We start from the raw sequence: 48,535 nt of genomic DNA on the forward strand, positions 1-48,535 counted from the left end.
GACACCCGCTTGCGGGAACTTCGGCGCGACGTGCTTACCGTGCCGGAAACGCTGTCCCTGCACGGGCTGTTCCGGCGGTTGCTCGAGCGCCGCGAACACCTGGCCGTGGTGGTGGACGAATACGGCGGCATCCAGGGCGTGGTCACCATGGAGGACGTGGTGGAAACCCTGCTGGGCCTCGAGATCATGGACGAGGGCGACCGCATCGAGGACATGCGGGTCGCCGCCCGGCGCCGCTGGCTGCAGCGCGCCCGCCGTCTGGGGCTGGTGGAGCCGGATGCCGATATCGACGACCTGCCCGGGAATCAGTCCCGGGAGTGATCGTCGGGGCCAATGAGTCCGGATTATGCTGCCTCGCTACCGACCTGAAGTGCCACCTGCATACCCGCGGCGACGGCCATGTTGACCAGAGTATCGAGGCTGAATCGGTCGATCTTGCCCCGTATCAGATCGGACACGCGGGGCTGGGTTACGCCGAATAGTTCGGCTGCCGCGGTCTGGCTCAGATTCCGGTTCTCGATGTGTGCTGTCAGCGCGATCATCAAGGACGAACGCAGCTTCATGTTCTCTGCCTCGGCCGGTGTGTCCTCGATGGCGTCCCAGACGCTGCTGAACTGCTTTTGAGTCATGGCTTTCGCTCCTGCATTAACGCCTTGAAACGCTTGGTCACCAGATCGATATCCCGTTTGCTAGTGCGTTGCGTCTTTTTCTGGAAGCAGTGCAATACGCAAACAACATCCGCGAATCTGGAGAGGACTCTCTGATTCATTCCGCGCGGCCTGCGCCGGCGTCCTTTGCGCGTGGCTGGCAAGGAATGAGGAGTGCAGTTTGCTGATTGCAAATAAGCGACGAATGACGCCGTCCAGGCGCGCGCAAAGGCCCGGCCCCGAAGGGGTTTGGCCCAAGCCACGCCACACCGGCGTTGCCCGGCTTGGCCGTGGGGCCTGCCACGGCCAAGCCGGGCGCCTTGTTGTGACGCGGCTTGGGACACAAACGCAGGTCGCGGGGAATGAATCAGAGAGTCCAGAGACAACGCGGAACTGCCCCGCCTCGTCTCGGATGCGAATCTCTTCGACACCTCGGCCCAGACTTGGCATCGGCTTCCAGTCGAATGGTTGCCAACCGCGCTGAAGTCGGTCGATCTGGTGACCGGCTTCTCGTCTCGCGCCACTCGGAAATGCGCGAAGTTCATCCAGCGCATCGCCACGGAATTCGACTGGCTTCAGGCTTTTCGTCATCGATCTCGATTATATAAAATAATATATAATCAAGCAATGATGACTCCCGCCGGGGCGATGATCTGATTCGTCGCGCCGGAACCCGGGCGAAGCGGGGGAACTGTATCGCTCACGAACCCAATCGGAATGAACAGGCCGGCTTCAGTTCGCCGCTTTAACCGGTTCGCGGCAGGTCGGGTTTGTTACCGACATCACACCCAAAGAAAAGGCGCCGCGATGCGGCGCCCTTTCTGTTCCCTCACCCTGGCTCTCTCCCGCGAACGGGAGAGGAGACGGGCTGTTTCGCTCAGTTCGATCCCTGGCGTCGTGCACCACGGCCGCGGTTGCCGCCGCGCTTGCGGCGGGGCGGGGCACCCGGGCGACCGGGGTTGCTGCCCGGACGGCGGTTGCCCTGCGACTGGCGGGGGTCGACTTCATCCTCGCGCTGCGCCACCTGGGCCTGCAGATCGAAACCCTCGATGGTCAGCACCGGGATCTCGCGCTTGAGCAGGCGCTGGATGTCGCGCAGGTAGGTCTTCTCCTCGCCGTCCACCAGTGCCAGGGCCTCGCCCTCGCTGCCGGCGCGGCCGGTGCGGCCGATGCGATGGATGTAGTCCTCCGGCACGTTGGGCAGTTCGAAGTTGATCACGTGGGGCAGGGCGTCGATGTCGATGCCGCGGGCGGCGATGTCGGTCGCCACCAGCACCCGTACCGAGCCGGACTTGAAGCCGTCCAGCGCCTTGGTACGCGCGCCCTGGCTCTTGTTGCCGTGCAGGGCGGCGGCGCTCAGGCCGTCGTTCTCCAGCTGTTTGCACAGCCGGTTGGCGCCATGCTTGGTGCGGGTGAACACCAGCACCTGGCGCCAGTTGTTGGAACCGATCAGCCACGACAGCAGCGCCCGCTTGCGCGACTTGGGCACGAACACCACCTTCTGGTCCACCAGTTCGGTCGGGGCGTTGCGCGGGGCAACGTCGATCTCTTCCGGGTTGTTCAGCAGGGTGCGGGCCAGCTTGCGGATGTCGCCGGAGAAGGTGGCCGAGAACAGCAGGTTCTGGCGCTTGGCCGGCAGCCGCTCGATCACCCGGCGAATGTCGTGAATGAAACCCATGTCCAGCATGCGGTCGGCTTCGTCGAGCACCAGCATCTCGATGGCGGACAGATCGACATTGCCCTGGCGGACATGGTCGAGCAGCCGGCCTGGCGTGGCGACGATGATGTCCAGCCCGCGCCGGAAGGCGTCCACCTGCGGGCCGAAGCCCACGCCGCCGAAGATCACCGCGGTGCGCACGGGCAGGCCGCGGCCGTAGGTGTGCACGCTCTCGGCCACCTGGGCGGCCAGTTCACGGGTCGGGGTCAGCACCAGCACGCGCGGCTTGCGGCCGCGCTTGTCACCGACGTCGCCCAGCTTCTGCAGGATCGGCAGGGTGAAGGCGGCGGTCTTGCCGGTGCCGGTCTGGGCGGCGGCCAGCACATCGCGGCCGGCCAGCACGGCGGGAATGCCGCGGGCCTGGATCGGGGTCGGGGTGGTATAGCCGCTGTTGGCAACGGCGGTCTGCAGGGTCTGATTCAGACCCAGTTCGGAAAACGACATTGAGTTGGAACTCCGGATGGGCCTGCAAACGCGCTTGCGCGCGGCGTCCGGCTCAGACCGCGATAGGGAATGATGCGCGTGGGTTCACGCGGCGGGATGGCTGAAGCATCGGCCGGGGGCGCCTGGCGGCGCCGCGGGAAGCTTCCGGCGCCGAACCGGCGGACGCCACAACCTGCCCGACGGAGTATATGCTCATGGCAGCATAATCACCAGCACAAATCCCGGGGACGTGACTCGTGGCCGAATCATTCCAGCCGCTGTCGATTGCGGTACTGACCGTATCCGACAGCCGCGACGACAGCACCGACAAGTCCGGCCGGCTGCTCGTGGAGCGCCTGCAGGCAGCCGGCCACGTCCTGGCCGAGAAGGCCATCTGCCCGGATGACATTTACGAGATCCGCGCCCGGGTGGCCCGCTGGATCGCGGACGACCGGCCGCAGGTGGTCATCACCACCGGCGGCACCGGCCTGACCGGCCGCGATGGCACCCCGGAGGCGGTCACGCCGCTGCTGGACAAGGTCATCCCCGGCTTCGGGGAGATGTTCCGGGTGCTGTCGTACCAAGACATCGGCACGTCCACCCTGCAGTCACGTGCGGTGGCCGGCGTGGCCAACGGCACCTACGTGTTCTGCCTGCCGGGCTCGTCCGGTGCCTGCCGCGACGCCTGGGACAAGTTGATCGAGAAGCAGCTTGATATCCGTACGCAACCCTGCAACCTGGCGGAGCTGATGCCGCGGCTGGGAGAGTAGGGCGGAATTTATTCCGCCTTGTCCACTCGCCGTATAACGGCGTGATGCCAACCGTGTTCGGCGCCCTGGATAAGTATGTCTGACGGCACTGCAGGCCGTGACACCGAATCGTATACTTGCAGGCGACGCTTACGGCGCGAGGATACAGTGCCCGAGGTCAGCCGCTTCTACGGCATCATTATTGCGCTTTATTACAACGATCATCCGCCCCCGCACTTCCACGCCAAATACGGCGATGACGAAGCCACGATTCTCATCGATACGGGGAAAGTGCTCGACGGTAGGTTGAGCAATCGTGCGCTACGGTTGGTCGAAGAATGGCGGGCACTGCACGCGAGCGAACTGGTGCGGAACTGGGAATTGGCCCGAGCGAGGTATCCGTTGAACAGGATAGACCCCTTGGAGTGACGACATGATCCCGAAAGTCACCTCAGCAAAGTACGTCGAAAATTACACGCTCTGGCTGGAATTCAGCGATGGCAGATCCGGCCTGATCGATTTGTCTGCAGAGTTGTGGGGGCCGGTATTCGAACCGCTCAAGGACCCTGCTACTTTCAGACAGGTCACGATCAACCCCGACCTGGAAACGATCAGTTGGCCCAATGGCGCCGATTTCGCGCCGGAGTTTCTCTACGAGCAGCTTGCTGTTGGCCAGTCGGTTGGAGAGGGCGCGACACATCCATGAGATACATGGTCGTCGTCGAGAAGGGCCCCGCCAGTTGGGGCGCATGCGTCCCGGACCTGCCCGGTTGCGTCGCCGCGGGCGACAGCCGCGACGAAGTGTTGTCACTGATTCACGAGGCCATCGAATTTCATCTCGACGGCTTGCGGGAGGACGGCGAGGCCCCGCCCGCGCCGCATTCGAGCAGCGAGTTTGTCGAAGTAACCGCGGCGTAGCCTGCCCTGTCGCCGTGGCCGGTCGGATGAATCCGACCCTACGGCCTGCAAAGCGCCTTGCCGTAGGGCGGAATTCATTCCGCCAGTGTGCCCGGCCCGGCCGGCGCCATGAATGGCGCCTTACGTTCCGTTCGGGGCAGGGCGCAATTCATTCCGCCTCACGCCAATGCCCGATCAGGCGGCCTTGTACATCTCCACCGACCGCTCGATTTCCTGACGTGCGGCTTCGTGGCCGACCCAGCCGTCGATGCGCACCCACTTGCCATCCTCGAGATCCTTGTAGTGCTCGAAGAAATGGGCAATGCGGTCCAGCGTCAGCGCGTTGAGATCCTCGACCGTCTTGATGTGGTTGTAGGCGGGGAAAATCTTGTGATGCGGCACGGCGATCAGCTTGGCATCCTCGCCGGACTCGTCGGTCATCTTGAGCACCCCCACGGGGCGTGAGCGGATCACGCAGCCCGGCTGCAGCGGCACCGGCATCACCACCAGCACGTCCAGCGGATCGCCGTCGCCGCAGAGGGTGTCCGGCACGTAGCCGTAGTTACAGGGATAGTGCATGGGCGTGGTCAGAACGCGATCCACGAACAGCGCCCGGGTTTCCTTGTCCACTTCGTACTTGACCGGTTCGCTGTTCATCGGAATTTCGATGATCACGTTGATGTCGTCCGGCAGGTTCTGCCCGCGCGAGACTTTTTCCAGGCTCATGCTTGCTCCGTGTTGGGGTTCGAGGGCGCGCGATGATACCGCAAAACGTGCGACGGATTGACGTTTGCCCCGGCCGCGCGCCCGGCCTACACTCGATCGCAGTCATCGCTATTTCCCAGTCTACGGGCCGGCTTTACCGCCGGTCGGGGGCCTTGTTGGTTGAAGGAGGAGTGCGACCGCCCACACGGGCATCGCGATAAATAATGACCTTATAAAGGAGTCGAGCATGACTGCGACGGTTCTGGTTCCGCTTTTGGGGATTGCCGGTCTGGCAATGGCCTTCTGGATGTATCGCCTGGTGCTGCGATACCCGGGAGGCGAAGGGAAGATGGCCGAGATTGCCGAGGAGATTCACACCGGCGCCATGGTGTTCATGCGCCGGGAATACTCGATCCTCGCCATCTTCGCCACGGTGGTCACGGTGTTGCTGATCATTGGCTTCCAGAGCTGGCACACGCCGCTGGCGTTCGTGGTCGGCGCGCTGGCCTCGGGCACGGCCGGCTACATCGGCATGTACACCGCCACCCGCGCCAACGTCCGCACCACCGAGGCCGCCCGCACCCTGGGCGCGGCGCCGGCCCTGTCGGTGGCCTTCTTCGGCGGTTCCATCATGGGGCTGACCATCGCTGCCATGGGCCTGCTGGGGCTTGGCTCCCTTTACCTGTTATTCGGGTCCGATCCGGCGCACGCCGAGGCCATCCACGGCTTCGGCATGGGCGCCTCCAGCGTGGCGCTTTTCTCGCGTGTGGGTGGCGGCATCTTCACCAAGAGCGCCGATGTCGGCGCGGACCTGGTTGGCAAGGTGGAGGCCGGCATTCCCGAGGATGACCCCCGCAACCCCGGCGTGATCGCCGACAACGTGGGCGACAACGTCGGCGACGTGGCCGGCATGGGCTCGGACATCTTCGAGTCCTACTGCGGCTCGATGATCGCCACTATCGCCATTGCCACCACGCTGACCGCCGGCGCCATCGCCGTGATGGGCCCGCGTGAACAGCTCATGTTCCTGCCGCTGGCGCTGGCCTCGGCGGGGCTGATCTGTTCGATCGTCGGTATCGGCATCGTGCACTTCTTCTCGGCCAACGCCCCCGCCCGGGCGCTGCGTTCCGGCACCATCGGCGCCACGCTGATCTTCATGCTGGCGGCATTCGCCGTGATCACCGCCCTGGGCATCAACTGGGCGGTCTGGGTGTGCGTGGCGATCGGCGCCTCGGCCGGCATCATCATCGGTCTGGTCACCGAGTACTACACCGGCGGCAAGCCGGTGCGCCACATCGCCGAGGGCGGCGAGACCGGGCCCGCCACGGTGATGATCCGCGGCCTGGCCGTGGGCATGGAATCGGTGGTGCTGCCGGTGCTGTCGATCGTGGCGGTGATCTTCTTCGCCAGCCTGCTGATGCCCGAGGGCGCCGGCGTCTACGGCGTGGGCATTGCCGCCGTGGGCATGCTGTCGACTGTGGGCATGACCATGGCCATCGACGCCTACGGCCCGGTGGCCGACAACGCCGGCGGCATCGCCGAAATGGCCGGCCTGGGCGATGACGTGCGCGAAATCACCGACGGCCTGGATGCCGTGGGTAACACCACCGCCGCCATCGGCAAGGGGTTTGCCATCGGCGCCGCCGGGCTGGCGGCCCTGGCCATCATCGCGGCCTACATCCAGTCAGTGGCCCGCCACGTGGAAGGCTTCGACCTCACCATGAACGACCCGCTGGTACTCATGGGCATGTTCCTGGGCGGCATCTTCCCGTTCCTGGTCAGCAGCATCTGCATGCGGGCCGTGGGCGACGCTGCCTATGAAATGATCAACGAGATCCGGCGTCAGTTCAAGGAAATCCCCGGCCTGATGGAAGGCACCGGCAAGCCCGACAACGCCCGCTGTGTGGACATTGCCACCAAGGCCGCCCTGCGCCGCATGGTGCTGCCGGGCGTGCTGGCGGTCGGCTCGCCGGTGGTGGTCGGCTTCGGTCTGGGGGCGGCCGCCCTCGGCGGCATGCTCGGCGGCGCCCTGATCAGCTGCGTGCTGCTGGCACTGATGATGGCCAACGCCGGCGGCGCCTGGGACAACGCCAAGAAGTACGTGGAAGAGGGTCATCTCGGCGGCAAGGGCTCGGACACCCACAAGGCTGCCGTGGTGGGCGACACCGTGGGCGACCCGTTCAAGGATACCGCCGGCCCGTCCATGAACATCCTGATCAACGTCATGGCCATCGTCAGTCTGGTGATTGCACCGCTGCTGACGCACTGATCCGGAGCCCGCTGCTTCTCAGCCCCTCTCCCGCGGGAGAGGGGCTGGGGAGAGGGCTGGTCGACTTGAGCACCGAACGATCCGGCCACTTCTGATGTCAGGCTACGGCCCGATGCCATTGATCGGCATCGGGCCGTATTCATTCGGCCGATCTGATTCCGGTGCTTAACCAACCCGCCGTCATCGCGAGAAAGCCCCGCGCCAGCGGGGCTGCCGCGGCGATCTCCGGCCGGATTAAGCCGCCACATGGTGCCCACCCGAAACACCATAGCCGCGTCGCTAATCCTTCAGCACCTGCTGGATGAAGATTCGTGCCGACAAGATTCGGGTACCGGCATATCGCCCCAGCGCCACCAGGTCACCCAGATCGCCGCTGACCAGATAGTCGGCCGAGCCGGCTTCCGCGATTGCCAGTATCCGATTGTCGTCGGGATCGGGGCTGGTCGAAACGGTGTGCGGCTTATCGATCAGCGCCTGGCCAGCCGGGCAAAACGGACGGCTTCCTCGCTGAGCCGGTCGATCTCCTCGTCATCGAGGTCCGAGAAGCGGTCCCTGAAGTCCTCCGTGGTCCGATCCAGGACACGCCAGCACACCGCCTCCTCGACGAAGCGCGATAGGTCGCCCTTTTTGTAACCTCGTTCAGCCAGGAAGCTGCGTACCTGCCGGTCCGCTTCGTTCGATACCTTGAGGTGCCAGCGTGTCTGCTCAGTCATTGGCGAATTAGGCGCTTGTGTGTCCAAGCGCATATTGAAATCAAGCCCTCTCTGTCGCAATCGATGATCCCACTGCGCGTGCTAAGCGCGTACTCTGCGGACGTGATGGTTTGGCCAGTCCGGTATAGTTAGCCTGGCTATTCCAAAGATGCCTGCGTCCCGATAATGCCCGCGCTCGGGGCCGATGGCCGCGGCATTGTCCGGGCACGAAAGCGGCGTGCGATCTCTCCAGCCATGACCAACGACAACCACTGGATGACCCTGGCCCTGGAACGGGCCCGCGCGGCGCAGGCCGAGGGCGAAGTACCCGTCGGCGCCGTCATCGTTCGAGATGACGAACTGATTGCAACCGGCCGCAACGGCCCGGTCGGCACCTGCGACCCCACCGCCCACGCCGAGATCGCCGCCCTCCGCGCCGCCGGCCGGGCACTCAACAACTACCGCCTGCCCGGCTGCACCCTGTACGTCACCCTGGAGCCCTGCCAGATGTGCGCCGGCGCCATCGTCCACGCCCGGATCGAGCGGCTGGTATTCGGCGCGGACGATCCCCGCGCCGGGGCCGTGCATTCGGTGGCCGCCGCGCTGGACACCGCCTGGCTGAATCACCGGACTACCTGGACGGGTGGCGTACGTGCCGAGGAAAGCAGCGGATTGTTGCAGGCTTTTTTCCGCCAGCGGCGCGCGCGGCGGCCGGCCGAAGCCCCCTAGACACCGCGCAAGCGCGCGGATTCACCGCGCCGTCATCGCGTTATCACCCACTGTTGAAGTCGCCCCGGACGGGTGGCGCCAAACATATCGCGGTGCCCGGGAACAACCCCCTATCCGGGATTATCACCCTTTCGAAGCGCTATCCGGTCGCCAGGCCGCCGGTAACTCTTTGTGCAAACGTGATTTTTGAGCAGTTCGGTGAGGGCAAAAAGCGTTTGCGCGCAAACAGTGTGACGCGCCTGGCTCGGCTACCCGGGGCCGCTGCGCGCGGTATCACCAGGGAGTTCGCGTGCCATGGTAAAAAAAACCCAAGAAGGGTTTGACTCGCGTAAAAAGCCATGCGTATATTGCTGCTACGCGAGATTCGCGAAGGGTCCCCGTTTCTTGGGGGGCGTTACTGTTTGGACCTTAGGGAGAACAGCCCGATGAGAAGTACTCAGTTCAGGTCATCCGAGAAGGGATGGCTTAGAGCTGCAGCCGCACGCATGCTTATCGCCACAGCGGCGGTAGGTCTGATTGCAGGCTGTGGCGGTGATGACAACGTTCGGAATTCAACAGGGGGCTCTAACAATCAGATCAACGGGCCCGTCGGCACCGTGATTGGTACTGTGCAAGACACTAATGGTCAGCCGATCCCCGGCGCCTCTGTGTCTGTGGGTGATCGCACGGTGACCACCGGTGACAGCGGTAATTTTGAGATCGACGACGTGCCGGTGACGAACACCGTCGGCACGAACACCGGGGCTACGAACAACCAGTTCATCCCGGTTTCGATTGTTCCCCCCGAGGGTTTTGCCGGTGCGACTGCAACGGTCAATCCGGAGGCGCAGTTCTTTAACGAGACACCGCCGGTTTCTGCACCGAGCAATCCCCCGACCACGTTTGTTGATGGCTACTCGGCCAGCGTAGGCACCATCCGCTTGCCGGCGCTGACGACCGAGGTCCGGGGTACGCTACGTGCGTCTGCGACGGGCAATGTTATCGGCAACGAGAGCATGAGCCTTGATTTTTCGGACATCGCCATCGATTCACAGGCGACCGATAACGCAGGCAATACGATTCCGGCTGAAGGCACGACCGTGTCCTACTCGGTGCCGTTGATCACAACCACGACCGACGCCGATGGCCGTTTCGTGTTCAACAACGTGCCGGATGACTCGTGCTTCGTGTTGCGCACTGTCAACTTTGTCAATCTGGGATTTCAGACGGGTAATCCCACGAACACCAACTTCTGTGACAACCCGAATGACGGTGGCAGCCCGGTAGACCTGCGTGGTGTGCTGATCTCCACCACCTCTGAGTCCAATAATACTGTCGAACTGGCCGGTCTGACCGCCACCGATGATGTGGACAACGACCAGGTTGGACCGTACGTAAGCTTCGTGTCAGACGTGCCCGTCCTCAACACCGGTGCTTCGCCCGGCAATGATGGCAACCGGGGCACCCTCTCCAACGGTGTCGATGGCACGGGCGGTATTGTTATCCGCTTCAGTGAACCGGTTGCGACTAACCTCAACGACAGCGATCTGATCGTTGTTACCGGTGATGCCCCGAACCAGACGGCCGTCGGTGCTGATCTGACGGTCACTGGCGCCAATGAAGTGACGGTGACTCTCGACAGCGCGCTCGATCCGGGGACCGAGTTCAACGTTTACATTCGTACCCAGGCCTTGCTGGATTCTGCCGGTAACCAGCCGCGGGACGACAGCCCGGGTGGCCCGAACGGCAACGAGCCGACGTTCGACGACGCTGGTGTAATGTTCGCCAGTGCCAGCCAACTCGGCGTTTTCCTGGAGACCTTTGAGCCGACGAACACCGTGGCTGATGCGGTCATGCTGGAACAGCGTAACGAGCAGGTTGACACGGGCGATCCGGCGGATCAGTTCCCGTTCCAGACCACTTCGACGCTCGTTGACACGGTTGATGACTCGTTGCTGAATAACGCGGTCAGTTCAACAGGTGCTGTCGAAACGCCGGGTGCTCAGGGCGAATTCAATGACGAAATTCAGAACCTGAACGCGGTCAACTTGCCGGATCCGAATGAGGATTTCTTTACCGATATCCTCCACGGCATCCTGTTTGGTGACTTCGACTTCACGCACGGCGATGTTGCTCGTGTGACCGTGACCCTGCCGACGGAAAACCCACCGATGGATGTGGTCATGAGCGTGCGTCGAAATAGCACGCTGCGCGACGTCCTGATCTTCCCGGTGGAAGGCCCGAACGGCAGCGCCATCAACGCTGGTCGCCTGGGCACCACCGCCCCGGATACCAACCGCTTCATCATTGATCCGAATGGCCTCACGTCCTTCGACGTGGTGATCATCGGCCGCAATGCTGAGCGGGTGCAGCCGAGTGATGTGTTGATCGCGACCTCACGTGCCGATGCTGGCCTGCTGGGTGGTGAGGCGATGCTGACGTTGGAAGACAACGCACCGCCGACCGTCACCCCGCAGCTGTTGGCGCAGCAGATCGATCCAAGTCTGGCCGTGACCACCGGTACTGGTGGTGGCGTTGTCAGCGGCGGATCGGGTGATCGCCATCTGTTCGTGTTCCCGGTGTCGCCGCAGGCCCTGGATAACCAGGATCCGAACGGCAACTACAACAACGACACCCTCCAGGACGAACTGGGTTCCACCAACTTCGACGAAGCTGGTGAGCGTGGTGCTCGGACAATCCCGGGCGTAACTAACGGTCTGTCCGTGTTCCACGATGCGACGTCGACGGCAGCGTTCATCGCTGAGCCGGCTCGCACCCTGGGCGTGTCGGTAACCGAACCGCTGGCGGCACCGCCGCTTCTGGCCACTCCGGCCTACAGCGGTGGCGCCAGCCTGGTGGACTTCACGAGCCAGAATAATGTGGCTCTGGAAGGCACGTTGGGCGGCGTGGATCGTACACATCTCGTCATCTTCGGTGCCGAGAACGTGTTCAATCTGGAAGCTGATGGCCGCGGTACGGAAGAGAGCATTCTCGACCTGACCGACACCATCGAAGACCAGAACGGTGTGGTTGCCGATATGGCCGCCAATGCTCGCGCCCTGGTGCGTGACAACAAGCCGCCGGTCATGACCTTCGCGTTCTATGATGGTCAGCAGGTGGTCTTCCGCTTTGACGAGCCTGTGCGTTTGCAGGGCCAGATCGAGTTTCTCGATTGTGGCGCTCCGACCGCTATCAACCTCGCCAATGCGGCGACTGACCCGACTGATCCGGCCGTGTTGTCGATGGGCAACACCCAGATCACGATCCCGACCGACAACCCTGCTGTCCCGAACGTCTCGGGTTGCTTCGGGGATGCGGATCTGGAATACGCCGAGGATGCGTACAGTGCGGCTAATCTGGCCGGACTGACCAACCTGCCGATGGGTGCCATTGACGATACCCCGGGGCATGGTGCTGTCAGTTACAACACCGTTCCGGACCGTGCCGCAGGCACCGTGTTCGGTACGGCGTTCCCTGACAACACTTGGGATGACTGGGCCAGCAATGGCTTGGGCATGGACGCGCCGATCTTCGCCATGGCAGATGTCGTTGGTCCGTTTGCAATCACTTCTGTGGTTCGCGGTTCGAACTACAGCACGGTTGCTCCGGGACCGGGTGTTGCCACCGATACGTTCAACATCGATATCACGTTCAGCCAACCGTTCTTCGTCACTGACGGTGACGCGGTTGACACACGTGATGATGTGAACGGTGCCGATGCTGATGAGGACGGCCCGGGTAACAACGACGGAACCGTGACTCAGGCCGAGTTGGTGGCGTGGGCTGCCGGTAAGTTTGAGCACTTCGATGCAACCGCAGCTGCTGCGAACCCGCCGACGGATGTCCAGATCCTTGACAGCAATGGTCAGGACATTACGACGGTGTCCGGCGACAATCAGGCTGCTCAGCGCATCATCCTCACCTTTACGCAAGCCAATCCGATTGTGGCTGGTGATCAGGTGCGGATCGTCTCGGGCAGTCAGTTGGAAGCCCAGTTCGATGCTACCAGCAATACGTTGGTCTTTGCCTTCGATGAGGGCACGGGCCAGCCAGCTGGCTCGCATGGACCTGCTGACGGTAACAACGAGCCGAATGAGCTTGCGCCGATCCCGCCGGCCCCGACGACCTACACCTGCCCGCAGGCAGGCCCGGTCGGCATGGCTGGTGAGTGCTAAGGCCTAGATAAAAAGTAAGAAGACCTTTGAGAGGGGGGCGAAAGCCCCCCTCTTTTTTTGTGGATGCGCCCAGCATGGGCGCACTCCTGCGGGTGGAAGTCCCGCGACGAGTTGGCCACAACGAGTGAAGCGAAGCGCAACTGCACGAGGGCGACCGAGTGTGGGGAGGAAGCGTGGAGCGTAATCTGCGAGCCGATGGACAAGAACCGGATACAAGGCGCTGCCGAGAAAGAGGAAAAGGGGTAAGGAAAAGGGGTCAGAGCCCTTTAAGAGAAGGATCGCCTCAGCCCATCCGGGATGCATTCGCCGCCCAACCCGCCTAATCTGGGCGTCCGGGGGCTAGGAACGCCGAGGGTGCATGCCACGAAAACCACGTTTCTACCTGCCCGGTGTGCCGGTGCATCTGGTGCAACGCGGGCACAGTCGCAAGGCGGTGTTTTTCGAGGATGAAGACTACCGGGCGTATCTGATGTGGCTGGGCCTGGCCGCATCGCGTTATGACTGCGCGGTCCATGCCTATGTGCTCATGACCAACCACGTGCATTTGCTTGCTACCCCCGCGAAGGCAGAGTCCGCGGCCCGGATGATGCAATACACCGGCCGTCATTACGTACCTTTCATCAACCACAAGTACGGGCGCAGCGGTTCGCTCTGTGGGAAAAGGGGTCAGAGCCCTTTAAGAGAAGGGTCGCCTCAGCCAATCCGGGGATGCATTCGTCGCCCAGAGCAAAAAGAGCTCAGAGCCCTTTAGGTCCTTTAGTTCAGGGAACGGGATCAGAACCCTTTAAGAGAGGGTCGTCTCAGCCCATCCGGGATGCATTCGCCGCCCAACCCGCCTAATCTGGGCGTCCGGGGGCTAGGAACGCCGAGGGTGCATGCCACGAAAACCACGTTTCTACCTGCCCGGTGTGCCCGTGCATCTGGTGCAACGCGGGCACAGTCGCAAGGCGGTGTTTTTCGAGGATGAAGACTACCGGGCGTATCTGATGTGGCTGGGCCTGGCCGCATCGCGTTATGACTGCGCGGTCCATGCCTATGTGCTCATGACCAACCACGTGCATTTGCTTGCTACCCCCGCGAAGGCAGAGTCCGCGGCCCGGATGATGCAATACACCGGCCGTCATTACGTACCTTTCATCAACCACAAGTACGGGCGCAGCGGTTCGCTCTGGGAGGGGCGCTACAAGGCCAGCATGGTGGATTCCGAGGCCTACCTGTTGGCCTGCATGCGCTATGTGGAAATGAACCCGGTCCGCGCTGCGATGGTGGCTGAGCCTGCGGCCTATCCCTGGTCCAGCTATCACTGCAACGGCCTCGGCCGGCCGGATCCGCTAGTGTCGCCCCATGCGTTGTACACGAACCTGGCGGGACAGCCTGAAGCGCGGCAGGCGGCGTACCGGGAACTGTTCGCCGCCGGACTGGACAACTCGACCCGACAGGCCATTCAGGCCGCCTGCCGGACCGGCACACCCCTGGGCAATGACGCCTTCCGGCAGCAAATCGAATCGGCGCTGCGTACCCGCGTGGGCCAGGCCCGCCGAGGCCGGCCGGCAAGGCAGCGGGATTCTTAAAGGGGTATCGGAGCTCTTTAAGCTAGTTGCCTAATGTGACGCGGGGGCAATCCTCCGCCGGGGCGACCGCCGCAGCCACGCCGCTGCCAATAGCATCAGGAGAATCAGCGTCGGGTCGGCTCGGTTCTCCGTTCCGGTGCTCAGAGTGCAGCCTCCGCCACCACCCCCGCCGGCATTGCCGCCGCCGGTTTCGGCATTGAAGCCCGGGCCACCGGGGTCGCTGATGACGCCGTTCGCGGTCATGTCGGCGTCGCCGCGGCCGCCGTCCTCAAGATGCAGCGTGACGCGGTTGCCGTCGATCTGCGCGCCGGTACCGGAGGCTTCGTCGAAGTCGAAGCGCACGGCCGGTGTGCTGCCGGTACCGCCAGCCGGATACTTGTAGTAGGCATCCGGGGTGTCCGGCAGGAACAGCGTCACGGTCGCGCTGGCGCCCGGTGTCAGCCCGGTGATGTTGAAGGCGAAGAAGCCGTTGTCGAACGTGACATTGTCCGGCAACTCGATGCGATTGAGTGCTTCCTCGGCACGGATGTTGGCGATGGCACCTGTGTCTGTTGCCAGCGTGACGTATCCGCCGCGTACCCCGGGCAACGAGGCCACCTCGGCCTGGGTGCTGTCCGGCACGCCGTCGTCGTTGCCGTCGCCGCCGTTCGGTGCGTTGTTCTCGGTGTTGTCTGCCACGCCGTCGGCATCACCGTCGGCCACGCCGCTGCCGACCAGCGATACGGTGACCTCGGGGTCGTCAGGGTCATTGGAGGCGATGCCGAAATTCTGCGACACGCTGCCGGTCGTCCGGGGGGCGAACTGCACCGTGATGCTGCAGCTAGTGGCCACGGCCAGACTGCGGTTGGCGCAGTCCTGTTCCGTGATCGCGAACGGTCCGGTGGGCATGTCAACGCTGCCGATCTGCAGGGAGGTGCTGCCGTTGTTGCGCACATCGATGACCCGACTGGCGGTGCTGCCAACGCCGGTGTCGCCGAAGTCGATTGCCAGGGGCGAGACATCGATGGCAGGTGTGGCCGGCTCCTGGCCGCTGCCGGACAGTGCCACCGTGATATCGCTGTCGTTGGACGGCACGGTGACGTTTCCGTTGAAGCTGCCGCTGGCCGAGGGAGCAAAGCCCAGCGTGAACTGACACTGCTCGCCCGCGCCCAGCGTGGCGCCCGAGCAGTCGTCGTCACCGGCTGGCCGGGTGAACGGATCGTTCGGCGCGCTGATGGTGCCGAGGCTGAGCTCCGCGTCGCCGTCATTGGTCACCGTGACCGGCTGCTGACTGCTGTCACCAATGGTGATCGAGCCGAAATCGATGCTTTCGGGGTCCACCGTAATCACCGGAGCAGGTTCGGCCGTGCCGTTGCCGGTCAACGCGATGTCGTCGCTGCCGCCGTTGGTTTCGACGCGCAGCGTATCGCTGGCGCTGCCGATTTGCGTTGGTGCAAACGATACGGTGATTCCGCAGCTGTTGCCGGGCGCCAGCATGGTGCCTTCGGTGCAGGTCTGCGAGGCGATGGAAAACGGTGCGTCCGGGGTGATGATGTTGCTGATGGTGAGATCGGCCGAGCCCGAGTTGTTCAGCGTGACTGTCAACGTGCTGTTGTTGTTCACGTTGACGTCGCCGAAGTCGAGTGTGGCGGGCGAAACCGATAGCTGCGGATCATTGCTTTCCGCCACCGCGCTGCCGCTGACATTGACGCTGGCGGTCGTGTCGTTGGAGGGGATGGTGACACTGTCGCTGAAGCTTCCGGCCGTGCTCGGCTGGAAGCGGATGCTGACATTGCAATCCTGCCCGGGCGGCAGTGTCTGACCGCTGCAGCTGTCGCCGCCGGGCGCGATTGAAAACGGCGCGGCCAGGCCGCCGATGCTGCCGATGTCCAGATCCGCATCGCCGCTGTTGCTGACCGAGAGGCTGCCGGTGGTGGTACTGCCGACGGTCCGCTCCCCGAATGACAGGCTGGTTGGTGAGACGTCGATCTGCGGAGCGGGCGGTGGATCGGCGCTGCCGGTGAGTGCCACGCTGTCGTTGCCGCCATCGCTTGCGATGTTGAGGCTGTCGCTGAAGTTGCCGCTGGTATCCGGGGCGAATTCAATGGTGATGCCGCAGTCCGCGCCGGGCGCGAGTACGCCGCCCTGGCTGCAGGTCTGGGATGCAATGGAGAACGGGGTACCCGGCGCCACGATATTGTCGATCGTCAGATCGGCATTGCCGCTGTTACTGGCGGTGACGGTGCGGGTATCGCTGGTGCCGGCGTCAATGGTGCCGAAATCCAGGGGGTCCGGCGATACCGCCAGTATCGGTTCCGCATTGAAGGTGCCGGTATCCGGACAGCTGGTGCCGCTGATGAGGTTCCAGCCGATATCGCTCAGCAGACAGGCGGACAGGCCGATGCCGTTGTTGACGTTGATGTCACCGGTATCACTGGGTTCCATCAGGGCGTTTGGCAACAGGTCCTTGTCCCAGTGCGAGACGGACGAGCCGCCCTGCACGGATAGCGGGGCAAAAAGCTGCACCAGGCCCGAGTTCGTCCCGTTCGAGAGGGTTGGCGCACCGTCGGCGGTGGTGGCAGGGCCGTCGAAGACGAGCTGGCCGTCGTTGGTGACGGATTCCTCGCGCTGGGAATCCGTCAGTGCCGGCCAGAACTGGCCGAGGTCCAGATCGAACACGAAACGGTCGAAAATGCCCGGCGTGCCGTCGAAGAAGCTGCCGTCGAAGTTATCGACAAATGATATGAAGCCGAGACCGTGAATCAGTTCGTGCGTTACGGTCGCCAGAAAATCCACCGCGTTGCCGGGTGCGCTGCCGTCGACGCCGTAGTACCAGTCGACGCCCTGGAGGCAGTTGTCGTTGTCGTCGATGTCGCCATTGAATTCCGCGCCGATCTCCTCATCCATCGGAATCAGATCCGTGCCGGCAAGCGCGTTGGCCAGGGCGATGGCATAGAAGGTGTCAGGTTCTCCGGCACCGAAGTTGCGGGATGAAGCGGTTGGCCCGGCCCGTCCAAGGGTGGCGCTGTTGCTGCTGCAGGACAGCGGCGCAAAACTCGCCCGTACCTCGATTTCGACGCTGCTGCCGAGTTTGTCCCCCAGGAGGTCTGCCGCGTACTCGAATGCGAACAGGCGCTGCTCACCCAGTGTGTTCCCGGGATTGCCGCCAACCGGACTGCGCGGCGTCGAATCGTTGAAGCCGACGCCTGCCGGGTCGTCGTTGATGACGGTAATGGTGGCTGCCTGCGCCAGCGCAGGCAGGCATGTTGCGATCAGAGCGATCAGGCACCGCGCCGCCATGTTCCGTCCAACTCGGCACCGGGTTAACGCGGATGGCTGTGATTGCATTACTGGCTCTCCCCGGGGTGTTCGATGACGACACTGCCGTCAGGCTGTTTGCGTGCCTTGAGTTCGGGCCAGTCTTCGGGTTCGTGAATCAGGATCGATGAGCCATCCTCACGTTCGATGATCTCCGGCGATCGTTTGCTGCCGCTGGTCCGATCGGCGGAAGATGGTTGTTCCGATTCTGGTGGCTCGGACAGACGCTCCCCGGTTTCCGGGTCGATGTAGATCTTGCGTTCGGCGGATCCGGATTCGGGCTTGGCGGGCGCCGGAGCCTCGGTCTGGCCGCCGCATGCCAGTAGGGCAATGGCGGCAGCAAGAAGCAGGGGAGTCGTTCTGAGCATGGTTTGACCTTCAGGCGGGTCGGTGGGCGGCGGGCTTGTGATGACCGAGGTATCGGTATATCGGCTTTTCAGTTCCTTGTTGAACCCTTACGCCCGCCGGGGGGAATTGGATTTGCCGTAACATTGGGCTAAATATCCCAAAAGCGCTGGCGTTGCAGCAAGCCATCAGTCAGCCGAAACCGGCTAAGTAGATACCTTCTCAGGGTATTCACACAAATCCTCGATCACGCAGGCTTCACAGGCCGGTTTGCGGGCCTTGCAGACATAACGCCCGTGCAGGATCAGCCAGTGGTGGGCGTCGCGCTGATAGGTCTTCGGCACCACCTTGAGCAGCTTGTCTTCCACCGCGCGGACGGTTTTGCCCGGGGCGATACGGGTGCGGTTGGATACCCGGTAGATGTGCGTGTCCACCGCGATGGTGGGTTCGCCGAAGGCGGTGTTGAGTACCACGTTGGCGGTCTTGCGGCCGACGCCGGGTAATGCCTCCAGGGCCTTGCGGTCGCGCGGGACTTCGCCGTCGTGGTTGTCGATCAATGCCTGGCAGGTCTTGAGGATGTTGGTGGCCTTGCTGTTGTAGAGGCCGATGGTCTTGATGTGCGCTTTCAGCCCTTCTTCGCCGAGCGCCAGGATGGCCGCCGGCGTGTTGGCAACCGGGAATAGCCTGGCGGTGGCCTTGTTAACACCAACGTCCGTGGCCTGGGCCGAGAGGATCACCGCGATCAGCAGTTCGAACGGGGTGTCGTACTGCAGCTCGGTGGTGGGGGCCGGGTTGGCCGCCTGGAGCCGCCGGAAGATTTCCTCGCGCTTGGTCTGGTTCATGCGGTGGCTGTGCTGGAGTTGCTGATGTTGCTGTCGCTTGTTCCAAGCCGCAAGGCGGCATGAATGCCGCCCTACGGTCTGGCGATGATACGGAGCCGGGCCGATTTCGCCACCATTGTTGTAGGGCCGGATTCATCCGGCCAACCGGTCGGACGTCGTTGTTTCTGCCTGGTGTGAGGCGGCATGAATGCCGCCCTACGGTCTGGTGAGTCGCCGTGACGCTGGTGCTACAGCAGGTATCCGGCCTCGCGCTGGTGCCGAATACCCAGTATCAGCACGGTATCGTGTTCCTCCTCCAGGCTGTACAGGGCCACGTAGCCGGTCCGGCCCCGCGAGATCATGAGTTCGCGCTCGCCGCCGTCCAGCGGGCGGCCGATCAGCGGGTGGTCGGCGAGCATGGCGACCGCATCGGCGATCAGGTCGACGGTTGTCGCGGCAGCGGATGGGTTATTGTCGTGAAGGAAATCGGCAAGTCGAACCAGATCGTCGAGCGCTGCTCGCGTGTAGGCTATCCGCGCCAATTTCCTGCCTTGGGCGCCTGTGCTGCCTGGCCGTGTGCCCGGGCGCGGGCATACGCATGCACTTCGTGCGCGTCATACGCCTCATTATTGGTGATGGCGTGCTCGCGTGCCGATTGCGCCTGGCTGATGAAGTCGGTGCGCTGCTCCGACGCGATGGTGGCGAGCCGCACGGATTCCAGCAGGAATGCATGCGGGCTCATCCCGCGGGCTTGCGCGGCGTGACGCACCCGCTCCTTCAGATCGTCGGGCAGCTTCAGTGACGTGGTTGCCATGGCGGACATCTTGTTGCCGTATAGGTGTTACCAAAGTAGCACCATGTCATGCGGGCGGCAATCCGAGTGGCTACGGTTTCGCCACCATTGTTGTCGGGCCGGATTCATCCGGTCAACCGATCGGACGTCGTTGTCTCTGCTCGGTATGAGGCGGCATGAATGCCGCCCTACGGTCCGGGTGGAATTATCGGTCGCGCTTGGCCTTGGCGCGGGCGATGGCGGCGGCGATGTCCGACCGGCGGTTGTCGCTGGCGGTCTGGTCGTTACCGCGTACGCGTCGGCGCCGGGCACGGCGTTCGGCACGTTCGGCCTTCAGGCGGGCCAGGCGCTGGTTGCGGGCGTCGAAGCGTTGCCGTGCCCGGGCGGCCCGGTCCTCGTCATCTGCGGTTTCGGGCGGCCAGTGGACCTGGCCCTCGCCGTCGGCGGCGGCCGGCATGTCGATGCAGTCCACCGGGCAGGCGGGCACACATAGCTCGCAACCGGTGCATTCGTCGGCAATCACGGTATGCATGAGCTTGGGGGCACCGACGATGGCGTCCACCGGACAGACCTGGATGCACTTGGTGCAGCCGATGCATTCGTCCTCGCGGATGAAGGCCACCATCGGCTGGGGCACTTCGCCGCAGTCCGGGTCGATCGGCTTTTCCTGGTTGCCGGTGAGGGCGGCCAGTTTCTGCATGGTGGTTTCGCCGCCGGGCGGGCAGCGGTTGATGTCGGCCTCGCCGCAGGCGATGGCTTCCGCGTACGGACGACAGCCGTCGTAGCCGCAGCGGGTGCACTGGGTTTGCGGCAGAAGGGCGTCGAGCTTGTCGGCTAGTGACACAGTACGGTGGCGCTCAAGATTGCGGAGCAGGTTCTTCCGCTCGCCCATCAAATATGTTGGTCAATCTCTCGCAGATTTGGCCAGTTTTCGCAACGCTTCGTTAACCGCCTCGGAGTTCTTGAAAACCGCGGCAACGTCAGGTTCGAGAAACACCAGATTGGTGTCGCGCCGGAAGTCGCGGTAATGCTTTCCGCGCTCGGCGGTCGAAAAATCGTATTCCGGGCGCATGGTGTCGTCGTCGGGCTGATTCATATGGGCGAATCTCTCCAGGCACGGCAGACCGGGCGCTGATGATACAGACGTCGGTGTAGGACAGGATAAGTATCCGGCCGACATCGTTTCTGCCTGGGCGTTAGTCGGCACAGGATTGTCGCTTGGTATATGCTCTCGATCATGTCCGAGCTCGACGTCATAAGAGAGCAAATTGCTTATCTCAAGTTCTGGCAAGGCGTCATGGTGGTTACCGATATCAGTATCATCGGTTGGCTCATCACAAGCGCTCACCGGGCCGGTGGCGTTACGGTATTACTTGCAATTCTCGGCGTGGCTGCGATCACGCTGGGGAACCTCTGATTTATTCCCCGCGACCTGCGTTTGTGTCCCAAGCCGCGTCACAACAAGGCGCCCGGCGCCGGCCGTGGCAGGCCCCACGGCCAAGCCGGGCAACGCCGGTGTGGCGTGGCTTGGGCCAAACCGCTTCGCGGCCGGGCCTTTGCGCGCGTCTGGACGGCGTCATTCGTCGCTTATTTGCATCTAGCAAACCGCACTCCTCATTCCTTGCCAGCCACGCGCAAAGGACTCCGGCGCAGGCCGCGGGGAATAAATCAGAGATTCCTTATTGTTCTGCTACACCGGCGTATCGAAAAGGCAATTGAAAGTTTGAGAGCGCTATAACGATGGAAACTCTAGCTGCTGTCGTGCTCCTCGTCGTTGCCCTCGTGTTTCTTGGCATCGCAGTGGACGCCACACATCATCCCGATGAATAACCTCGGGCTGCTGGCGCCTCGGTGGAGCTGGTTAGTCTGCTTTTGACGGATTGATCGGTCAGCGAATCTTCATCCCCGGCGTCGCCCCGCTGTCCGGCGACAGCAGGAACGGACCACCATCATCCCCGCCGGCGGCCAGCACCATGCCTTCGGATACCCCGAAGCGCATCTTGCGTGGTGCGAGGTTGGCTACCATCACCACCAGCCGATTCTCCAGCGTTTCCGGGGCGTAGGCGGCCTTGATGCCGGCGAACACCTGGCGTTCGCCCAACTCCCCGACGTCCAGCGTCAGGCGCAGCAGCTTGTCGGCGCCTTCCACGTGCTCGGCGCGGGCCACCCGGGCGGCGCGCAGGTCGACCTTGCTGAAGTCGTCGATCTGGATGGTGTTGTCGTCCATGGCGGCTTCGTTTTTTTTGTTCGAGTCGGTCGCGGTCAGGTCTTCCTTGCTGGCGGCCAGCATGGCCTCCACGGCGTCGGTATCCACGCGGGTGAGCAGCGGGCGGAAGGCATTGATGCGGCGGCCGGCGAGATCGCGGCCGGCATCGGCCCAGGTCAGCTCGTCCAGACCGAGGAAGGCCTCGGCGGCGGCGGCCGTGGCCGGCAGCACCGGTTTCAGGAATACGGTGAGCTGGGCGAATGCGGTGAGGGCGCTGGCGCAGATGGCCTGGAGCTCGCTCTCGCGACCTTCTTCCTTGGCGATGATCCAGGGCTGGCGCTCGTTCACGTAGGCATTGGCGTCGTCGGCCAGGGCCATGATGCGCCGCATGGCCTGGGCGAACTGGCGGGTTTCGTACAGTTCGGCGATGTCGTCGGCGGCGTCGGCGAACTGCCGGCACAGGTCCGGCCGGTCGAGTGCCTCGCCCAGTTCCCCGCCGAAGCGCTTGTTGATGAACCCGGCACAGCGGCTGGCGATGTTGACGTACTTGCCTACCAGGTCGGAATTCACCCGGGCGACGAAGTCCTCCAGGTTGAGGTCCAGGTCCTCAACGCCGGCGCCGAGCTTGGCGGCGAAGTAGTAGCGCAGGTACTCCGCCGGCAGGTGATCGATGTAGGTGCGGGCGCGGATGAAGGTGCCGCGCGACTTGGACATCTTCTCGCCGTTGACGGTGAGAAACCCGTGGGCAAACACGCCGTCCGGTGTGCGAAAGCCGGCCCCGTGCAGCATCGCCGGCCAGAACAGGGCGTGGAAGTAGACGATATCCTTGCCGATGAAGTGGTACACCTCGGCGTCGGAGTCCGGCGTCCAGTAGCCGTCGAAATCGCGGCCGGTGCGCTCGCACAGATTTTTCAGGCTGGCCATGTAGCCGATCGGCGCGTCCAGCCAGACGTAGAAGTACTTGTCCTCGGTGCCGGGGATGCGGAAGCCGAAGTAGGGGGCGTCGCGGGAGATGTCCCAGTCCTTGAGCCCGGCCTCGAACCATTCGCCGAGCTTGCGCTGCGTGGCCTCCTGCAGATGGCCGCCGGCGGTCCACTCGCGCAGGAAGGTTTCGAAGTCGCCGAGCTGGAAGAAGTAGTGCTCGGAAGCCTTCTCCACCGGGGTGACCCCGGACAGCGCCGACACCGGGTTCTTGAGGTCGGTGGGCTGGTAGGTGGCGCCGCAGGATTCGCAGGAATCACCATACTGGTCGGCCGCCCCGCAACGCGGGCATTCGCCGCGGATGAAGCGGTCCGGCAGGAACATCTGCTTGTCCGGATCGAAGGCCTGCGAGATGGTGCGCCGGGCGATGTGGCCGGCGGCGTTCAGGCGTTCGTAGATGTCCGCGGCCAGCGTGCGGTTTTCCGGCGAATGGGTGGAGTGATAGTTGTCGAACGACACCAGGAAGGCGTCGAAGTCGGCCTTGTGCTCGGCGGCGAAACGCTCGATCAGGGCTTCCGGCTTGATGCCCTCCTTGCGGGCCGCCAGCATGATCGGGGTGCCGTGAGCGTCGTCGGCGCAGACGTACACGCAGTCGTGGCCGCGCAGCCGCTGGAAGCGCACCCAGATATCGGTCTGGATGTACTCCACCAGGTGGCCGAGATGGATGGCGCCGTTGGCGTAGGGCAGGGCGCTGGTGACCAGTATCTTGCGGGACATGCAGGCTGTTTCGGGGCCGGATCAACCGCCGATTATGCCACAGGGCGCCTGCTGCTCCGGGGCGTCAGCGCTCGATCTGCAGGGCCCGGAAATTCACGTAGATCAGCCGCACCAGGGTGTATTCGAAGGGCGAGCCGGTCTGGTAGTAGCGGAAATCCTGGCGTTCGCGAGTGTCGAGTGCGTACGCGGTCCAGTAGGCCACGCGCCGGCCCGGGTTGCCGGATAGCAGCAAGGGATCGATGGCGAACTCAATGCCGAAATCCGCCGCCAGCCCGCCGGTGTCGCGCAGGGTGGACGGCCCCAGCAGCGGCAGCACCAGATAGGGGCCCGGCCCCATGCCCCAGGCGCCCAGCGTCTGACCGAAGTCCTCGTCGCGGCGCGCCAGGCCAAGGTCGGTGGCCGGGTCCATCAGGCCCGCCACCCCCAGCGTGGAATTGACCAGGAAGCGGCCCAGCGTCACCGCTGCGTCGTGGCCCTTGCCCTGCAACAGCGTGTTGGCAAAGGTGACGATCTCGCCGATGTTGTCGAAGAAGTTGGAGACGCCCTGGCGTGCCGGGGGCGGCGCCACCGTGCGGTAGACGTCCAGCGCCGGCAGCAGCACATAGCGGTCGGCCAGGGCGTTGAAACGGTAGACACGCTGGTTGAACGGTTCCAGCGGGTCATAGATGGCCAGGGGATTGGCGGTGGTGTCTTCCGCGTCGCGTGCCGCCGGGGTTTCCGGTTGCACCGTGGCCGGGGGCGGCGGCGTGCCGGCGCAGCCGGCCAGTAGCACCGCGAGGCAAATGCCGAGTAGGGCGGGATTCATCCCGCCTTGCCGATGCCAGATCATGGCCGAAAGAACTCCCGGATGGCACCGATCACGTCACGATGCGCGAGATTGCCCATGTGCCCGCCGTGGGGAAAGATCGTGGCCCGCTCGCCGAAGGTCCGGCGCAGGAAGTCGACTTCCCCGCGGTCGAGAATGATCTCGTCCGCGCTCGTGATCACGCCCATGTGCCCGGCGCGCTTCAGGTAGGGCTGGATGCGCGCCAGCCGGCCTTCTCGGATCAGCGCGTCGCGCGTGAGTTGCCGGCCGTCCTTGTTGTAGTAGGGCAGCAGCAGTTCGTCGATGTAGTCGGCGAAGGACATGCCGAAGGAGCGCACCAGATAGGTGTCGAGGCTGGTGAAGGTGCCGGGTTCGCGTGCCACCGGCACGATCACGCCGCTGTTACTGAGCAGGTCGGCGGCGAAGTTCATGTTGGCCAGCCACAGGCGGAAGGCCAGGCCGATGATGGCGGCGATGTCCTGCTCGCGGGTTTCGGTGGCGAGATAGGCCTGATAGAGGAAATCCTCGTTGAACTCGATCGGATCCTCGCCGGCATAGATCTGCCGGAAACGCCCCAGCGCCTGTTCCAGGAACGCCGGCAGCCCGGCGATACCCTGTTCCAGCCCGGTATCGAACAGCCGATCCATGCGGCGGACGGAGGCATACAGGTCCACTGCGGGGTTGATCAGCAGTACCCGCTCGAAGCCGAAAACCTGTTCCTGCCGATCCCGCTGATCGACGAACGCCGCCTGCAGGCCGCCGAGACTGTAGCCGGTCAGGGAAAAGCCGGTGATCCGGACGCGCTCGGGCAGGTCGTCGCGAACTGCCTGCATGAAGCGATATATATCCGCCACGTCGTTGTTCATGCGGCCGGGCACCGGATGGGTGGCCGCGCCCAGCATGAACCCCACGCTGGTGGGTGAGGGCAGGGTGACGACGTGATAGCCCTCGGTGTAAAGCGCCCGGGCGATCACATCGCTCTTGGCACTCTTGGCCCCGGCGCCGGTGCCGGCGAGGATGAACATCAGCGGGGCCGGTTCGTCCTGGGCGATCAGGCCGTATTCCAGCGGCACGGCATAGGCCAGTGGGGACGGCACCGGGCGTTCCACCAGCGGGGCCAGCGTTCGGGATTCCCGTGGCAAATCGGTGGGCAGGCTGGCGCGATAGGCCTTCGGGGTGCCCACCACGGTCGCGGCCAGCGGGTCGTCGATGGGATAGGCCCCGTCACCGGCTGCGGCACTGGCGGCCGTGTGGGCCAGCAGGCCGATCAGCAGCGTGGCCGCAGCGGTCCGGGCGTGCCGGCGGAACGAGACTGGCGGAAACGTCGGAACCATGCGGGGGACGGTCTGCCCTGGCGGTTTGGCGGTATCAAAACAGCGCGCCGGCGTGGTGGGCGCCGGCGCGTGAGTGTATCGATTCCGCGCGATCTTCGCGCGGCGGGAAACGTCAGACCCGTGATTCCCCGGGCAAGTTCACCGGGAACCCCTAGATGCTGCCCCCGCTTTCGTCCATGCGCTCCACCGACTGCAGGTCCAGCCGGATCTGGGTGCTGCCATCCTTGCGGTGTTCCACCCGCACCGGCAGGAAGTCGAGGGCCGGGGCCGCCCAGAACACCAGCTGCTTGTCGCCGTCGTCCACGCGGGCCAGCCGGATGGTCTTGAAGCTGCCGGCCGCGGTTTCCACGCTCGGGCCCTCGGATACCGCCAGGCGATAGGTCTTGATCTCGTCCTCATCCACCACCGTGAACTCGCGGGCGCCCGCCTCGGCAGGATTTTCCGCATCGGCCAGCCAGCGGCGGGCGGCGATCTGCAGCAGGAACGGATCCACTGCGTCGGCCGGGACGTCGAAGGCCTCGCCGCCATTGTGGCTGGCGGTGGCTTCGGCGGGATTGAAACTGAGCTGGTAGCTGTCCTCGGCATCGTCGGCTTCGTGATGACGGAACTGGCGCGGGGACAGGTCGCCGCTGTCGGTGACGCAGAAGCGGGAATCGTCGGTCACGGTGCCGATCAGCAGCGCCGCCAGGCCGCTGGGGTTGGCTACCCCGTGCCAGCGCCAGCAGCCGTTGTCGCGGCTGAGTTCGAAGGTGGCCTCGCCCAGGCCGATGATGCCGTGCGAGGCGCGGTAGGTGGCGGTGAACGGTGACAGCACCGCCGCCTGCGCGGGAACCACGGCCAGCAGGCCGAGGGCAATCAGGCTATGTCGAATCGCAGTCCACATGAATCGGTGCCTCCAGGGGCCGGTTGTCCATCCGCACACGACCGTCGGCAAAATCGACCCGACCGCTTGCCAGCCAGCCCAGTGCCTGCGGGTAGATGCGGGTTTCCACCTGGTGCATTACCCGATCAGCGAGGCTGGTCGGCGTGTCCTGTGCGGCCACCGCGATGCTGCCCTGCAGGATGCCCGGGCCGGCGTCCAGGTCTGCCGTGACCAAATGCACGGTGGCGCCGTGTCGGGCATCGCCGGCGGCCAGCGCGCGGCGGTGCGTGTCCAGCCCCCGATGCCTGGGTAGCAGCGAGGGATGGATGTTGACGAGCCTGCCCGCGAACTGCTGAACGAAAGCTGAATCGAGAATGCGCATGTAGCCGGCCAGCACCACCCAGTCGGGGTTCTCGGCGGCCACGTGGCGGGCCAGCTCGGCATCGAAGGCGGCGCGCGAGGAAAAGCCCTTCGGCTGCAGCACGGTACCGGGCACACTCGACCGCGCCGCAATATCCAGCGCGGGAATTCCGGGACGATTGGTGATGACCCGCGTGATGTCCAGCGGCAGGGTGCCGGCCTCGCGCGCTGCCAGTAGCGCCTGCAGATTGCGGCCCCGGCCGGAGACCAGCACGACGGCTCGCATCAAGTCAGTCGAACCGCGTCGTCCTGCTGGTCGCGCGCGAGGATCTCGCCGATCTCGAACACCGTCTCGCCGGCGGCCTCGAAGGCGGCCCGGACGGCGGCTGCCTGACCGGCGTCCACCACCACCGCCATGCCGATGCCGCCGTTGAAGGTGCGCTGCATCTCGGCGTCACTGATGCCGCCGGCGTCCTGCAGCCAGCCGAACAGCGCCGGCCGCGGCCAGCTGTCGGCGCGCAGCCGGGCACCGCAGTGGGCCGGCAGGACCCGGGCGAGATTTTCCGCCAGGCCGCCGCCGGTGATGTGGGCCAGACCCTTTAGTGGATGCCGGGTCATCACCTCGCGCACGGCGGCGACGTAGATGCGGGTGGGGGCGAGCAGGGCGTCCGCGAGGGTGGCGTCCCCCAGCGGTTGGTCGAGCCGCTGGCCGCTGACTTCCAGCACCTTGCGGATCAGCGAGTAGCCGTTTGAATGGGCGCCGGAGGAGGCCAGGCCCAGCACCACGTCGCCCGGCGCAATGCCCGAGCCGTCGATGATCGCCTCGCGTTCGGCCACCCCGACGCAGAATCCGGCCAGGTCGAAATCGCCGGGCGCGTACATGCCGGGCATTTCCGCGGTTTCCCCGCCGATCAGCGCCATGCCCGACATTTCGCAGCCGCGGGCGATGCTCCGGATCACCTCGGCGGCAATCTCGGCGTCCAGCCTGGCGGTGGCGTAGTAATCGAGGAAGAACAGCGGTTCGGCGCCAGCCACCAGGACGTCGTTCACGCACATGGCCACCAGATCAATACCGATGCCGTCGAACCGGCCGGCCTCGATCGCCAGCCGCAGCTTGGTGCCCACGCCGTCGGTGCCGGAAACCAGCACCGGCTCGCGATAGCGCTCGATGGGCACGCGGAACAGGCCGCCGAAGCCGCCCAGTCCGCCGATGACCTCCGGGCGCTGGGTGGCCGCGACGGCGGGCTTGATGGCATCGACCAGGGCGTTGCCGGCATCGATGTCAACGCCGGCGTCGCGGTAGCTCAGGGAAGGGCGATCGCTCAAGGCAGGGCTCGCTGCAGAGTCGGGGTGAATGGGCGCGGAGCGGGGCAGGCCGCATGGTATTGTAGCGCAGCGATTCATGCCTTCGTCGATGATGCCTGTATTCCGGCTGCTGCCCCTCGTTGTCTGTCTGTTGTTCGCCCTGCCCGCCGCCGCGGTGGAGGTGGCCGACCTCTACGGCGCGGAGGTGGAAGCCGCCGACCAGAGCGAGCAGACGCGTGAGGGCGCGCTGCGCCAGGCGCTGGGGCTGGTGCTGGTCCGGGTGACCGGAGACCGTGCCGTGACCGAGCGCAGCGGCGTGGCCGGCATTCTCGAACAGGCCGACGATCTGGTGCAGCAGTACGGCTATCAGGGGAGCGATGCCTCGGGGGTGACGCTGCGGGTGTCATTCGAACCCACGGCGGTCAACGCGGCGCTGCGGGATGCCGGTATTGCGGTCTGGGGCCGCGAACGGCCGGCAACCATGCCCTGGGTGGCGATGGCTGCCGACGGGCTGCTCACCGAGTCAACGCCGGCCGACGGCATCGAGGCCATGCGCGAGGCGGCGCGTGCTCGCGGGCTGCCGCTGCAATTGCCGCGCGCGGGCGAGGCCGAGCGCGGCCGGGTGACGCCGGCCGATATCGCCAGCGGCAACGATGCCCGGCTGATGTCGGTGGCCCGCGGCTACGGCACCGCCAACCTGCTGGTCGGCCGCATCGGCAGCGAGGGTGGTTCCTGGGGTGGCCGCTGGCGTCTGCTCAGCGACGGCACCGAGCTGGCCAGCTGGCAGGGCGCGGCGGATTCGCGTCCGGCGCTGCTGGCCGAGGCCCTGCACCGGGTGGCCGATATTTACGCCCGAACCTACGCGGCGCGCGATGGCGCCACCTCGACGACGGCATCCGGCGGCGGATCGGGCGGCACCGGCGCGGTGGGGGCGTTCGATCCGGGTGACGACGGCGTACTGGTCGCGATCAGCAATGTTGCCGGCGCCAGCGACTACAACCGCGTGGCCGCCCATCTGGCCGACATCGGGGTGGTGGAATGGCTGTCGCCGGCGCTGGTGCGCGAGGACATGGTGCTGTTCCGCGTCAAGGTCACCGGTGGCAGCGGGGTGTTGGACCGCAACATCGACCTGGCCGACTGGCTGCGCCGGGACCGGGATGCCACCCGGCAGGCCGAGGGCCTGAGCCGCGGCGGCGCGGCTCTGGGTTACCGGCTGAGCCGCTGACGCCGTCCATGATCGCGTCCCGCTACGCCCTCTGGCTGCTGCCGCTGCTGGCGGTCATCCTGTTCATCTGGCTGCTCGGGCCCATTCTCACGCCGTTCGTGTTCGCCGCCGGGCTCGCCTATCTGGGCGACCCGCTGGTCGACCGGCTGCAGACCTATCGGCTGTCGCGCACTGCATCGGTTCTGGTGGTGTTCGGCACCCTGACCATTCTGGGACTGATGCTGGTGCTGCTGCTGTTCCCGGTGCTCGAGCACCAGCTGCGCACCCTGATCGAGAACATGCCGCGCTATCTGCAGTGGTTGCAGGCCCGCCTCGAACCGCTGATGGAGACCTTCCTGCCGGAAAGCGAGGGCCTGAGCATGGAGGCCCTGCGCAGCCTGGTGGCCGAACACTGGGGCAAGGCTGGCGGCGTGGCCAACGTGATCTGGCAGCAGGCGTTCTCCTCGGGAACCGCGCTGATCACGCTGGTGGCCAATCTGGTGCTGGTGCCGGTGATCACTTTCTATCTGCTGCGCGACTGGGACCACATGGTCGCCTGGATTCGCGATCTGTTGCCGCGGCGCATGCTCGGCACCGCGACGGAACTGGCGCGCGAGACCGACGAGGTGCTCGGCCAGTTCATCCGCGGCCAGCTGCTGGTGATGTCCTTCCTCGGAATGACCTATGCGGTGGGCCTGTGGCTGGCGGGACTGGATCTGGCATTCCTGATCGGTATTGCTGCCGGGCTGGTCAGCTTCGTGCCCTATCTGGGAGTGATCGTGGGGCTGGCCGCCTCGTCGGTGGCCATGCTGGTGCAGACCGGCGGCGATCTGCTGCCACTGCTGTGGGTGGGGCTGGTGTTTGCCGTGGGCCAGACACTGGAAGGCGCGGTGCTGCAACCGCTGCTGGTGGGTGACCGGATCGGCCTGCACCCGGTGACGGTGATCTTCGCGGTGCTGGCCGGCGGCCAGCTGTTCGGATTCGTGGGGGTGCTGCTGGCCCTGCCCGCGGCTGCGGCGATTGCCGTGCTGGTGCGTTATGCCGGGCGGGTCTGGCGCGAGAGCCGGTTGTATCAGGATGAAAGCTGAGTCCGCCGCGTCGCTGCCTTCCGCCCAGCTGCCGCTGGGGGTGCAGCTGCCGGATACCGCCACCCTGGCCGGTTTTGCCCCCGGACCCAACGCGGCGGCGCTGGCCGCCGCCCGCCAGGCCGCGATCGGTCCGGACGAGCGCGGCTACTTCTGCGGTGGACCCGGCAAGACCCACTTGCTGCAGGCGGCCTGCCGCGCCGCCGGCGAGGCCGGGCGCCGGGCCACCTTTCTGCCGCTGACCGACTGGCGTGATCAACCGCCCGCCATCCTCGACGGACTGGCCGGGCTGGATCTGGTGTGTCTGGACGAGGTGGATGCGGTGGCCGGCAATCGCGCCTGGGAAGAGGCGTTGGTCGGGGCACTGGACGGCTGGCGGACCGCCGGCGCCAGTGTGCTGGCGGCCGCCCCGGCCGCACCGGCCCAGCTGACCGGGCTGCTGGCAGACCTGCGTTCCCGGCTGGGCTGGGGCGCGGTCTACGCCCTCCAGGAACCCGCGGATGACGACAAGCGACGGGTGCTGGTGGCGCGGGCGGCCAGTCGCGGCCTGACGATGCCCGACGAGGTGGCCCGTTATCTGCTGACCCACACCAGCCGCGATCTGCGCCGGCTGATGCCGCTGCTGGCGCGGCTGGATCGGGCCTCGCTGGCCGCCCAGCGGCGCCTGACCATTCCCTTCGTCAAGCAGGTCTGTCAGACATGAACTTCCGGCTTCTGGGTCTGGTTGCACTGCTCGCGCTGGCCAGCGGCGCCGCCTCGGCGCGCGGCATGGTCTGGCAGGTCAGTGATGCCGACAATACCGTCTATCTGGCCGGCTCGGTGCATCTGCTGCCGCCCTCGGCCTATCCGCTGCCCGAGGCCTTCGAGCGGGCCTACGAGAACGCGGCCATCGTGGCGTTCGAGACCGATATCGGGGAGCTGCAGTCGTCGGCCACCCAGACCCGGCTGTTCCAGGCGGCCCGCTATCCGGACGGTACCGGGCTGGAGGATCATCTCGACGACGCGCTGTACGCCCGGGTGGCCGAGCTGCTGGACGAGATGGGCCAGTCCGTAAGCGCCCTGCGCAGCTTCCGCCCCTGGTTCATCGCCGGGATGATCGAGGTGCAGGCCTTCATGGCCGAGGACTTCCGCCAGGATCTCGGCCTGGATACCCACTTCCACGAACGGGCGGTGGACGACGACAAGGCGATCCTGCCGCTGGAAACCCTGGATCGGCACCTGGCAGTGCTCACCAAAATGCCGGCGGACATGGCCCGGGATTATCTGGCGGCCACGGTGGACAACGTTGCGGCGCTGACCGACGCCCCGGCCGCGGTGTTCGATTTCTGGCGCGAGGGTGATGCCGCCGGCCTGGCGGCTTACGTCGAGGAACAGATCGACGACACGCCGGCCCTTTACGAGCGGCTGCTGTTTTCCCGCAACGATGACTGGATGGAGCACATCGAGGCGCTGCTGGCCGGCAGCGACGACGCCATGGTGCTGGTCGGGACGCTGCACCTGGTGGGCGAACACGGGCTGATCGAACAGCTGCGGTCCGCCGGGCACCGCCTCGAGCGCGTCGAGTAGCGCGTCAGGCCGTCGGCGGCGGGGTCTGCTCGCGCGCCTGCCAGCGCACGAAACACAGACAGCCGGTGAACACGATCACCGTGGCCAGCAGCGCCGGGGCGGTGATCCAGCCGCTTGCGCCGCGGGCGGTGAACTCGGTCAGCAGCACTGTGAGATAGGCCAGCGACAGCAGGCTGGTCCAGCCGTAGGTATACCGGCGTCCGCGCCAGAGCCCGGGCAGGGCCGGTAGCAGCGGCAGGCAGGCCAACGGGCCGTAGAGCGGGCCCAGCCACAGCACCAGGCCGCCAATCAGCCCGGCCATGGCGACGAGTGTTGCGATGCGAGCGAGCCGACTCAGTTGCATGGCTGGCTCAGGCGACGGGCCGTATCGGCCACCCGTTTGCCCAGCGCGCGGGCCAGGCGGCGTTCGTGGTCGGTCAGCGGCCGGGGCGAACCGCCGCTGACATGACTGGCGCCGTACGGGGTGCCGCCGCTGACGGTCTCGTTGAGCGCGCTTTCGCTGTAGGGCAGGCCCACCAGCAGCATGCCGTGATGCAGTAGCGGCAGCATCATCGACACCAGCGTGGTTTCCTGTCCGCCGTGCAGGCTGGCCGTCGAGGTGAACACGCCGGCCGGCTTGCCGGCGAGATCGCCGGACAGCCACGGCCCCGCGGTGGTGTCGAGAAAATACTTCAGCGGTGCTGCCATGTTGCCGAAGCGGGTGGGCGATCCCAGCAGCAGCCCGGCGCAGTCGGCCAGGTCCGAGTGCTCGGCGTAGGGCGGTCCACTGTCCGGCAGGCTGTCGCTGACCGCCTCGCAATCGGTCGATACCGGCGGCACGGTGCGCACACGGGGCTGCATGTCCGCCACGCTGCTCACGCCGCGGGCGATCTCGTCGGCCAGGGCGGCGGTTGCGCCGTCGCGGCTGTAGTACAGGACCAGAATGTCGGCCATTACAGCAGTGTCCGGATCTGTTCGGGCGGGCGGCCGATCACCGCCCGGTCGTCGGTCTCGAGAATGGGCCGCTGCAGCAGCTTCGGCTCCTTGAGCAGTGCCTGGATGGCCGTCTCCGCATCGATCTCCGCGAGTTGATCCAGCCCCAGGCTGCGAAATGCCGGTTCGTTGTGGCGTAGCACGTCCGCGGCGGGCACGCCCAGTTTGGCGAGCAGCGCTTGCAGCGTGGATGCCGAGGGTGGTTCATCGAGATACCGGATCACGGTGAACGAGGTGCCTGCCTCTTCAAGCAGGGCCAGGGCGGTGCGTGATTTGGAGCAGCGGGGGTTGTGGTAGAGGCGGTACACGGCGTGTTCGTATCGAGCTTGGCAGGCAAGGGTAACCGATCGGGATCGCGTTCCGGGTTGGGTCATGGCTTGCCGTGCTCGAACTATTCGACTGAAGAATTCCGCCCCGCTCAAGCGGGCCGGGTAACTTTCTTGTGCGACCAGAAAGTCACCAAAGAAGCGCTTCCGGCGGGCGAGTCCTGCCTCGAACGGTGTTCGAGGCAGGATGCCCTGGGCGCTTCGGTCGGCGAGGGGGTGTTTCGACGGCACCTCCGTGTGCCGGCGAAAACCGCGCGCACTTCCTGTGCGCGCCCCTTCGGGCCTGGGACCTCGCCGCCCTGCAGTGCTCGGCTCGTCCCGACGGGAATCAAGAGCAGCCACATCCGGGTGTGGCGACTTTTTCCCTCCCGTTAGCGCTTGCCGACCGGCCGGTGGGCCATAGGGTAAGCCGGACAGGACGTCCGGCTTAGCGCCGCCGGCACACTGACGTGCCGTCGGCGCGACCCGGCCATGGCCCGGCGGCCGGGCGGGAATGCCCCGGTCAGCTTTCGCTGACCGGGGGACAAGCGGTCCGGGTCGCCTTTCTTTTCGTCTCTTTTCTTTGGCGACGCAAAGAAAAGGGACTCGCCCTTCAGGGCGAAATTCTTACAATTCTCCCTGAATTGGAGCGTTACGCCAGCCCCTTAGCGCCGATACCACCGCTTCGACAACGCCGTATGCACCCGCGCCGGGTACCAGTACTGCCCGTAACTGCCGTTGTACCGGGCCAGGGCTTCGGTGAGATTGCCGTCCGCCATGTCGAGGTAGTAGCGCAGGATGGTGCAGCCGTAACGCAGGTTGGTATCGACGTCGAACAGGTTGTCGTCGGGGCGCCCGATCTCGTCCACCCAGAAGGGCATGATCTGCATCAGACCCCGGGCCCCGGCTGAGGAGATGGCGAAGCGCCGGAAGAGGCTTTCCACCTGGATCAGGGCCAGCACCAGTTCGGGTTGCAGATCGGCACGGTTGGCCTCGCGGTGTACCGCGCGCAGCAGCGGCAGGCGCTTGTCGGCGTCCGGCAGGAACGGCGCCAGTCGGGTGGACATGTCCAGCAGCCAGACTTCGGCGTCGAAGCGGTTGTCGAAGCTGTCAGCGCTGTTGACGGCCTCGATCAGCGCCTTGCGCAGCCCCGGGTCCACGACCTCGCCATCCGGCTGCGCGACCGCGGGCAGGGCGGCGTTCAGCGCCAGGATAAGCAGCAGTGGCCGGATCAAGTGCGGGCGTGGCCGATGGCTTTGAGCACGGCGTCCATGTCGTGGGGGATCTCGGTGGCGTTATCGGCCGATCGGGCCTTGTATTCCAGGGTGCCGGCATCCAGGCCGCGCTCGCCGACGACAATGCGATGGGGCACGCCGATCAGATCGGCGTCAGCGAACATCGGACCGGGGCGAAGGCCGCGGTCGTCCAGGGCGACGTTCACCCCGGCGGAACGGCAGGCTTCGTAAAGCGCCCCCGCGGCGTCGCGGACCCGCTGTGATTTATCCGCCTTGATCGGACAGATCAGCAGTGTGAACGGCGCGATGGCGTCCGGCCAGAGAATGCCGTTGTCGTCGTGACACTGCTCGATGGCCCCACCCACGATGCGGGACACGCCGATGCCGTAGCAGCCCATTTCGGGGGTGATGTCGCGGCCATCCTCGTCCAGCACCTTGAGCTGCATCGATTCGCTGTACTTGCGGCCCAGCTGGAAGATATGGCCGACCTCGATGCCGCGCACCAGCGTCAGCGTGCCCTGGCCATCCGGCGAGGGGTCGCCGGCCATGGCGTTGCGCAGGTCCGCGAATTCGGGTTCGGGCAGATCGCGGCCCCAGTTGACCCCGGTGAGGTGCCTGCCGTCCTCATTGGCGCCGGTCACGAAATCGGCCAGCGCGGCCACGCCGTGATCGGCGATCACCCGCACGTCGGCGCCCACCGGCCCCAGCGAGCCGGGGCCGGCGCCGAAGTGGCGGCGGATGACGGCTTCGTCGGCGAAGGCGAGCGGGGCGGCCACGGCCGGCAGACGTTCCGCCTTGATCGGGTTGAGTTGGTGGTCGCCGCGCAGCAGAAGCAGCACCGGATCGCCGTCGGCGCCATCGACTACCACCGATTTCATGGTCTTTTCGGCGGGTATCGACAGCGCCTGGCACAGGCCGTCGATGGTGGTGATGCCGGGGGTGTCGACCACCGCCCGTTCAGACTGCGGGGCGGGGCGTTCGACGGCCGGTGCCGGCAGGGCGGCGGCTTCGACGTTGGCGGCATAGGAGCCGGTATCCGACACCGCCAGTTCGTCCTCGCCGCTGTTGGCCAGCACGTGGAACTCCTCACTCTTCGAACCGCCGATGTCGCCCGGATCGGCGGCCACCACCCGGTATTCCAGGCCCAGCCGCTCGAAGATGCGGCAGTAGGCCGCGCGCATGTTGTCGTATTCGCGTTGCAGATCGGCGGCGTCCATGTGGAAGGAGTAGGCATCCTTCATCAGGAACTCGCGGGCGCGCATCACGCCGAAACGCGGGCGGATCTCGTCGCGGAACTTGGTCTGGATCTGGTAGAGGTTGATCGGCAGCTGGCGGTAGCTGCGCACATCGCGCCGCACCAGGTCGGTAATGACCTCTTCGTGGGTGGGGCCGAAGCAGTACTCGCGCTCGTGCCGGTCCTGCATGCGCAGCATCAGCGGACCCATGGCGTCCCAGCGACCGGATTCCTGCCACAGTTCGGCCGGCTGCACCGCGGGCATCAGCAGTTCCAGCGCCCCGGCCGCATTCATTTCCTCGCGCACGATGGCTTCCACCCGGCGCAGGACCCGCAGGCCCAGTGGCGTCCAGGTATACAGCCCGGCAGCCAGCCGGCGGATCATGCCCGCACGCAGCATCAGCTGGTGACTGACGATCTCGGCATCCGCCGGGGTTTCCTTGGTGGTATGCAGCGAAAAACGGGACAGGCGCATGCGCGGTAATCGCTTGTGTGGGAGTGGATGCGTGGATTCTAACCGGGCCGGGCCCCGAGTGCTTGCAGGCCGTGGTCGATGCCGCCACCCTCGGGCAATGAGCATCGATCTGGACACTTGGCACGCCCGCGGGCAGACCTACCGCCACGAACGGCACCCGATCTTCTATGTCGACGAGGGACAGGGCGAGCCGCTGCTGCTCATCCATGGGTTCCCGACGGCCTCCTGGGACTGGCACGCCCTGTGGCCGGGGCTGACCGACCGGTACCGCTGTGTGGCGCCCGACATGCTGGGTTTCGGCTTCTCCGCCAAGCCGCGCCGCCACGATTATCGCATCGCCGAACAGGCGGACCTGCACGAGGGCCTGCTCGATCTGCTGGGGATCGGCCGGGTGCATGTGCTGGCGCACGACTACGGCGATACCGTGGCCCAGGAACTGCTGGCCCGGGATGTCGACCGTTGCCGGATCGGGCAGCCAACCCGCATCGCCAGCCTGGGACTGCTCAATGGCGGGCTGTTTCCGGAGACCCACCATCCGCGGGCGGTGCAGACGCTGCTCCTCGGCCGTGCGGGTTGGCTGATCGCCCGGCTGATGAGCGAGCGGGCATTCGCCCACAACATGCGGGCGATCTTCGGCGAGCAGACCCCGCCGTCGCCAGCGACGTTGGCGGCCCTGTGGGCCCTGGTGCGCCACAACCGCGGGACGCGGATCGCCCACCGCCTGATCCGCTACATGCCGGAGCGCCGCGAACACCGGGCGCGCTGGGTGGGGGCGCTGCAGGCCGCGGGCGTGCCGATGCGGCTGATCAACGGCCTGCAGGATCCGGTATCCGGCCGCCACATGGTGACGCGCTACCGCGAGCTGATTCCCGATGCCGACGTGGTGGCGCTGGACTGCGGCCACTATCCGCAGATCGAACAGCCCGCCGCGGTGCTGGAAGCCTATCTGGCGTTTCGCGCCGGCCTCGGCGATCCGGATCCGGGCATGGATGGATCGCCGGAGGTTTGATGGCAGCCGCCTGCGGGGCGCGGCTCGCAGGCGGCACGTCCTTATCCGCCGTTCAGGCCCGCGGCGGCTGCCCGCGATGGCGACCGGGCCCGCTCCCGCCGTGACCTAGGCTGCCCCGACCCACAGCAGTCCGCCGCCCAACAGGACACCTGATACCAGGAAGGTTACGAAACAGTAGCCGAGCACGCTGCGCAACGGCAGGCCGGCGATGGCCAGCAGCGGTATGGTCCAGAAGGGCTGGATCATGTTTGTCCACTGGTCGCCGTAGGACACCCCCATGATCACCTCGGGCAGGGGCACGTCGAGCGCCCGGGCAGCCTCGATGAATACCGGTCCCTGGACTACCCACTGGCCGCCGCCGGAAGGCACGAAGAAGTTGACGATTCCCCCCGAGACGAACGCCCAGAAGGGCAGGGTGTCGGCACTCGAGAAGCTGACAAAGAAATCGGAAATGATGACCACCAGTCCGGTGTCACGCATCAGGCCCATGATGCCGGCGTAGAAGGGGTACTGGAGCAGAATTGGGCCGAGGGTGGCGCCCGCGCGCGTGATCAGCCGAACATAGTGTAGTGGCGAGCGGGCCAGCAACAGGCCGCCAGCCAGGAAACTCCAGTTCACCACGTTCAGCGTCAGGGCGGGGCCGTTCGCGGCGAAGTGGCGGGCCAGCCAGACTGCCAGCAGTATCCCGATGGCCAGCGACAGCGGTCGCCACTGCTCCAGACGCTGGCCCGGCGTGGTGGGGCTTGGATCGGGATCCGCCTCGTCGTCGTCCGTCAGCAGATGGTCGGGCATCGGCGTTGTGCGCGATGGCCGCATCAGGGCGCAGACCAGGGCCACGGTCGGCAGTGTGACGGCCGCGATGATCAGGTTCCAGTACGCGAACACGGTTTCGGTGACCGGTATCAGGCCGATGCTGTCGGAAAGCGCATGGCCCGGCGTCGCCACGAACAGGGGCGACGAGCCGGAGTAACCCATGTGCCAGACCACGAATCCCGAGTACGCCGACGCGACCAGCAGCGGGTAGTCCAGCGCCAGCCCCCGCCGGTGGCCGGCCCGGGCAACCGCGGCAGCCAGCAACGCGCCGGCCGCCAGACCCAGCGACCACGCCAGCAGGCTCGCCAGCCCGGCAGCCATGGCGACCGTGAAATAGGCGCCGAACGCCGACCGCGGGAGTGACGCGACACCGCGCAGCAGAGCCCGAGCCGCATCGGTATGCGCGAGGGTGTGAGCCAGGACCAGGGTCATGGCGATCTGGGTGGTAAAGGCCAGCAGACCGGAGAGGCCGTCGCCCCAGATATCCACGGCCGCTACCGGCCCGGTGTCGGTCAGGCCGATCGCCAGCCCGAAGGTGACCAGCGTCAGCAGGATCGCGAAGACATAGGGGTCCGGGTACCAGCGCTCGACCAGCGCCACGAAGGGACGGGCGACGGGTTCCAGTGTCAGCCCGCGCATGGAACCCACGAGTCAGTGACGGGCGAGGCGCGTCGTCAGGGTGTGGCGAGGAGTTCGCCCAGATGCCGGTCCACCTGCTCGCCGAAGCCGGGATCGGGACCGAACAGCGCCAGGTGGCCGCACACGCTGTTTATGACACGCAGTTCGCTGCCGGGGATCAGCGCCTGTTCCGCCTCGCAGTCCCGCGGCGGGAAGAACATGTCCTCGTCGATGGGCATCACAAAGGTCTTCGCCTTGATCCGGCCCAGCGCGGCGGACAGGTCGCCGCCCGTGTGCCGGCTGACGTCCCCGTGCTGCCACTTCCAGGCCATGCACAGCAGATTATTGGGATCCATGGGCAGGAAATAGCCTTCCAGGAAGTTGGTGACGAAATCCTCGGCCGAATGAAAGCCGAGGTTGCGCCAGAATTCCTGCTGGTAGAACTCGGTGCTCCATCCCATCACCGCCCAGAGCCGCGCCTGATGCCGCAATCCCTGGCCGACATCGCCGGAGGCCTGGTACCAGCCGCCATTCCACGCCGGGTCGGAGGTGATCGCCTGGTTGAGCGTCGCCGTGTAGAGGAAGTCGTGATCGGTGTTCCTGGCCGTGCCGGCAATGGGGGCGGCGCGGCGGACCATGTCCGGATAGCGTACCGCCCATTCATAGGTCTGCTGGGCGCCCATGGACCCGCCCATGACCAGCGCGAGCTCCTCGATGCCGAACTTCTCGGTGAGCAGCCGGTGCTGGGCGCGCACATCGTCACCGATCCGCACCCGCGGGAACCGGGCCATGCCGGCCGGGGCGGGGGTGTTGTGCGGCGAACTCGACAGGCCGTTGCCGATCTGGTTGACCACGATGATGAAGTACTTGTCCGGATCCAGCGCCCGGCCCTGACCGATGTAGACGTCGGCCATGATCCCGCTGGTGCCGGAGTACCAGGTGGTGACCAGGATGGCATTGTCCTTCGCCGCGTTGAGCGTGCCGTGGGTGGCATAGGCCAGCTGGCAGCCGTGGATTGCGCCGCCCTCCTCGAGCGGGAAGTCGCCGAGGTCGTAGAGTTCGAACGGCCCGTGGTTGTCCGCGGTGTAATAGTTGTTGGTGATCATTCCTGCTCCCCTCTTTCGCCGGATGTTGCTTGTGTAAGCCCGCCGCCCGGGTCCCGTGATACACCAAAACCTGCCGGGATGTCAGTGCCATCCCGATCGACGCATGGCCGGCTGGGCGTCTATTGGCCGGATGGCCTTCGGCAGGTGAACTGTGGTCTGGGTAACCGAGCCGCGGTACTGCGGCCGAGTAACGCCACGGATCACCAGTTCACTTGCCGCGCGTGATCAACGGCTGCACCGGCCGACCACGGTCAATCCATCACCTTGAGATCGATTTCCCGCACACCGCCGTCGGTGCGTTGCCAGCCGCGCATTTCCAGCACGCCTTTGATGTTGAGCGAGATGATCAGCAGCAGAGCGTCCGGGTAGCCCAGTTCGTCCAGGTCGCGGGCGGAGGGTTCGGGTGGCGTGGCCGGATGCGAGTGGTAAACGGCCAGCAGCGATTCACCACGTTCGCGCATGCGGCGCATGGCGTCTACCTGCGCCTGGCTGTCCATGAGGAAACGCCGGGTGGGATCGTCGGCCACGTTGGGGACGGGGTTGACGCTGACCGGGCTGCCGTCGATGCCGCCGACCAGGCCGCAGACTTCGATGTCCGGCGTCTTCTGCGCCTCGAATAGCAGCCGCGTTGCCAGCGGCCGGGGGATCAGGAGTTCGTTCAAGGCAGGTTGCTCATCCAGGCGAGCGCGTCAGGATACGCGGCGCGTGCTTCGCAGGTAACTGCCGAAACGGGAAGCCCCATGAAACCTGCAATACGAAACCGCCCGTTCCGTTCCGAACGCGCTCACGGGTAGATGTGAATCCGGGTGTCGTCGGGCACCAGCGACCAGATCCGGTCCATGGCCTCGTTGGATACGGCGATGCAGCCGTCGGTCCAGTCGCCGGAGCGCGGTTCATCGTCGTAGCTGGGCTGGCCGTGGATCATGATGTTGCCGCCGGGGTTGCGGTCGTGCCGCAGGGCCTCGCGCATGTCCCCGCTGTCCGGATACGAGATGTGCAGCGATTTGTAGAACAGGCTTTCCGGGTTGCGCCAGTCGATCAGATAGGCGCCCTCGGGGGTGCGTTCGTCGCCCTCCTCGCGCTTGTGGCCCTCGGGGTTGTCGCCCAATGCCACGGGGTAGCTGTGTATCGGCATGCCGTCCCGGTAGAGGTAGAGGGTGCGTTCGCCCTTGAACACCACGACGAGATCGACCGGCTCTTCCGCGGCCGACGCGATCCCGGCGAGCAGGACAAGCAGGGCCGGCAACAGCCGGAAGAAGGACAACGTTCGGGACATGGGGTTACCAGTGAATGGCCTGTTTCTTGAGCCGGTGCACGTACTGCTTGTTCAACACGCGCAGGATAGTACCGGAAAGGTGGAAGGCGCTGCCGATCACGAACAGCCAGATCGCCAGGTCTTCCCGGACCGGGTAGAAGAACAGCCACGAGCCGAACAGAAATAGCAGGTTGCCGAGCCCGAGCACGACGATGTGCGACCACTCGAAACGCTGGTGAACGCGGTACTCGACGTCGTCGGCCAGCGTGTCGAAACGGGAATGGCGGGCGGTGTTGTTCATGCGGTTGACCTCGCGGGATCGTTACGGATGCTGCGATGCCGCAATGATACGATGCGCTTTGATGCACTCAAGTCCGCAGACAGTGATGACAGCCAGCAACAGTACCGGCGGCGACGCCGCCCGCCCGATCACGGTCATCCGCGGAGACGGCATCGGGCCGGACATCGTCGATGCCACGCTGCGGGTGCTGGATCGGGTGGAAGCCGGGCTGGACTACCGCTTTCACGACGTTGGCCCCGCCGCACTGGAAGCCGGCGACGAACTGATTCCGGATGCCACGCTGGATTCCATCGCCGAAACCGGCCTGGTGCTGAAGGGACCGGTGACCACGCCCTCGGGCAAGGGCTACACCTCGGTCAACGTGGCGCTGCGCAAGCGGTTCGATCTCTATGCCAACGTCCGACCGGTGGTGTCGCTGCCCGGCGTGGTCAGCCGCTACGAGAATCTCGACATCATCACCGTCCGCGAGAATACCGAGGGCATGTATTCCGGCGAAGGCCAGACGGTGAGCGAGGACGGCAGCCGTGCCGAAGCCCTGTCGGTGATCACCCGCGACGAGTCCGAGCGCATTCTTCGCTTTGCGTTCGACCTGGCCCGCGAGCGCGGCCGGCGCAAGGTCACGCTGGCGCACAAGGCCAACATCATGAAGTCCACCTCCGGGCTGTTCCTCGAGGTGGGGCGTGAAATCGCCAAGGAGTATCCGGACCTGGAGCACGACGAACGCATCGTCGATGCCTGCGCCATGCGGCTGGTGATGAATCCCGAGGACTTCGATGTGATCGTCACCACCAATCTTTTTGGCGACATCCTGTCGGATCTTTGTGCCGGTCTGGTGGGCGGTCTGGGCGTGGCCCCGGGCGCCAACATCGGTGACCGCTGCGCCATGTTCGAGGCGGTTCATGGCAGTGCGCCGGATATTGCCGGCAGGAATATTGCCAACCCCACCTCGGTGATCCTGGCGGCGGCATTGATGCTGGATCACGTTGGTGACAGCGAACGTGCCGGGCGCATCCGCACCGCCATCCGTGCGGTGATTGCCGAGCACGACCGGGTCACGCCGGATCTCGGCGGCGAGGGCACCACTGACAGTTTCACCGACGCGGTGATTGAACGGCTCTAGTCTGTTACAGACGCAGCCGCGTGGCGCCCAGCGTCACCCGCGGCCGGCCACCCAGGTCCTGATCGGTGCGCACGTCACGAAAGCCGTAACGCCCGAGGACATGGCGTGCGAAAAAGCCCTGGTCCGGTCCGTGTTCCAGCAGCAGCCAGCCGCCCGGCACCAGGTGGGCGGCGGCGCCTTCGGCCAGATGGCGCAGGCAGCTGCGGCCATTGTCGTCGGCTACCAGGGCCTGCCGGGGTTCGTGGGTCAGTGCCGTCAGATGGGGATCGTCCTCGGCCACATAGGGTGGATTCGACACGATCATGTCGAACGGCGCCTCGCCCAGGGCGCTGAACCAGTCGCCCTCGGCAAAGGCAACGTTGCCCAGTCCGAGATGCTCGGCATTGTGTTTTGCCACCGCCAGCGCCCCCGGACTGGCATCGGTGGCCACCACCTGACAGTCCGGCCGTTCGCTGGCAATCGCCAGCGCGATGGCACCGCTGCCGGTGCCCAGGTCGGCGATCCGGACCGGGCCCGCTGCGGGCAGGAGTGCCAGGGCCGATTCCACCAGCGTTTCGGTGTCGGGGCGGGGCACCAGCACGCGGGCATCCACCGCCAGATCCAGTGACCAGAAGCCCCGCTTGCCGACGAGGTAGGCCACCGGCTCCCCGGACCGGCGTCGTTCGATCAGCGTCTCGAAGGCGGACCGGTCGGCGGGGGTGACCGCATCGCCGCCGTGGGCGAACAGGAAGCTGCGGGGTTTGTGCAGTACATGACTCAGCAGCAGCCCGGCGTCCAGTTCGGGCGTGGTGCTGACGCGATGCAGGCGGGCGGTGGCGCGGGTCAGGATCGCGCGGATGCGGTCCGCAGCGTCGGTCTGATCGAGAACAGTCGGCATCACGGGTCGGCCGCCGCCGTCAGGCGGCGCCCATGGCCGCAAGCTGCTCGGCCTGGTATTCGCTGGCCAGCGCGTCGAGGATTTCGTCGATCTGGCCGCCCATCGCCTGTTCCAGCTTGTAGAGCGTCAGGTTGATGCGATGGTCGGTGATCCGGCCCTGCGGGAAGTTGTAGGTGCGGATGCGTTCCGAGCGGTCGCCGCTGCCGACCATCTGCTTGCGGCTGGCGGCCTGGGCGGCGTCCTGGCGGTCCTGTTCCGAGGTCCGGAGCTTGGTCTGGAGCAGCGCCAGGGCCCGGGCCCGGTTCTTGTGCTGGGAGCGCTCCTGCTGGCATTCCACCACGATGCCGGTGGGCAGATGGGTCATGCGCACGGCGGAGTCGGTCTTGTTGACATGCTGGCCGCCGGCGCCGGCGGCGCGGAAGGTATCTACCCGCAGGTCGGATGGGTTGATGTCCACGGCCTCCACCTCGTCCAGCTCGGGCAGCACCGCCACCGTGCAGGCCGAGGTGTGAATGCGGCCCTGGGATTCGGTTTCCGGCACCCGCTGCACGCGGTGGGCGCCGGACTCGAACTTCAGCCGCGAATAGGCGCCGTGGCCGATCACCCGACTGATGATTTCCTTGTAGCCGCCGTGCTCGCCGGGCGATTCGGACAGGATCTCGATCTGCCAGTTGCGCGACTCCGCGTATTGCACGTACATGCGGAACAGATCGCCGGCGAACAGCGCGGCCTCGTCCCCGCCGGTGCCGGCGCGCACTTCCAGATAGATGTTGGCGTCGTCATGCGGATCGCGTGGCACCAGATGCCGTTGCAGGGCGGCTTCCAGCGTGGCCAGCCGTTCCCGGCAACCTTCAAGCTCGTCGTAGGCCATGTCGCGCATGTCGGCTTCGTCCGACTCGGCCATGTCCTCCAGCCCGGTGATTTCGTCCTGCAGTTCACGCCAGGCCCGGTAGTCCTCGGCCAGCTCCCCGAGCTGGGCGTACTCCTGCGACAGCCGCCGGAAACGGTTCTGATCCCCGATCACTTCCGGATCGGCCAGCGAATGGGCGATGTCCTCGTGGCGTTCGGCCAGTTCCTCGAGCTTGGCTTGCAGGGAGGCTTTCATCATTCCTCGTCGGGCAGATCGAACAGGCGGCGTGCCTGCTCGAGAAGCTGTTGCTGTTCCTGGCCCCGGGCCCGGCGCAGGGCGGCCGTGGGTTCGTGCATCAGCTTGTTGGTGAGCGTGTTGGCCAGGTACTGCATGACCTCGTCCGGGCTCTGGTCCTGGGCGAGCATGCGGCGGGCTCTCGCCAGCACGGCCTCGCGCTGCTGTTCGGCGCGGTGGCGCAACTGGCTGATGGTGTCGACGGCGCGGCGGGAATCCATCCAGGCCACGAACTCATCGATGCGTTCGTCGATCATGCCGTCCGCCACCAGCGCGGCGCTGTGGCGGGACCGCAGGTTGTCGCGGATCACGCCCTGCAGGTCGTCCACCGAATACAGGTAGACGTCCTCGAGGCTGCCGGCGGCGGGGTCGATATCCCGCGGCACCGCCAGATCGAGCATGAAGATCGGCCGACGCCGGCGCTGGCGCACCGAATCGCGCACGTTGGCCAGCGATACCACATGGTTCGGGGCGGCGGTGGAGGTCACCACCATGTCCGCTTCGGACAGGTGCGCAGCCACGTCGCTGAGCGGAATGGCGTAGCCGGTGAAGCGCTCGGCCAGTGCCTGGGCTCGGTCGAGGCTGCGGTTGGCGAAGATCATGCGACGTACGCCGGCTTCGGCCAGATGACGCGCGGTCAGTTCGATGGTGTCGCCGGCGCCGATGAGCATGGCGGTGGTCTCGTCGAACTCGGCGAAGATCTGCCGGGCCAGACTGACGCCGGCATAGGCCACCGAGACCGGGTTGGCACCGATGTCGGTTTCACTGCGCACGCTCTTGGCCACCGCGAAGCTGTGCTCGAACAGCCGCGTGAGCAGGGGGCCGGCAGTGGTGGCGGCCTGGGCCTGGCGGAAGGCTTCCTTCATTTGCCCCAGGATCTGGGGCTCGCCCAGGATCATCGAGTCCAGCCCGGCCGCCACCCGCAGCGCGTGGCGGATGCTGTCGCGGTCGCGGTAGACATAGAAATGCGGCGCCAGGCCGGCGGCATCCAGCCCCCGCTGATCGCACAGCCAGTGGCGCAGGCGCTGGTCGTCCGGTGTGTGGCCGGCGGCGTACAGCTCGGTTCGGTTGCAGGTGGACACGATGGCGCCCTCGGCCACGCCCGGCAGTTCGGTCAGGCGCGATAGGGCGGGCCCGCACTGGTCGATCGGGAACGCCAGGGTCTCCCGCACCGCGAGCGGCGCGGTATTGTGATTGAGTCCCACGGTGATCAGCGTCATCCGGCTATTCTATCGCGCCACCGGCGGCCACCGATGCGGTTGTGGCCGGATTTTCGACAATCGCGTTATAGTCGGGCGTCGAACTCGCGACGGCCGAATCTCTTGCGCAATCTTTTCAGTCTGCTCGCGGCCGGTCTGGCCGCGGGGCTTGCCGCTTGTGCCATGCAGGTGCCCCCGGCGCCCGTACCGGGTGGCGATCCGAACGTGGATGCCGATGCCGCGCAGGCCCCCAATGCGAGTGTGGAGTTGCAGTATCACGTGCTGGCCGGGGAATGGGCAGTGCAGCGCGGGCAGCGCCGGGCGGCCGCCGAAAACTACGTCGAGGCGCTGCGTTATTCCGATGACCCGGCGCTGGCGGCGCGGGCGACCCGTATTGCCGTATTCGCCAATGAGCCGGAACTGGCGTTTCGCGCTGCGCGCGCCTGGGCACAGCGCTCACCCGACGACGCCAATGCCTACAAGACGGCTGCCCGGCTGGCATTGCAACAGGCGGACGAGGACCTGCTCGATCGGTATGTCCAGCGCCTGATGGCCGCCGAGTCCGAACAGCCGGAGGCAGCTCTGCGCACACTGGTGGAAGTGCTCAGCGGCGAGCCGGCGCAGGCGGATCTGGCGTTGTCCACCATGGACGAGCAGGTTGCCGAGCACGATGATCTGGCGGCAGCCCACTACGCCAGAGCGCTCCTGGCATTGCGTTACGAGCGGCTGGAGGCTGCCGGTGAAAGCGCGACGCGGGCGCTTGCCCTGCGGCCAGGATGGGGCGAGGCGGTGATGCTCCACGCCGGCGTGCTGGTGCGCCAGGGCGACATCGACGCCGCACGCACGCGGATCGACAGCCTGGATGGCGCCAGCGGGGAACGCGCCGAATACCGCATCGCCTTCGCCCGCATGCTGGTGGACAGCGATGAGAATGCTGCGGCTGCCGACGCCTTTGATTGGGCGCTGGAACTCGACCCCGAGGACATCGATGCCCGCTTCGGCCTCGGCGTGCTGGCACTCACGCTGGAGCAGTGGCAGCGCGCCGAACAGGCATTCGAACAGCTTTACGAAGCCGGCAACCGGGCCGACGATGCGGCCTATTACCGCGCCAGTGCCGCCGAATCCCAGGAGGATTACGCCGAAGCGCGGCGCTGGTACCGGCGGGTGGCCGGCGGTAGCCATGCATTCGACGCCAAGCTGCGTGCGGCCCGGATGCTCTACCTGGAAGGCGATCTTGCGGCGGCGCGCGCCGAATTGCGCACGCTGCGCCGCGACAATCCGGACCTCGCCGAGCGCCTGTTCCTGGCCGAAGGTGAACTGCTCTACGAAGCCCGGCGGTTCGACGACGCGGTGGCGATGTACGACCGGGCGCTGAAGCGGCATCCCGGCGACACCGATCTGCTTTACGGGCGTTCGCTGGCGCTCGAGCGCCTCGGGCGAATCGATGAGGCGGCCGAGGACCTGCGCCTGTCGCTGGCCGAGGAACCGGACGATCCACGGGCACTGAACGCGCTGGGTTATCTGCTGACCAATCACACCGATCGGCATCAGGAAGCGCTGGGCTATATCGAGCGGGCGCTGGAGGCCGAGCCCGACGATGCCGCGATCATCGACAGCATGGGCTGGGTGCAGTATCGCCTGGGCAACCTGGAAAAGGCCCGGGAATACCTCGAGCGCGCCCATGATCGCTTTCCCGATCCGGAAGTCGCCGCCCATCTGGGTGAAGTGCTCTGGCAGCTGGGCAAGCGGGACCGGGCGCGCCAGGTCTGGCAGGAAGCGCTGTCCGAGACTCCGGATCATCCGGTGCTCAACGAGACCATCGAACGGCTGACCCCATGACCACCGGCGGCGGCCATGCCCGCTGGCTGTTGGTGCTGATGCTGGCAGGCCTGCAGGGCTGCGCCATCATTGGCACGCCCGCCCAGCGCGACCCCGGCGTGGCCGATCCGGCTGCCTGGGAAGCCCGCCAGGCCCGGCTGGCCGAGCTGGATGGCTGGTCCCTCCAGGGCCGTGCCGCCACCGGCAAGCTGCTGGGCTGGACCGGCAATCTCAGCTGGCGCCAGCGTGGCGAGGAATTCCGCATCCGTCTGGCCGGACCGCTGGGCGCCGGCGGATTTCGCGCCGACGGCACCCTGGAGCGCGTACGCATCCGCACCAGCGAGGAAACCTTCCACACGGAAATGCCGGAAGCTCTGGTGGAGGAAATCCTGGGCTGGCGTTTCCCGCTGACCGGGCTGCGCTACTGGGCGCTGGGCCTGCCCGAGCCCGGCAAGCCGGCCAAGCTGACGGTTGACGACAACGGCCTGCTGATCGGCCTGGAACAGGCCGGCTGGCGGCTGGATTTTCCCGCGTATGAGACTCATGACGGATTGGCGCTACCCAAGCGCATCACGCTCACTGACGACGAGCACACCATCCAGCTGGTGGTGGACCGGTGGTTCGATCTGAGTGGCGGCGAAATTGAATCACCGTCGGGAGAGTCATAGAATTCGCGCCGATTCGGCGACCGCGCTCACGGCACCGCATGCCGGCCACCGGGTACAATTGGCAAACGGATGTAGCCAGGCGGTAAGGCAATGGCCTCTTCGACAGACAATCGATCCCGTGATGCGCAGGTTCGCCGACAGGCGAAGACCTG

At 65.8% G+C, this 48,535-nt stretch carries 50 protein-coding genes and 1 pseudogene (1 of these 51 cut by a window edge); 19 read left to right on the forward strand and 32 right to left on the reverse strand.

Features of this window, described 5'->3' with window-relative positions; all coding sequences use genetic code 11:
• Nucleotides 1–321, forward strand: the 3' end of a protein-coding gene (locus tag RM532_RS10120; RefSeq protein WP_311653205.1) for a hemolysin family protein. It extends 768 nt beyond the left edge of the window; 321 of the gene's 1,089 nt are visible here — the last part of the coding sequence; its start codon lies off the left edge, out of view; it ends in the stop codon at nucleotides 319–321.
• Between the two features lie 23 nt (nucleotides 322–344).
• On the opposite strand, the gene RM532_RS10125 is transcribed toward RM532_RS10120, so the two are convergent.
• The 4 genes and pseudogenes from RM532_RS10125 to RM532_RS10130 form a co-directional block, all read right to left on the reverse strand.
• Nucleotides 345–629, reverse strand: coding sequence for a helix-turn-helix domain-containing protein (locus RM532_RS10125; protein WP_311653206.1), 285 nt, complete (start codon nucleotides 627–629; stop codon nucleotides 345–347).
• The gene (locus RM532_RS15940; protein ID WP_423246891.1) at nucleotides 626–769 is read right to left on the reverse strand and encodes a type II toxin-antitoxin system RelE/ParE family toxin; all 144 of its coding nucleotides are present in this window, start codon (nucleotides 767–769) and stop codon (nucleotides 626–628) included. The genes RM532_RS10125 and RM532_RS15940 overlap by 4 nt, the downstream gene beginning before the upstream one ends.
• A 259-nt stretch (nucleotides 770–1,028) precedes the next feature.
• Nucleotides 1,029–1,238 (reverse strand): annotated as a pseudogene (locus tag RM532_RS15945) (type II toxin-antitoxin system RelE/ParE family toxin); the annotation flags it as partial.
• Between the two features lie 286 nt (nucleotides 1,239–1,524).
• Nucleotides 1,525–2,808 carry a DEAD/DEAH box helicase gene (locus RM532_RS10130; protein WP_311653207.1) on the reverse strand — a complete coding sequence of 428 codons (1,284 nt, stop codon included), beginning with the start codon at nucleotides 2,806–2,808 and terminating at the stop codon, nucleotides 1,525–1,527.
• Between the two features lie 236 nt (nucleotides 2,809–3,044).
• Here RM532_RS10130 and moaB point away from each other — a divergent pair, with 236 nt between their 5' ends.
• From moaB to RM532_RS10150, 4 genes are all read left to right on the forward strand, one after another.
• The gene (gene moaB, locus RM532_RS10135) at nucleotides 3,045–3,557 is read left to right on the forward strand and encodes a molybdenum cofactor biosynthesis protein B (RefSeq protein ID WP_311653208.1); all 513 of its coding nucleotides are present in this window, start codon (nucleotides 3,045–3,047) and stop codon (nucleotides 3,555–3,557) included.
• A gap of 147 nt (nucleotides 3,558–3,704) precedes the next feature.
• Nucleotides 3,705–3,965 carry a DUF4160 domain-containing protein gene (locus RM532_RS10140; RefSeq protein ID WP_311653209.1) on the forward strand — a complete coding sequence of 87 codons (261 nt, stop codon included), beginning with the start codon at nucleotides 3,705–3,707 and terminating at the stop codon, nucleotides 3,963–3,965.
• A gap of 4 nt (nucleotides 3,966–3,969) precedes the next feature.
• A complete protein-coding gene (locus tag RM532_RS10145; RefSeq protein ID WP_311653210.1) occupies nucleotides 3,970–4,242 on the forward strand; it encodes a DUF2442 domain-containing protein in 273 nt (90 codons plus the stop codon).
• Nucleotides 4,239–4,454, forward strand: coding sequence for a type II toxin-antitoxin system HicB family antitoxin (locus RM532_RS10150; protein WP_349255300.1), 216 nt, complete (start codon nucleotides 4,239–4,241; stop codon nucleotides 4,452–4,454). Before RM532_RS10145 ends, RM532_RS10150 begins: the two co-directional genes overlap by 4 nt.
• Before the next feature lie 174 nt (nucleotides 4,455–4,628).
• On the opposite strand, the gene ppa is transcribed toward RM532_RS10150, so the two are convergent.
• Complete coding sequence (gene ppa / locus RM532_RS10155; RefSeq protein WP_311653212.1) at nucleotides 4,629–5,159, reverse strand: inorganic diphosphatase; 531 nt, start codon at nucleotides 5,157–5,159, stop codon at nucleotides 4,629–4,631.
• A gap of 226 nt (nucleotides 5,160–5,385) precedes the next feature.
• On the opposite strand from ppa, the gene RM532_RS10160 reads away from it, so the two are divergent.
• Entirely contained in the window at nucleotides 5,386–7,407 is a 2,022-nt protein-coding gene (locus RM532_RS10160) for a sodium-translocating pyrophosphatase (RefSeq protein WP_311653213.1), read from the forward strand.
• Between the two features lie 467 nt (nucleotides 7,408–7,874).
• On the opposite strand, the gene RM532_RS10165 is transcribed toward RM532_RS10160, so the two are convergent.
• Nucleotides 7,875–8,120: a ribbon-helix-helix domain-containing protein gene (locus RM532_RS10165; protein ID WP_311653214.1), complete on the reverse strand. Its 246-nt coding sequence runs from the start codon at nucleotides 8,118–8,120 to the stop codon at nucleotides 7,875–7,877.
• Between the two features lie 165 nt (nucleotides 8,121–8,285).
• On the opposite strand from RM532_RS10165, the gene tadA reads away from it, so the two are divergent.
• From tadA to RM532_RS10185, 4 genes are all read left to right on the forward strand, one after another.
• Nucleotides 8,286–8,828, forward strand: a complete 543-nt coding sequence (gene tadA / locus RM532_RS10170) for a tRNA adenosine(34) deaminase TadA (protein WP_423246892.1) — start codon at nucleotides 8,286–8,288, stop codon at nucleotides 8,826–8,828.
• 485 nt (nucleotides 8,829–9,313) lie between these two features.
• A complete protein-coding gene (locus RM532_RS10175; protein WP_311653216.1) occupies nucleotides 9,314–12,982 on the forward strand; it encodes a hypothetical protein in 3,669 nt (1,222 codons plus the stop codon).
• Between the two features lie 358 nt (nucleotides 12,983–13,340).
• The gene (locus RM532_RS10180) at nucleotides 13,341–13,733 is read left to right on the forward strand and encodes a transposase (RefSeq protein WP_311653217.1); all 393 of its coding nucleotides are present in this window, start codon (nucleotides 13,341–13,343) and stop codon (nucleotides 13,731–13,733) included.
• Between the two features lie 124 nt (nucleotides 13,734–13,857).
• Nucleotides 13,858–14,553 carry a transposase gene (locus RM532_RS10185; protein ID WP_311653218.1) on the forward strand — a complete coding sequence of 232 codons (696 nt, stop codon included), beginning with the start codon at nucleotides 13,858–13,860 and terminating at the stop codon, nucleotides 14,551–14,553.
• 30 nt (nucleotides 14,554–14,583) lie between these two features.
• On the opposite strand, the gene RM532_RS10190 is transcribed toward RM532_RS10185, so the two are convergent.
• The 7 genes from RM532_RS10190 to RM532_RS10220 form a co-directional block, all read right to left on the reverse strand.
• Nucleotides 14,584–17,832 carry a choice-of-anchor D domain-containing protein gene (locus RM532_RS10190; RefSeq protein ID WP_311653219.1) on the reverse strand — a complete coding sequence of 1,083 codons (3,249 nt, stop codon included), beginning with the start codon at nucleotides 17,830–17,832 and terminating at the stop codon, nucleotides 14,584–14,586.
• Between the two features lie 47 nt (nucleotides 17,833–17,879).
• Nucleotides 17,880–18,218, reverse strand: a complete 339-nt coding sequence (locus tag RM532_RS10195) for a hypothetical protein (RefSeq protein WP_311653220.1) — start codon at nucleotides 18,216–18,218, stop codon at nucleotides 17,880–17,882.
• Between the two features lie 183 nt (nucleotides 18,219–18,401).
• Nucleotides 18,402–19,037: an endonuclease III gene (nth, locus tag RM532_RS10200; protein WP_311653221.1), complete on the reverse strand. Its 636-nt coding sequence runs from the start codon at nucleotides 19,035–19,037 to the stop codon at nucleotides 18,402–18,404.
• A 227-nt stretch (nucleotides 19,038–19,264) separates the two neighbouring features.
• Nucleotides 19,265–19,558, reverse strand: a complete 294-nt coding sequence (locus tag RM532_RS10205) for a type II toxin-antitoxin system RelE/ParE family toxin (RefSeq protein WP_311653222.1) — start codon at nucleotides 19,556–19,558, stop codon at nucleotides 19,265–19,267.
• Nucleotides 19,546–19,830, reverse strand: a complete 285-nt coding sequence (locus RM532_RS10210) for a ribbon-helix-helix domain-containing protein (RefSeq protein ID WP_311653223.1) — start codon at nucleotides 19,828–19,830, stop codon at nucleotides 19,546–19,548. Before RM532_RS10210 ends, RM532_RS10205 begins: the two co-directional genes overlap by 13 nt.
• A 184-nt stretch (nucleotides 19,831–20,014) precedes the next feature.
• Complete coding sequence (locus RM532_RS10215; protein WP_311653224.1) at nucleotides 20,015–20,701, reverse strand: RnfABCDGE type electron transport complex subunit B; 687 nt, start codon at nucleotides 20,699–20,701, stop codon at nucleotides 20,015–20,017.
• A 12-nt stretch (nucleotides 20,702–20,713) separates the two neighbouring features.
• The gene (locus RM532_RS10220) at nucleotides 20,714–20,905 is read right to left on the reverse strand and encodes a hypothetical protein (protein ID WP_311653225.1); all 192 of its coding nucleotides are present in this window, start codon (nucleotides 20,903–20,905) and stop codon (nucleotides 20,714–20,716) included.
• Nucleotides 20,906–21,046: 141 nt separating this feature from the next.
• Here RM532_RS10220 and RM532_RS10225 point away from each other — a divergent pair, with 141 nt between their 5' ends.
• The gene (locus tag RM532_RS10225; protein ID WP_311653226.1) at nucleotides 21,047–21,226 is read left to right on the forward strand and encodes a hypothetical protein; all 180 of its coding nucleotides are present in this window, start codon (nucleotides 21,047–21,049) and stop codon (nucleotides 21,224–21,226) included.
• Nucleotides 21,227–21,697: 471 nt separating this feature from the next.
• Here RM532_RS10225 and metG read toward each other — a convergent pair whose 3' ends face one another.
• From metG to purM, 6 genes are all read right to left on the reverse strand, one after another.
• Nucleotides 21,698–23,713, reverse strand: a complete 2,016-nt coding sequence (metG, locus tag RM532_RS10230) for a methionine--tRNA ligase (protein ID WP_311653227.1) — start codon at nucleotides 23,711–23,713, stop codon at nucleotides 21,698–21,700.
• Nucleotides 23,714–23,777: 64 nt separating this feature from the next.
• Nucleotides 23,778–24,542: an MlaA family lipoprotein gene (locus RM532_RS10235; protein WP_311653228.1), complete on the reverse strand. Its 765-nt coding sequence runs from the start codon at nucleotides 24,540–24,542 to the stop codon at nucleotides 23,778–23,780.
• A complete protein-coding gene (locus RM532_RS10240; RefSeq protein ID WP_311653229.1) occupies nucleotides 24,539–25,852 on the reverse strand; it encodes a hypothetical protein in 1,314 nt (437 codons plus the stop codon). Before RM532_RS10240 ends, RM532_RS10235 begins: the two co-directional genes overlap by 4 nt.
• A gap of 151 nt (nucleotides 25,853–26,003) precedes the next feature.
• On the reverse strand, nucleotides 26,004–26,735 hold the full coding sequence (locus RM532_RS10245) for a DUF3108 domain-containing protein (protein WP_311653230.1): 732 nt from the start codon (nucleotides 26,733–26,735) through the stop codon (nucleotides 26,004–26,006).
• Nucleotides 26,713–27,360 (reverse strand): phosphoribosylglycinamide formyltransferase, encoded by a 648-nt coding sequence (gene purN / locus RM532_RS10250; RefSeq protein WP_311653231.1) that lies wholly within the window; start codon nucleotides 27,358–27,360, stop codon nucleotides 26,713–26,715. The genes RM532_RS10245 and purN overlap by 23 nt, the downstream gene beginning before the upstream one ends.
• Complete coding sequence (purM, locus tag RM532_RS10255; protein ID WP_311653232.1) at nucleotides 27,360–28,400, reverse strand: phosphoribosylformylglycinamidine cyclo-ligase; 1,041 nt, start codon at nucleotides 28,398–28,400, stop codon at nucleotides 27,360–27,362. Before purM ends, purN begins: the two co-directional genes overlap by 1 nt.
• A gap of 76 nt (nucleotides 28,401–28,476) precedes the next feature.
• Between purM and RM532_RS10260 the strand changes: the two genes are divergently transcribed.
• The 4 genes from RM532_RS10260 to RM532_RS10275 are packed head-to-tail and all read left to right on the forward strand — an operon-like array spanning nucleotide 28,477 to nucleotide 32,234.
• On the forward strand, nucleotides 28,477–29,604 hold the full coding sequence (locus RM532_RS10260; protein ID WP_311653233.1) for a DUF2066 domain-containing protein: 1,128 nt from the start codon (nucleotides 28,477–28,479) through the stop codon (nucleotides 29,602–29,604).
• An 8-nt stretch (nucleotides 29,605–29,612) separates the two neighbouring features.
• Nucleotides 29,613–30,671 carry an AI-2E family transporter gene (locus tag RM532_RS10265; protein ID WP_311653234.1) on the forward strand — a complete coding sequence of 353 codons (1,059 nt, stop codon included), beginning with the start codon at nucleotides 29,613–29,615 and terminating at the stop codon, nucleotides 30,669–30,671.
• The gene (gene hda / locus RM532_RS10270; RefSeq protein WP_311653235.1) at nucleotides 30,661–31,371 is read left to right on the forward strand and encodes a DnaA regulatory inactivator Hda; all 711 of its coding nucleotides are present in this window, start codon (nucleotides 30,661–30,663) and stop codon (nucleotides 31,369–31,371) included. The genes RM532_RS10265 and hda overlap by 11 nt, the downstream gene beginning before the upstream one ends.
• Nucleotides 31,368–32,234, forward strand: coding sequence for a TraB/GumN family protein (locus RM532_RS10275; RefSeq protein ID WP_311653236.1), 867 nt, complete (start codon nucleotides 31,368–31,370; stop codon nucleotides 32,232–32,234). The genes hda and RM532_RS10275 overlap by 4 nt, the downstream gene beginning before the upstream one ends.
• Nucleotides 32,235–32,238: 4 nt before the next feature.
• On the opposite strand, the gene RM532_RS10280 is transcribed toward RM532_RS10275, so the two are convergent.
• The 5 genes from RM532_RS10280 to RM532_RS10300 form a co-directional block, all read right to left on the reverse strand.
• Nucleotides 32,239–32,577, reverse strand: a complete 339-nt coding sequence (locus RM532_RS10280) for a DUF2069 domain-containing protein (RefSeq protein ID WP_311653237.1) — start codon at nucleotides 32,575–32,577, stop codon at nucleotides 32,239–32,241.
• Nucleotides 32,568–33,167, reverse strand: coding sequence for an NAD(P)H:quinone oxidoreductase (gene wrbA, locus RM532_RS10285; RefSeq protein WP_311653238.1), 600 nt, complete (start codon nucleotides 33,165–33,167; stop codon nucleotides 32,568–32,570). The genes RM532_RS10280 and wrbA overlap by 10 nt, the downstream gene beginning before the upstream one ends.
• Nucleotides 33,167–33,514, reverse strand: a complete 348-nt coding sequence (gene arsC / locus RM532_RS10290) for an arsenate reductase (glutaredoxin) (protein ID WP_311653239.1) — start codon at nucleotides 33,512–33,514, stop codon at nucleotides 33,167–33,169. The genes wrbA and arsC overlap by 1 nt, the downstream gene beginning before the upstream one ends.
• Before the next feature lie 662 nt (nucleotides 33,515–34,176).
• Entirely contained in the window at nucleotides 34,177–34,746 is a 570-nt protein-coding gene (locus RM532_RS10295) for a transglycosylase SLT domain-containing protein (RefSeq protein ID WP_311653240.1), read from the reverse strand.
• Nucleotides 34,743–36,455, reverse strand: a complete 1,713-nt coding sequence (locus RM532_RS10300) for a proline--tRNA ligase (RefSeq protein WP_311653241.1) — start codon at nucleotides 36,453–36,455, stop codon at nucleotides 34,743–34,745. The genes RM532_RS10295 and RM532_RS10300 overlap by 4 nt, the downstream gene beginning before the upstream one ends.
• Nucleotides 36,456–36,552: 97 nt before the next feature.
• Between RM532_RS10300 and RM532_RS10305 the strand changes: the two genes are divergently transcribed.
• The gene (locus RM532_RS10305; protein WP_311653242.1) at nucleotides 36,553–37,464 is read left to right on the forward strand and encodes an alpha/beta fold hydrolase; all 912 of its coding nucleotides are present in this window, start codon (nucleotides 36,553–36,555) and stop codon (nucleotides 37,462–37,464) included.
• Between the two features lie 105 nt (nucleotides 37,465–37,569).
• Here RM532_RS10305 and RM532_RS10310 read toward each other — a convergent pair whose 3' ends face one another.
• From RM532_RS10310 to RM532_RS10330, 5 genes are all read right to left on the reverse strand, one after another.
• A complete protein-coding gene (locus tag RM532_RS10310; protein ID WP_311653243.1) occupies nucleotides 37,570–38,916 on the reverse strand; it encodes a short-chain fatty acid transporter in 1,347 nt (448 codons plus the stop codon).
• Nucleotides 38,917–38,951: 35 nt separating this feature from the next.
• A complete protein-coding gene (locus tag RM532_RS10315; RefSeq protein ID WP_311653244.1) occupies nucleotides 38,952–40,001 on the reverse strand; it encodes an alpha/beta fold hydrolase in 1,050 nt (349 codons plus the stop codon).
• A gap of 251 nt (nucleotides 40,002–40,252) precedes the next feature.
• Nucleotides 40,253–40,663, reverse strand: a complete 411-nt coding sequence (locus tag RM532_RS10320; protein WP_311653245.1) for a M67 family metallopeptidase — start codon at nucleotides 40,661–40,663, stop codon at nucleotides 40,253–40,255.
• Between the two features lie 122 nt (nucleotides 40,664–40,785).
• Nucleotides 40,786–41,277 (reverse strand): L,D-transpeptidase family protein, encoded by a 492-nt coding sequence (locus RM532_RS10325; protein WP_311653246.1) that lies wholly within the window; start codon nucleotides 41,275–41,277, stop codon nucleotides 40,786–40,788.
• A 4-nt stretch (nucleotides 41,278–41,281) separates the two neighbouring features.
• Nucleotides 41,282–41,557: a YrhK family protein gene (locus RM532_RS10330; RefSeq protein ID WP_311653247.1), complete on the reverse strand. Its 276-nt coding sequence runs from the start codon at nucleotides 41,555–41,557 to the stop codon at nucleotides 41,282–41,284.
• An 85-nt stretch (nucleotides 41,558–41,642) separates the two neighbouring features.
• On the opposite strand from RM532_RS10330, the gene RM532_RS10335 reads away from it, so the two are divergent.
• Nucleotides 41,643–42,677: an isocitrate dehydrogenase gene (locus RM532_RS10335; protein WP_311653248.1), complete on the forward strand. Its 1,035-nt coding sequence runs from the start codon at nucleotides 41,643–41,645 to the stop codon at nucleotides 42,675–42,677.
• A 4-nt stretch (nucleotides 42,678–42,681) separates the two neighbouring features.
• Here RM532_RS10335 and prmC read toward each other — a convergent pair whose 3' ends face one another.
• The 3 genes from prmC to hemA are packed head-to-tail and all read right to left on the reverse strand — an operon-like array spanning nucleotide 42,682 to nucleotide 45,918.
• A complete protein-coding gene (gene prmC, locus RM532_RS10340) occupies nucleotides 42,682–43,554 on the reverse strand; it encodes a peptide chain release factor N(5)-glutamine methyltransferase (RefSeq protein WP_311653249.1) in 873 nt (290 codons plus the stop codon).
• 19 nt (nucleotides 43,555–43,573) lie between these two features.
• On the reverse strand, nucleotides 43,574–44,659 hold the full coding sequence (gene prfA / locus RM532_RS10345; protein WP_311653250.1) for a peptide chain release factor 1: 1,086 nt from the start codon (nucleotides 44,657–44,659) through the stop codon (nucleotides 43,574–43,576).
• Entirely contained in the window at nucleotides 44,659–45,918 is a 1,260-nt protein-coding gene (hemA, locus tag RM532_RS10350; protein ID WP_311653251.1) for a glutamyl-tRNA reductase, read from the reverse strand. Before hemA ends, prfA begins: the two co-directional genes overlap by 1 nt.
• A gap of 102 nt (nucleotides 45,919–46,020) precedes the next feature.
• Here hemA and RM532_RS10355 point away from each other — a divergent pair, with 102 nt between their 5' ends.
• Together RM532_RS10355 and lolB are read left to right on the forward strand one after the other, a co-directional pair.
• Nucleotides 46,021–47,736, forward strand: a complete 1,716-nt coding sequence (locus RM532_RS10355) for a tetratricopeptide repeat protein (RefSeq protein WP_311653252.1) — start codon at nucleotides 46,021–46,023, stop codon at nucleotides 47,734–47,736.
• Nucleotides 47,733–48,383, forward strand: coding sequence for a lipoprotein insertase outer membrane protein LolB (gene lolB, locus RM532_RS10360; protein ID WP_311653253.1), 651 nt, complete (start codon nucleotides 47,733–47,735; stop codon nucleotides 48,381–48,383). The genes RM532_RS10355 and lolB overlap by 4 nt, the downstream gene beginning before the upstream one ends.
• Nucleotides 48,384–48,535: the final 152 nt, after the last annotated feature.

The sequence above is a fragment of the Spectribacter hydrogenoxidans genome, from assembly GCF_031846275.1.
GTDB classification, from domain to species: domain Bacteria; phylum Pseudomonadota; class Gammaproteobacteria; order Nevskiales; family Salinisphaeraceae; genus Spectribacter; species Spectribacter hydrogenoxidans.

Excerpts from the sequence above, each read along its gene's own strand:
- RM532_RS10125 (WP_311653206.1), bottom strand. The coding sequence starts at position 629 with ATGACTCAAAAGCAGTTCAGCAGCGTCTGGGACGCCATCGAGGACACA.
- RM532_RS15940 (WP_423246891.1), bottom strand. The coding sequence starts at position 769 with ATGAATCAGAGAGTCCTCTCCAGATTCGCGGATGTTGTTTGCGTATTG.
- RM532_RS10130 (WP_311653207.1), bottom strand. The coding sequence starts at position 2,808 with ATGTCGTTTTCCGAACTGGGTCTGAATCAGACCCTGCAGACCGCCGTT.
- RM532_RS10145 (WP_311653210.1), top strand. The coding sequence starts at position 3,970 with ATGATCCCGAAAGTCACCTCAGCAAAGTACGTCGAAAATTACACGCTC.
- RM532_RS10150 (WP_349255300.1), top strand. The coding sequence starts at position 4,239 with ATGAGATACATGGTCGTCGTCGAGAAGGGCCCCGCCAGTTGGGGCGCA.
- ppa (WP_311653212.1), bottom strand. The coding sequence starts at position 5,159 with ATGAGCCTGGAAAAAGTCTCGCGCGGGCAGAACCTGCCGGACGACATC.
- RM532_RS10160 (WP_311653213.1), top strand. The coding sequence starts at position 5,386 with ATGACTGCGACGGTTCTGGTTCCGCTTTTGGGGATTGCCGGTCTGGCA.
- RM532_RS10165 (WP_311653214.1), bottom strand. The coding sequence starts at position 8,120 with ATGACTGAGCAGACACGCTGGCACCTCAAGGTATCGAACGAAGCGGAC.
- tadA (WP_423246892.1), top strand. The coding sequence starts at position 8,286 with ATGCCCGCGCTCGGGGCCGATGGCCGCGGCATTGTCCGGGCACGAAAG.
- RM532_RS10175 (WP_311653216.1), top strand. The coding sequence starts at position 9,314 with ATGCTTATCGCCACAGCGGCGGTAGGTCTGATTGCAGGCTGTGGCGGT.
- RM532_RS10180 (WP_311653217.1), top strand. The coding sequence starts at position 13,341 with ATGCCACGAAAACCACGTTTCTACCTGCCCGGTGTGCCGGTGCATCTG.
- RM532_RS10185 (WP_311653218.1), top strand. The coding sequence starts at position 13,858 with ATGCCACGAAAACCACGTTTCTACCTGCCCGGTGTGCCCGTGCATCTG.
- RM532_RS10190 (WP_311653219.1), bottom strand. The coding sequence starts at position 17,832 with ATGGCGGCGCGGTGCCTGATCGCTCTGATCGCAACATGCCTGCCTGCG.
- RM532_RS10195 (WP_311653220.1), bottom strand. The coding sequence starts at position 18,218 with ATGCTCAGAACGACTCCCCTGCTTCTTGCTGCCGCCATTGCCCTACTG.
- nth (WP_311653221.1), bottom strand. The coding sequence starts at position 19,037 with ATGAACCAGACCAAGCGCGAGGAAATCTTCCGGCGGCTCCAGGCGGCC.
- RM532_RS10210 (WP_311653223.1), bottom strand. The coding sequence starts at position 19,830 with ATGGCAACCACGTCACTGAAGCTGCCCGACGATCTGAAGGAGCGGGTG.
- RM532_RS10215 (WP_311653224.1), bottom strand. The coding sequence starts at position 20,701 with ATGGGCGAGCGGAAGAACCTGCTCCGCAATCTTGAGCGCCACCGTACT.
- RM532_RS10220 (WP_311653225.1), bottom strand. The coding sequence starts at position 20,905 with ATGAATCAGCCCGACGACGACACCATGCGCCCGGAATACGATTTTTCG.
- RM532_RS10225 (WP_311653226.1), top strand. The coding sequence starts at position 21,047 with ATGTCCGAGCTCGACGTCATAAGAGAGCAAATTGCTTATCTCAAGTTC.
- metG (WP_311653227.1), bottom strand. The coding sequence starts at position 23,713 with ATGTCCCGCAAGATACTGGTCACCAGCGCCCTGCCCTACGCCAACGGC.
- RM532_RS10235 (WP_311653228.1), bottom strand. The coding sequence starts at position 24,542 with ATGATCTGGCATCGGCAAGGCGGGATGAATCCCGCCCTACTCGGCATT.
- RM532_RS10240 (WP_311653229.1), bottom strand. The coding sequence starts at position 25,852 with ATGGTTCCGACGTTTCCGCCAGTCTCGTTCCGCCGGCACGCCCGGACC.
- RM532_RS10245 (WP_311653230.1), bottom strand. The coding sequence starts at position 26,735 with ATGTGGACTGCGATTCGACATAGCCTGATTGCCCTCGGCCTGCTGGCC.
- purN (WP_311653231.1), bottom strand. The coding sequence starts at position 27,360 with ATGCGAGCCGTCGTGCTGGTCTCCGGCCGGGGCCGCAATCTGCAGGCG.
- RM532_RS10260 (WP_311653233.1), top strand. The coding sequence starts at position 28,477 with ATGCCTTCGTCGATGATGCCTGTATTCCGGCTGCTGCCCCTCGTTGTC.
- RM532_RS10265 (WP_311653234.1), top strand. The coding sequence starts at position 29,613 with ATGATCGCGTCCCGCTACGCCCTCTGGCTGCTGCCGCTGCTGGCGGTC.
- hda (WP_311653235.1), top strand. The coding sequence starts at position 30,661 with ATGAAAGCTGAGTCCGCCGCGTCGCTGCCTTCCGCCCAGCTGCCGCTG.
- RM532_RS10275 (WP_311653236.1), top strand. The coding sequence starts at position 31,368 with ATGAACTTCCGGCTTCTGGGTCTGGTTGCACTGCTCGCGCTGGCCAGC.
- RM532_RS10280 (WP_311653237.1), bottom strand. The coding sequence starts at position 32,577 with ATGCAACTGAGTCGGCTCGCTCGCATCGCAACACTCGTCGCCATGGCC.
- wrbA (WP_311653238.1), bottom strand. The coding sequence starts at position 33,167 with ATGGCCGACATTCTGGTCCTGTACTACAGCCGCGACGGCGCAACCGCC.
- RM532_RS10300 (WP_311653241.1), bottom strand. The coding sequence starts at position 36,455 with ATGCGCCTGTCCCGTTTTTCGCTGCATACCACCAAGGAAACCCCGGCG.
- RM532_RS10305 (WP_311653242.1), top strand. The coding sequence starts at position 36,553 with ATGAGCATCGATCTGGACACTTGGCACGCCCGCGGGCAGACCTACCGC.
- RM532_RS10310 (WP_311653243.1), bottom strand. The coding sequence starts at position 38,916 with ATGCGCGGGCTGACACTGGAACCCGTCGCCCGTCCCTTCGTGGCGCTG.
- RM532_RS10315 (WP_311653244.1), bottom strand. The coding sequence starts at position 40,001 with ATGATCACCAACAACTATTACACCGCGGACAACCACGGGCCGTTCGAA.
- RM532_RS10325 (WP_311653246.1), bottom strand. The coding sequence starts at position 41,277 with ATGTCCCGAACGTTGTCCTTCTTCCGGCTGTTGCCGGCCCTGCTTGTC.
- RM532_RS10330 (WP_311653247.1), bottom strand. The coding sequence starts at position 41,557 with ATGAACAACACCGCCCGCCATTCCCGTTTCGACACGCTGGCCGACGAC.
- RM532_RS10335 (WP_311653248.1), top strand. The coding sequence starts at position 41,643 with ATGACAGCCAGCAACAGTACCGGCGGCGACGCCGCCCGCCCGATCACG.
- prmC (WP_311653249.1), bottom strand. The coding sequence starts at position 43,554 with ATGCCGACTGTTCTCGATCAGACCGACGCTGCGGACCGCATCCGCGCG.
- prfA (WP_311653250.1), bottom strand. The coding sequence starts at position 44,659 with ATGAAAGCCTCCCTGCAAGCCAAGCTCGAGGAACTGGCCGAACGCCAC.
- hemA (WP_311653251.1), bottom strand. The coding sequence starts at position 45,918 with ATGACGCTGATCACCGTGGGACTCAATCACAATACCGCGCCGCTCGCG.
- lolB (WP_311653253.1), top strand. The coding sequence starts at position 47,733 with ATGACCACCGGCGGCGGCCATGCCCGCTGGCTGTTGGTGCTGATGCTG.